The sequence below is a fragment of the Calothrix sp. CBUCES-K 9914 genome (assembly GCF_059640475.1).
This window is the reverse complement of sequence record NZ_JBXXZH010000018.1, coordinates 1-57,671: the sequence shown is the minus strand read 5'-3', so window position 1 is coordinate 57,671 and position 57,671 is coordinate 1. Positions and strand designations below refer to the sequence as shown.

At 39.0% G+C, this 57,671-nt stretch carries 55 protein-coding genes and 1 pseudogene; 35 read left to right on the top strand and 21 right to left on the bottom strand.

From position 1 onward, the window contains the following. Positions 1-58: 58 nt before the first annotated feature. The gene (locus AC2JBO_RS06175) at positions 59-1,171 is read right to left on the bottom strand and encodes an HlyD family secretion protein (RefSeq protein ID WP_496952751.1); all 1,113 of its coding nucleotides are present in this window, start codon (positions 1,169-1,171) and stop codon (positions 59-61) included. Between the two features lie 395 nt (positions 1,172-1,566). Here AC2JBO_RS06175 and bchM point away from each other — a divergent pair, with 395 nt between their 5' ends. The 4 genes from bchM (at position 1,567) to AC2JBO_RS06155 (ending at position 3,759) form a co-directional block, all read left to right on the top strand. Continuing rightward, complete coding sequence (gene bchM / locus AC2JBO_RS06170; protein ID WP_496952750.1) at positions 1,567-2,250, top strand: magnesium protoporphyrin IX methyltransferase; 684 nt, start codon at positions 1,567-1,569, stop codon at positions 2,248-2,250. A gap of 46 nt (positions 2,251-2,296) precedes the next feature. Beyond that, positions 2,297-2,719: a hypothetical protein gene (locus AC2JBO_RS06165; protein ID WP_496952749.1), complete on the top strand. Its 423-nt coding sequence runs from the start codon at positions 2,297-2,299 to the stop codon at positions 2,717-2,719. 124 nt (positions 2,720-2,843) lie between these two features. Further along, the gene (locus AC2JBO_RS06160; RefSeq protein ID WP_496952748.1) at positions 2,844-3,338 is read left to right on the top strand and encodes a hypothetical protein; all 495 of its coding nucleotides are present in this window, start codon (positions 2,844-2,846) and stop codon (positions 3,336-3,338) included. A 37-nt stretch (positions 3,339-3,375) separates the two neighbouring features. Continuing rightward, entirely contained in the window at positions 3,376-3,759 is a 384-nt protein-coding gene (locus AC2JBO_RS06155; RefSeq protein WP_496952747.1) for a DUF423 domain-containing protein, read from the top strand. Here the strand turns inward: AC2JBO_RS06155 and AC2JBO_RS06150 are convergent. Beyond that, positions 3,756-4,019 (bottom strand): hypothetical protein, encoded by a 264-nt coding sequence (locus AC2JBO_RS06150; protein WP_496952746.1) that lies wholly within the window; start codon positions 4,017-4,019, stop codon positions 3,756-3,758. The two genes, AC2JBO_RS06155 and AC2JBO_RS06150, sit on opposite strands and share 4 nt — an antisense overlap. A gap of 150 nt (positions 4,020-4,169) precedes the next feature. Next, on the bottom strand, positions 4,170-5,264 hold the full coding sequence (gene recA, locus AC2JBO_RS06145; RefSeq protein WP_496952745.1) for a recombinase RecA: 1,095 nt from the start codon (positions 5,262-5,264) through the stop codon (positions 4,170-4,172). A 498-nt stretch (positions 5,265-5,762) separates the two neighbouring features. Here recA and xseA point away from each other — a divergent pair, with 498 nt between their 5' ends. The 3 genes and pseudogenes from xseA to AC2JBO_RS06130 form a co-directional block, all read left to right on the top strand. Continuing rightward, complete coding sequence (gene xseA / locus AC2JBO_RS06140) at positions 5,763-6,995, top strand: exodeoxyribonuclease VII large subunit (protein WP_496952744.1); 1,233 nt, start codon at positions 5,763-5,765, stop codon at positions 6,993-6,995. A gap of 137 nt (positions 6,996-7,132) precedes the next feature. After that, positions 7,133-7,363: an exodeoxyribonuclease VII small subunit gene (xseB, locus tag AC2JBO_RS06135; RefSeq protein ID WP_496952763.1), complete on the top strand. Its 231-nt coding sequence runs from the start codon at positions 7,133-7,135 to the stop codon at positions 7,361-7,363. Positions 7,364-7,400: 37 nt separating this feature from the next. After that, positions 7,401-7,750 (top strand): annotated as a pseudogene (locus AC2JBO_RS06130) (Uma2 family endonuclease); the annotation flags it as partial. Here AC2JBO_RS06130 and AC2JBO_RS06125 read toward each other — a convergent pair. Then, positions 7,714-7,947, bottom strand: coding sequence for a hypothetical protein (locus AC2JBO_RS06125; RefSeq protein ID WP_496952764.1), 234 nt, complete (start codon positions 7,945-7,947; stop codon positions 7,714-7,716). The pseudogene AC2JBO_RS06130 and the gene AC2JBO_RS06125 sit on opposite strands and share 37 nt — an antisense overlap. A 459-nt stretch (positions 7,948-8,406) precedes the next feature. Here AC2JBO_RS06125 and AC2JBO_RS06120 point away from each other — a divergent pair, with 459 nt between their 5' ends. From AC2JBO_RS06120 to AC2JBO_RS06105, 4 genes are all read left to right on the top strand, one after another. Continuing rightward, positions 8,407-9,171 carry a sucrose-phosphate phosphatase gene (locus AC2JBO_RS06120; RefSeq protein WP_496952743.1) on the top strand — a complete coding sequence of 255 codons (765 nt, stop codon included), beginning with the start codon at positions 8,407-8,409 and terminating at the stop codon, positions 9,169-9,171. Continuing rightward, positions 9,168-9,797: a Holliday junction branch migration protein RuvA gene (gene ruvA, locus AC2JBO_RS06115; protein ID WP_496952742.1), complete on the top strand. Its 630-nt coding sequence runs from the start codon at positions 9,168-9,170 to the stop codon at positions 9,795-9,797. Before AC2JBO_RS06120 ends, ruvA begins: the two co-directional genes overlap by 4 nt. 69 nt (positions 9,798-9,866) lie before the next feature. Continuing rightward, positions 9,867-11,024: an 8-amino-7-oxononanoate synthase gene (gene bioF / locus AC2JBO_RS06110; protein WP_496952741.1), complete on the top strand. Its 1,158-nt coding sequence runs from the start codon at positions 9,867-9,869 to the stop codon at positions 11,022-11,024. A 116-nt stretch (positions 11,025-11,140) separates the two neighbouring features. Then, a complete protein-coding gene (locus AC2JBO_RS06105) occupies positions 11,141-12,997 on the top strand; it encodes an alkaline phosphatase family protein (protein ID WP_496952740.1) in 1,857 nt (618 codons plus the stop codon). A gap of 168 nt (positions 12,998-13,165) precedes the next feature. Here the strand turns inward: AC2JBO_RS06105 and gloA2 are convergent, their stop codons facing one another. After that, entirely contained in the window at positions 13,166-13,549 is a 384-nt protein-coding gene (gloA2, locus tag AC2JBO_RS06100) for an SMU1112c/YaeR family gloxylase I-like metalloprotein (RefSeq protein WP_496952739.1), read from the bottom strand. Between the two features lie 88 nt (positions 13,550-13,637). Beyond that, on the bottom strand, positions 13,638-14,885 hold the full coding sequence (locus AC2JBO_RS06095; protein ID WP_496952738.1) for a vWA domain-containing protein: 1,248 nt from the start codon (positions 14,883-14,885) through the stop codon (positions 13,638-13,640). A gap of 335 nt (positions 14,886-15,220) precedes the next feature. Between AC2JBO_RS06095 and AC2JBO_RS06090 the strand changes: the two genes are divergently transcribed. The 3 genes from AC2JBO_RS06090 (at position 15,221) to AC2JBO_RS06080 (ending at position 17,871) form a co-directional block, all read left to right on the top strand. Continuing rightward, positions 15,221-15,886, top strand: coding sequence for an ATP-dependent Clp protease proteolytic subunit (locus AC2JBO_RS06090; protein ID WP_496952737.1), 666 nt, complete (start codon positions 15,221-15,223; stop codon positions 15,884-15,886). Positions 15,887-16,110: 224 nt separating this feature from the next. Continuing rightward, positions 16,111-16,704, top strand: a complete 594-nt coding sequence (locus AC2JBO_RS06085; RefSeq protein ID WP_019491391.1) for an ATP-dependent Clp protease proteolytic subunit — start codon at positions 16,111-16,113, stop codon at positions 16,702-16,704. A 549-nt stretch (positions 16,705-17,253) separates the two neighbouring features. Then, positions 17,254-17,871, top strand: a complete 618-nt coding sequence (locus AC2JBO_RS06080; RefSeq protein WP_496952736.1) for a J domain-containing protein — start codon at positions 17,254-17,256, stop codon at positions 17,869-17,871. Between the two features lie 272 nt (positions 17,872-18,143). On the opposite strand, the gene AC2JBO_RS06075 is transcribed toward AC2JBO_RS06080, so the two are convergent. From AC2JBO_RS06075 to AC2JBO_RS06060, 4 genes are all read right to left on the bottom strand, one after another. Then, the gene (locus tag AC2JBO_RS06075; protein ID WP_496952735.1) at positions 18,144-20,768 is read right to left on the bottom strand and encodes a carboxypeptidase-like regulatory domain-containing protein; all 2,625 of its coding nucleotides are present in this window, start codon (positions 20,766-20,768) and stop codon (positions 18,144-18,146) included. Positions 20,769-20,902: 134 nt separating this feature from the next. Then, complete coding sequence (locus tag AC2JBO_RS06070; RefSeq protein WP_496952734.1) at positions 20,903-21,724, bottom strand: fimbrial biogenesis chaperone; 822 nt, start codon at positions 21,722-21,724, stop codon at positions 20,903-20,905. Positions 21,725-22,125: 401 nt separating this feature from the next. Next, entirely contained in the window at positions 22,126-22,533 is a 408-nt protein-coding gene (locus tag AC2JBO_RS06065) for a hypothetical protein (protein WP_496952733.1), read from the bottom strand. Positions 22,534-23,046: 513 nt separating this feature from the next. After that, positions 23,047-23,304, bottom strand: a complete 258-nt coding sequence (locus AC2JBO_RS06060) for a hypothetical protein (protein ID WP_496952732.1) — start codon at positions 23,302-23,304, stop codon at positions 23,047-23,049. 592 nt (positions 23,305-23,896) lie between these two features. Between AC2JBO_RS06060 and AC2JBO_RS06055 the strand changes: the two genes are divergently transcribed. Genes AC2JBO_RS06055 through AC2JBO_RS06040 form a run of 4 tightly spaced genes read left to right on the top strand, consistent with a single transcriptional unit; the run spans position 23,897 to position 27,479 of the window. Beyond that, entirely contained in the window at positions 23,897-24,850 is a 954-nt protein-coding gene (locus tag AC2JBO_RS06055) for a fatty acid desaturase family protein (RefSeq protein ID WP_496952731.1), read from the top strand. A 9-nt stretch (positions 24,851-24,859) separates the two neighbouring features. Beyond that, positions 24,860-25,597, top strand: coding sequence for an iron-containing redox enzyme family protein (locus tag AC2JBO_RS06050; protein WP_496952730.1), 738 nt, complete (start codon positions 24,860-24,862; stop codon positions 25,595-25,597). Continuing rightward, entirely contained in the window at positions 25,575-26,648 is a 1,074-nt protein-coding gene (locus tag AC2JBO_RS06045) for a DUF3419 family protein (protein WP_496952729.1), read from the top strand. Before AC2JBO_RS06050 ends, AC2JBO_RS06045 begins: the two co-directional genes overlap by 23 nt. 27 nt (positions 26,649-26,675) lie before the next feature. Then, a complete protein-coding gene (locus tag AC2JBO_RS06040) occupies positions 26,676-27,479 on the top strand; it encodes a GNAT family protein (RefSeq protein ID WP_496952728.1) in 804 nt (267 codons plus the stop codon). 67 nt (positions 27,480-27,546) lie between these two features. Here AC2JBO_RS06040 and AC2JBO_RS06035 read toward each other — a convergent pair whose 3' ends face one another. The 5 genes from AC2JBO_RS06035 to glpX form a co-directional block, all read right to left on the bottom strand. After that, positions 27,547-28,233, bottom strand: coding sequence for a hypothetical protein (locus tag AC2JBO_RS06035; protein ID WP_496952727.1), 687 nt, complete (start codon positions 28,231-28,233; stop codon positions 27,547-27,549). A gap of 496 nt (positions 28,234-28,729) precedes the next feature. Beyond that, positions 28,730-29,311 carry a DUF2087 domain-containing protein gene (locus tag AC2JBO_RS06030; RefSeq protein ID WP_496952726.1) on the bottom strand — a complete coding sequence of 194 codons (582 nt, stop codon included), beginning with the start codon at positions 29,309-29,311 and terminating at the stop codon, positions 28,730-28,732. 443 nt (positions 29,312-29,754) lie between these two features. Then, positions 29,755-32,757 (bottom strand): UPF0182 family protein, encoded by a 3,003-nt coding sequence (locus AC2JBO_RS06025; RefSeq protein ID WP_496952725.1) that lies wholly within the window; start codon positions 32,755-32,757, stop codon positions 29,755-29,757. Between the two features lie 134 nt (positions 32,758-32,891). Beyond that, a complete protein-coding gene (locus tag AC2JBO_RS06020; RefSeq protein WP_496952724.1) occupies positions 32,892-34,178 on the bottom strand; it encodes a glutamyl-tRNA reductase in 1,287 nt (428 codons plus the stop codon). 189 nt (positions 34,179-34,367) lie between these two features. Then, positions 34,368-35,405 carry a class II fructose-bisphosphatase gene (gene glpX / locus AC2JBO_RS06015; RefSeq protein WP_496952723.1) on the bottom strand — a complete coding sequence of 346 codons (1,038 nt, stop codon included), beginning with the start codon at positions 35,403-35,405 and terminating at the stop codon, positions 34,368-34,370. A gap of 317 nt (positions 35,406-35,722) precedes the next feature. Between glpX and grxC the strand changes: the two genes are divergently transcribed. Next, positions 35,723-36,040: a glutaredoxin 3 gene (grxC, locus tag AC2JBO_RS06010; RefSeq protein WP_496952722.1), complete on the top strand. Its 318-nt coding sequence runs from the start codon at positions 35,723-35,725 to the stop codon at positions 36,038-36,040. Positions 36,041-36,169: 129 nt separating this feature from the next. Here grxC and AC2JBO_RS06005 read toward each other — a convergent pair whose 3' ends face one another. Next, positions 36,170-36,313, bottom strand: a complete 144-nt coding sequence (locus AC2JBO_RS06005) for a hypothetical protein (RefSeq protein WP_496952721.1) — start codon at positions 36,311-36,313, stop codon at positions 36,170-36,172. 15 nt (positions 36,314-36,328) lie between these two features. Beyond that, on the bottom strand, positions 36,329-36,817 hold the full coding sequence (locus AC2JBO_RS06000; protein WP_496952720.1) for a nuclease/transposase family protein: 489 nt from the start codon (positions 36,815-36,817) through the stop codon (positions 36,329-36,331). Positions 36,818-37,367: 550 nt separating this feature from the next. Between AC2JBO_RS06000 and AC2JBO_RS05995 the strand changes: the two genes are divergently transcribed. From AC2JBO_RS05995 to AC2JBO_RS05975, 5 genes are all read left to right on the top strand, one after another. After that, positions 37,368-38,792, top strand: a complete 1,425-nt coding sequence (locus AC2JBO_RS05995; protein ID WP_496952719.1) for a folate/biopterin family MFS transporter — start codon at positions 37,368-37,370, stop codon at positions 38,790-38,792. A gap of 39 nt (positions 38,793-38,831) precedes the next feature. After that, the gene (locus AC2JBO_RS05990; protein WP_496952718.1) at positions 38,832-40,325 is read left to right on the top strand and encodes a carotenoid oxygenase family protein; all 1,494 of its coding nucleotides are present in this window, start codon (positions 38,832-38,834) and stop codon (positions 40,323-40,325) included. A gap of 600 nt (positions 40,326-40,925) precedes the next feature. After that, the gene (locus AC2JBO_RS05985; protein ID WP_496952717.1) at positions 40,926-41,828 is read left to right on the top strand and encodes a flagellar assembly protein H; all 903 of its coding nucleotides are present in this window, start codon (positions 40,926-40,928) and stop codon (positions 41,826-41,828) included. A gap of 394 nt (positions 41,829-42,222) precedes the next feature. Further along, positions 42,223-43,218, top strand: a complete 996-nt coding sequence (locus AC2JBO_RS05980) for an alpha/beta hydrolase family protein (RefSeq protein ID WP_496952716.1) — start codon at positions 42,223-42,225, stop codon at positions 43,216-43,218. A 248-nt stretch (positions 43,219-43,466) separates the two neighbouring features. Beyond that, positions 43,467-44,756 (top strand): Glu/Leu/Phe/Val family dehydrogenase, encoded by a 1,290-nt coding sequence (locus AC2JBO_RS05975; RefSeq protein WP_496952715.1) that lies wholly within the window; start codon positions 43,467-43,469, stop codon positions 44,754-44,756. 92 nt (positions 44,757-44,848) lie between these two features. Here the strand turns inward: AC2JBO_RS05975 and AC2JBO_RS05970 are convergent, their stop codons facing one another. Continuing rightward, on the bottom strand, positions 44,849-46,180 hold the full coding sequence (locus AC2JBO_RS05970; RefSeq protein WP_496952714.1) for a serine/threonine protein kinase: 1,332 nt from the start codon (positions 46,178-46,180) through the stop codon (positions 44,849-44,851). A gap of 26 nt (positions 46,181-46,206) precedes the next feature. Further along, positions 46,207-47,556, bottom strand: a complete 1,350-nt coding sequence (locus AC2JBO_RS05965) for a serine/threonine protein kinase (protein WP_496952713.1) — start codon at positions 47,554-47,556, stop codon at positions 46,207-46,209. A gap of 94 nt (positions 47,557-47,650) precedes the next feature. On the opposite strand from AC2JBO_RS05965, the gene AC2JBO_RS05960 reads away from it, so the two are divergent. From AC2JBO_RS05960 to AC2JBO_RS05950, 3 genes are all read left to right on the top strand, one after another. Beyond that, complete coding sequence (locus tag AC2JBO_RS05960) at positions 47,651-48,565, top strand: M48 family metallopeptidase (RefSeq protein ID WP_496952762.1); 915 nt, start codon at positions 47,651-47,653, stop codon at positions 48,563-48,565. A 167-nt stretch (positions 48,566-48,732) separates the two neighbouring features. Continuing rightward, positions 48,733-48,972: a glycosyl hydrolase family 31 gene (locus tag AC2JBO_RS05955; protein WP_496952712.1), complete on the top strand. Its 240-nt coding sequence runs from the start codon at positions 48,733-48,735 to the stop codon at positions 48,970-48,972. Further along, positions 48,959-49,267 (top strand): type II toxin-antitoxin system PemK/MazF family toxin, encoded by a 309-nt coding sequence (locus AC2JBO_RS05950; protein ID WP_496952711.1) that lies wholly within the window; start codon positions 48,959-48,961, stop codon positions 49,265-49,267. The genes AC2JBO_RS05955 and AC2JBO_RS05950 overlap by 14 nt, the downstream gene beginning before the upstream one ends. A gap of 35 nt (positions 49,268-49,302) precedes the next feature. Here AC2JBO_RS05950 and AC2JBO_RS05945 read toward each other — a convergent pair whose 3' ends face one another. Further along, the gene (locus AC2JBO_RS05945) at positions 49,303-49,497 is read right to left on the bottom strand and encodes a hypothetical protein (RefSeq protein WP_496952710.1); all 195 of its coding nucleotides are present in this window, start codon (positions 49,495-49,497) and stop codon (positions 49,303-49,305) included. 474 nt (positions 49,498-49,971) lie between these two features. Here AC2JBO_RS05945 and AC2JBO_RS05940 point away from each other — a divergent pair, with 474 nt between their 5' ends. Together AC2JBO_RS05940 and AC2JBO_RS05935 are read left to right on the top strand one after the other, a co-directional pair. Next, on the top strand, positions 49,972-50,358 hold the full coding sequence (locus tag AC2JBO_RS05940) for a type II toxin-antitoxin system RelE/ParE family toxin (RefSeq protein WP_496952709.1): 387 nt from the start codon (positions 49,972-49,974) through the stop codon (positions 50,356-50,358). Continuing rightward, positions 50,348-51,031: a helix-turn-helix domain-containing protein gene (locus AC2JBO_RS05935; protein WP_496952708.1), complete on the top strand. Its 684-nt coding sequence runs from the start codon at positions 50,348-50,350 to the stop codon at positions 51,029-51,031. Before AC2JBO_RS05940 ends, AC2JBO_RS05935 begins: the two co-directional genes overlap by 11 nt. Positions 51,032-51,169: 138 nt before the next feature. On the opposite strand, the gene AC2JBO_RS05930 is transcribed toward AC2JBO_RS05935, so the two are convergent. Next, a complete protein-coding gene (locus tag AC2JBO_RS05930) occupies positions 51,170-51,298 on the bottom strand; it encodes a tetratricopeptide repeat protein (RefSeq protein WP_496952761.1) in 129 nt (42 codons plus the stop codon). On the opposite strand from AC2JBO_RS05930, the gene AC2JBO_RS05925 reads away from it, so the two are divergent. The 6 genes from AC2JBO_RS05925 to crtW all read left to right on the top strand — a co-directional run bounded on the left by AC2JBO_RS05925 (position 51,293) and on the right by crtW (position 57,199). Continuing rightward, on the top strand, positions 51,293-51,439 hold the full coding sequence (locus AC2JBO_RS05925) for a type II toxin-antitoxin system PemK/MazF family toxin (protein WP_496952760.1): 147 nt from the start codon (positions 51,293-51,295) through the stop codon (positions 51,437-51,439). The two genes, AC2JBO_RS05930 and AC2JBO_RS05925, sit on opposite strands and share 6 nt — an antisense overlap. Beyond that, the gene (locus tag AC2JBO_RS05920) at positions 51,436-51,774 is read left to right on the top strand and encodes a DUF433 domain-containing protein (RefSeq protein WP_496952707.1); all 339 of its coding nucleotides are present in this window, start codon (positions 51,436-51,438) and stop codon (positions 51,772-51,774) included. Before AC2JBO_RS05925 ends, AC2JBO_RS05920 begins: the two co-directional genes overlap by 4 nt. Positions 51,775-51,785: 11 nt before the next feature. Then, entirely contained in the window at positions 51,786-52,127 is a 342-nt protein-coding gene (locus tag AC2JBO_RS05915; protein ID WP_496952706.1) for a DUF5615 family PIN-like protein, read from the top strand. A 465-nt stretch (positions 52,128-52,592) separates the two neighbouring features. Next, positions 52,593-54,689 carry a RecQ family ATP-dependent DNA helicase gene (locus AC2JBO_RS05910; RefSeq protein ID WP_496952705.1) on the top strand — a complete coding sequence of 699 codons (2,097 nt, stop codon included), beginning with the start codon at positions 52,593-52,595 and terminating at the stop codon, positions 54,687-54,689. Between the two features lie 176 nt (positions 54,690-54,865). Further along, positions 54,866-56,032 carry a DNA-processing protein DprA gene (locus AC2JBO_RS05905; protein ID WP_496952704.1) on the top strand — a complete coding sequence of 389 codons (1,167 nt, stop codon included), beginning with the start codon at positions 54,866-54,868 and terminating at the stop codon, positions 56,030-56,032. Between the two features lie 393 nt (positions 56,033-56,425). Continuing rightward, positions 56,426-57,199, top strand: a complete 774-nt coding sequence (crtW, locus tag AC2JBO_RS05900; protein WP_496952703.1) for a beta-carotene ketolase CrtW — start codon at positions 56,426-56,428, stop codon at positions 57,197-57,199. Positions 57,200-57,671: the final 472 nt, after the last annotated feature.

The following is a 57,671-nucleotide window of genomic DNA, read 5'->3' as shown; positions in this document are numbered from 1 at the left end:
TCACGCACCCTACTTTTGTTTGTAAGCAATAACTTATCCGTTACATCCGTTGCGGGGATTATTTACGAGTACTCAATGTCACATCCGCTGACATGCCAGGAGCAATTTTTGATTCAAAACCTTTAATGCTATTGGCATCGAACACAACTTTAACAGGTATGCGCCGGATATTATTCGCTTGATTATTGCCAAAATTGTTACCAGTATTATCGGGAGAAGGAGACGCGACAACATTTGTCGGACTCGAAGACACACTTTCTACCTTCCCTGTAAACTTACGGCTTGGAAATGCGGCAATTTTGATTACAGCTTTTTGTCCAGGCTGTATTTTTTCTAACTGGTTTTCTTTGAAATTAGCAACAACCCAAGGATTCGGTTGTACTATCTCAACAAGCGTTTGTCCCGGTTGTATTTGTTGACCGACACGAATATTAACTTTACCAGTTTGACCTGCCGCAAGCGCATTAACGCTGGCATAAGTCAGCTTTAGTTCGGCTTGTTTAACTTCAGCTTCTCTTTGTGTAACCGTTGCTAATGCTGCTTTGTACTGCTGACGGTTGACTTCAACTTGTCTACTAACAGTGTTTACTGGTTTGGGAACAGCAAGCTTGGGTTGATTGGGATTGGTTGGAACTGAGTTAAATGGTTCAGGTATTATTGTCGGTGGAACGTTGTTGATGTTTTCCCGCGCGACTTCAGCTTGTTGCTTTGCCACATCGAGTGCAGCTTTTGCTTGTGCTAAACCTATTTGATACTCACGAGGGTCAACTTTGATCAAAACTGCTCCTGGGTTAACAGGTTGATTTTCTTTTACTAAGACTTCAGTTACGATACCACCAACGCGCGAAGTCACTGGATAAACATCTGCACTTGTATAAGCAACATCGGTTGTGAGATGGTATCTGTTGAACTGTGACCACTGATAGGAATAATAACCTACTGCGGCAACAGAAGCCCCCAGCAAAGTACCCACAAGTATTTTCGGCAACAGCTTCTTACGCGCGCGTTTGCGCTGTTCTACCTCATGTTCTAATGCTTCTTCTGATGCTTCGATTGGAGTAATAGCAGTAGTATTACCCATTTCATCTACATCATTCTCGCTCCGGTGATTCACCGAATCTTCGATGCGTTCTACATGAACCGTTTGCTGTGAAGAATTTACACTTTCCATTATCGACCTACGCCTTGGTATTAATTTATATAAACTATTAAATGAGAATAGTAAACTCTTTAAGATAAAAGAAAGTCAATACTTTACCTAATCGAGTTTTGCCAAAAAGGTTAAAGAACAGTTAACTACTAGTTTCAGTGATTTAATTTATCCCTCCGAAACAAATTGCAATTAATTTTTCAACAAAATACATTTCTATTTGAGCGAATTTTATCCCTGATTTGTTTAACCACTATTTATTCAACCACAAATGCCCTTGGATTGTTCCCCTCTATATTGATTTTTTTACCCGTGCCTACGGGGAACATTTCTGCATACATCTGTTCTAGCTCTTTCCCTGTGAGCCTATCACCTGCTACTTTAAAGGATTGAGAAAGGTTGATTTATTTAACTATATGAACGTAGCTGACGATAAAACGATTGTTAAAGATTATTTCAATTCCACAGGTTTTGACCGTTGGAAGCGTATCTACGGCGACGGTGAGGTCAATAAAGTCCAGCTTGATATTCGCAATGGGCACCAGCAAACAGTCGATAAAGTGATAAATTGGCTCAAAGCTGATGATAACCTAGCTGGACTGTCCATTTGTGACGCTGGGTGTGGTGTGGGTAGTTTGAGCATTCCACTTGCTGAGGCTGGAGCTAAAGTCTACGCTAGCGATATTTCTGAAATGATGGTGGGAGAGGCAAGAGAACGCGCGGAAAGTCTTTTTGGCAATAATGATAATCCCGTATTCGATGTACAAGATTTAGCTGCTTTGGGAGGAAAATACCACACGGTAATTTGTCTTGATGTTCTTATTCATTACCCTGTAGACGATGCATCAGCAATGATATCCCACTTGTGTTCGCTTGCCGAGTCACGAATTATACTGAGCTTTGCGCCAAAAACCTTTGCGTTAAGTTTGTTGAAGAAAATAGGAAGTTTTTTCCCAGGCGCCAGTAAAGCAACAAGAGCTTATCTTCATAGAGAAGCGGATGTAGTCAAGTTTTTGCAAGCAAATGGCTTCACAGTTAAACGTTCATCTATGACAAAGACTCGATTTTACTTTTCACGACTAGTGGAAGCTACGCGATAAGTGAGGTTAAAATCGCGGCAAGATATACACATAATCTTCACTGCGTATGAAACTCCTCACAAAGTTTGCTGCTGGTTCGATGCTCTCGCTTGGGTTTGCCTTTCTGATGGTTTCCACATCAGCTTTGTCATCATTGCAAGATAAAGATAATAATTCTTTACAAATCCGTGAAGCTACAGACGAGGCAATTGGGTGCATTTCTTTAGGTTTACCGTTGGTTGTAGGTGGAGGATCGCTACTTTTCGGACTGCGGCGCCAAAACCGCAAACTGCTATCTCAACACCTCCAGTCAACTTTTTACAATTTGGTTGAACAAAACAAAGGGCGCATCTCCGTACTAAACTTTGCTAAAGAAGCAAATATTACAGGAATAGAAGCAAGACAGTACCTTGATCTCAAAGCAAAGGAGTTCAACGCTACGTTCGACTTCGGCAAAGAAGGGGGTATATATTATTACTTCCATGTCTAATTAGATTACTTGGGTAAAGCGTAAAACGTAAAGGTTTTCCTTTACCCTGTTTATGAAATTTAGTGGAACGTAAACGAAAGTGAAGTTAGAATCGCACATGATGCTTCAAATCTGAAACACAATTATGAAGACTGCCGAAAAATTGGCTTCATTTTGGCTACTCACACTCGGATTCATGTTTTTATCAATATCGGCGACAACAATACTAGAAAAAAAGGCTGCTGAAAGAGTAGTGCTTTCACCGATAAATGATAATAATCCTGCTTTAGACTTTCCACCTGAAATTGATAATAGTACAGCAGGTACTACTAATGCCGTTGCTGGAATTGTATTTGGACTACCAACTTCAATATTGGGGGGATGGTTAGCGCTCTCTGTATATAGGCAAAATAAACAAGAGAAAAAAGCCCTTCAGCAGCAGCAAACAGAGCGTTTGCAGTCAATTTTTTACCAGATGGTGCAAGAAAACCACGGAAGGGTTACACTATTAGGGTTTGCAATGCAGTCACAACTACCACCAGCGACTGCGAAAGATTATTTAGACACTAGAGCTAGGGAATTCAACGCCAATTTTAAAATCAGCGAAGAAGGTTCTGTTTCTTATCATTTTGATGTTTAAGAGCAGTGCAAGGCGTGCGAGTCTTAAAATAATATCTATGAAACAAATATTTTTGACTATCGCAGCACTATGTGGCGCCTCTGGAGTTGCAGCAGGCGCCTTCGCTACGCATTCGTTACGAGGGCTGTTAAGTGAGCGCGCGCTGTCCATTTTTGAAGTTGGCACTCGCTACCAAATGTATCATGCCCTGGCACTTCTTGCTGTTGCTATTTTATTAAGCAATAGCCCAGAGCCTAACAGAATACTTATTGCTAGTGGATGGTTATTTATTACTGGTATCTTATTATTTTCAGGTAGTTTGTACGCTCTCAGTTTGACAAACGTAACTAACCTAGGTATATTAACACCCCTTGGTGGCGCCGCTTTTATTGCTGGCTGGATAACTTTAGCTTTTTATAGTTTAGGTAAAAAGGGTAGTTAAAGTTGATTATACTCATGCTCTTGCCTTTGAATTTCTTGCAGTAACAGTTGTTCGCGCTGCGATGCCCATTCAACTTTTTCTAATAATTTTTGTTTGTAAGCGCGCACTTCTTCAAACTGCTTTTGATATTTATAAGGGTCGAGATAGTTACCTACTAATTTATCTCTTTCTGTATCTGATATTGGTTTACCCGATACTGCGTGTTGTTCGGAAGCGTATAATTCTTCTTGCCATTTGAGAAGTTCCTCACTAGTTTTCATTGATTTAATTTCCTGCGTCACCGTATCGTCTCTTTAATTCAAAGGGACGGGCAAGGATGCCCATCCCACAAGAATTAGATTAAATCACAACAGAAGTTAGGAATCTTAGCACTCAGCACTCAGCACTCAGCACTCAGCACTCAGCACTCCCTACTCTTCAATTTCTTCCAATTCTTCTTCCTCTTCTTCGTCTTCAGCAGTCTTACGGACGGAGTTAGCGGAGACAACGGCACCTTTTTCGAGTTTTTCTTTAACTAATTTCTTGAGTTGCTCGGTGACTTCGGGTTTTTCTTCCATATACTTAATCGCATTGTCGCGACCTTGGGAGATGTTCTCACCGTTATAGCTGTACCAGGCGCCTTTACGGGTTAAGATGCCGGTTTCTTCAGCTAAGTCTACTAAACAACCAATAGTTGAAATACCTTTACCAAAGATAATGTCAAACTCGGCAATTCGAAAAGGAGGCGCCACTTTGTTTTTAGCGACTTTGACTTTTACTCTGTTACCGAACTCTTCAGCACCTTTCTTCAAGGTTTGAATCCGACGAATATCTAAACGTACCGATGAATAATACTTCAACGCATTACCACCAGTGGTAGTTTCAGGGTTGCCGTAGCTAACACCAATTTTTTGGCGCAACTGGTTAATAAATATTACAGTACAACCAGATTTACCAATGTTACCAGTGATTTTACGTAGAGCTTGGCTCATCAAGCGCGCTTGTAAACCAACGTGAGCATCACCCATTTCACCTTCGATTTCCGCACGGGGTACAAGTGCTGCTACCGAGTCAATAACAACAATGTCCACTGCTGCCGAACGAACCAACTGGTCAACGATTTCTAACGCTGCTTCACCAGTATCAGGCTGAGAAATCAACAGATTTTCGATATCTACACCTAACGCTGCTGAGTAAGCAGGGTCAAGTGCGTGTTCTGCATCGACATAAGCAGCAATACCACCCTCTCTTTGCACTTCTGCAACCGCGTGTAGCGCTACTGTCGTTTTACCAGAACTCTCTGGTCCGTAGATTTCGATTACCCGACCCTTAGGTAAACCACCACCCAACGCTAAATCCAACGTCAAGGCACCGCTCGAAATCGTTTCAACCTTCATCCGGTTGGCATCACCAAGACGCATTATCGTGCCTTTTCCAAAAGTCTTCTCAATTTGGCTAAGAACCATATTGAGCGCTTTTTGCTTACCTGAGTTGTTATCTTTTTCTTTATCGGTGTTTGCTGCCATTAGAGCCTCTACGCTTACGTGAAAAACTACTTTAAAGATTCGTGCTTAATTTGTATTCTGGCTGATGTCTTTTTTACGAACATTTATACTATCTTACGCCAGAAAAATCTAAAATGGAATATACTTTACAAAATTGTGACAATATCCTAACGCGATTTTAGTCTAGAGGAGGTAGTACTTACTCACCACGCACAAAAATTTGTAAAATAAACATTTAACCTCCGCAAATACACGTAGCTAGTCAAATTGAATAGGTTGGTAGGGTGTGTGATGCCTATACAGTTAGAAAATAATATATAAGAACTAGTAGCATCACGCACCATTAAAAACATTTACAAAAATTAACAAAACTACACATACGAATTACATAGCTTGAGCTTGGTTGCGCGCGTTCCAAAGCAAGCGATATCATGCTAAGTGTAGTGAAATTACGCCCATCGGCAGAATTTTGACAACGACTCGTTGTCAGAAACATCATTAAAGCGTGTAACAGCCTTCATGACTTACAATCCAAGCACGTTTGCTCCTGAAACAGCTGTATCAGTGGCAGGTCTAACCGAATATATCCAGGTACTGCTCGAAGAAAATGAAATTCTTCGTCAAATTTGGGTGGTTGGGGAAGTATCTAGCGTTAATAACCACCGTGTTGGGTTATTTTTTACACTTCAAGACCCAGGTGGTGGCGCCTCAATTAAATGTGTAACGTGGAAAACTCAGGTTGCGAAGCTAACGCGAATTCCTGCTGCTGGAGAACAAATAATAATTTTAGGCAGCATACGGTTATATCCAGCGCGCGGAGAATACCAAATTCAAGTTTGGCAAGTAATACCCGTAGGTGAAGGTTTACAAGCTATTCGTTACAAACAGTTAAAAAATCGTTTAGCAGCAGAAGGATTATTTGACCAAGACCGTAAACGAGATATTCCATCACATCCAAAAACTATTGCCGTTGTCTCCTCCCCCACAGCTGCAGCATGGGGAGACATTCAAAAAACCCTACGCAGTCGTTATCCAGGTTTACACGTTTTATTTTCCCCTGCGATTGTACAAGGGGATGAGGCGCCACCTTCTATAGTTCATGCGATTAAACGTGTAGAAAAAGATGGACGAGCAGAAGTATTGATATTAGCGCGCGGTGGAGGCGCCGTTGAGGAATTAGCTTGTTTTGATGATGAGCGCGTAGTAATGGCAGTCGCAAATTGTACAATACCTGTAATTACGGGTATTGGACACCAGCGTGATGAATCATTAGCTGATTTAGCAGCAGATTTGCGCGTACACACTCCCACCGCAGCAGCAGAACGAGTAGTACCATCTTTAGAAGACTTATATAATCAACATCAAGACCGCATTGAAGAATTAACAGCAGTAGTTAACTATATATATGAAAATGCCGCGAATAAACTGGAAAAAATGCGAAACCGTCTACAAAGACTAAGTTTGGATAAACAAGTAAAACAAAGAATTGAAGCATTAAATTGGCGGAAAGAGCGATTATTACAAACCACATCACAAAAATTAATTTCCGAAAAACAACATATAGAAATGTTACGGCAAAAACTGCAAACTCTCGACCCAAAGAAAGTATTACAGCGTGGTTATGCAGTTGTAAGAAAAGAAAATGGAGAAATCGCGCGCGCGGCAAGTGACTTAAATATAGGAGACGAGTTAGTTGTACTATTAGGTGAAGGTAAAGTAAAAGTAAAAGTAACACAAGTAAAAGAAAATTAATCAACCGTAGCACAGGCATCCTGCCTGTGCAGTGCATATAATCATTTCGTAGGTTAGGCATCTTGCCTGACCTAGGCACAGGTAAAAGTAATACAATAAAAAATAACCGCAAAGGACGCAAAGGACGCAAAGAATTAATGGTTAAGGGTAAGAAGATAACAAGTGATGAATTTAGCTATGAAGCTAAAGTTGCCGAAATTGACAGTATAATTGCCAGAATCGAAGCAGGTACACTTGATTTAGCAGAAGTCTTTGAACAATTTGCTACTGCTGTGGAATATTTAAAGGAGTGCGATAGTTTTCTTCTGGCAAAGCAGGAACAGGTAGATATACTCATTGAAACACTACAAGATGAGTCATCTGGATAACTCAACCAACCAATAAAATTTTAGGGAGTTATATTTTATGACGCTATCTATTGAACAAACCTCTATACTAACTCTGGAAGAATTCTTAGAACTGCCTGAAACAAAACCTGCAAGCGAATATATTGATGGGGTAATTTACCAAAAACCTATGCCACAAGGAAAACATAGCACGTTACAAATCGAATTATCTTCTAATATCAATCAAGTTGGAAAGCGAAAAAGTTAGCTTATGCGCTACCAGAATTACGCTGTACTTTCGCGGGTAAGTCGATAGTTCCAGATATTGCTGTATTTGAATGGCAAAGAATTCCTCTTGACGCTAACGGTCAAATTGCAAACAGGTTTAATATTCATCCTGATTGGATAATCGAAATTCTTTCTCCAAACTTATTACGAGTAAAGATATTGGTGTAAGCTGGTATTCTCAAGCTGAAGTATAGATACTGACGGAGATTTTGAGTTTGAGCTTCCTCGAATTTTTTCAAATTTATCAATTCTACAATAAATATCTGTAATGCAGTCAGAAAAATTATAAGTATATTTAGATTTTGATAACCATTGGTTAACAAATCTGGAGGCACCATCACATTGAAATCGCTACTATTAATAGTACTTGATTAAATTTTTGTAGCATAATTAATCCCCCCTATCCCCCCTTAATAAGGGGGGAAAAAGAAGAGTTTAAAGTCCCCCTTAATAAGGGGAAAAAAGAAGGATTTAAAGCCCCCCTTATTAAGGGGGGTTGGGGGGATCAAATTTCATCATCAATATGTTGGGTTCCGTTCCTCCACCCAATCTACAGCAAGATATTTCGTGAAGCGTATTTACAAGAGTACAACAGTGTGTTGTGCTTTTTTTTAATACGTATCATACATTTATTGTTACAAAATTGCTACAAAAATGGTTTAGCATTGCCTATAGACTTTTTTCCCAAAGCAAGTTACTAATAATACTCAACTCTTGTTGGAACGAGTTTTACCTATTAACTGTTGGGTAATTAAATATCTGCTGCTTACTCTTAAATCTTCTTACCCCTTACTCCGATGAAACCCTTTTTGTTTGTCACTGACCTTGATAACACCCTAGTTAATCACACTGTCACTGGCGCCGATGATCAATTAGTACTATTGAACCAAATTTTGATCAACCATAGACAAAATTATGGCAGTAAGATTGTATATGCAACTGGTCGTTCGCCTGTACTATATAGGGAACTAAAAGAAGAGAAGAACTTGATAGACCCTGATGCATTGGTCGTATCTGTAGGGACGGAAATTTATTTTGATAATAGCGAAACCCCCGATGCGTCTTGGTCGGAGAAGCTTTCAAATGGGTGGAATAAGGAAGCTGTTATCGAAGTGACATCACAATTTCCGGAGTTAGTTCCACAACCTGACACCGAACAACGTCCATTTAAGGTAAGTTTCTTCTTGAAAGAGGAAGTATCAGAAAAAATTTTGCAAAAACTTGAGTCAGAGTTGCAAAAATGTGCTTTAAATATAAAGTTAATCTATAGTAGTGGGATTGACCTTGACATTGTGCCCCGTAACAGCGATAAAGGTCAGGCAGTACAGTTTCTACGTCAAAAATGGAAATTTGTAGCTGAACAAACGGTTGTTTGCGGAGATTCAGGTAACGATATATCATTATTTGCTACTGGAGATGAACGGGGAATTCTTGTCGGGAATGCACGCCCGGAGTTGCTACAGTGGTACAGTCAAAATCGCACTGGTTACCGTTACTTAGCTTCTAATTATTGTGCAGGTGGAATTATTGAAGGTTTGAAACATTTTGGTTTCGTAGAATGATTAGTTATCTCAAAGGTCTCGTTGCTAATATTCAAAGCAGTGGTAATCGCCATATTCTCACCCTAGAGGTGAATTATATGGGATACGACTTGATTGTTCCCGGAAAACTGGCTAAACAATTGCCTGGTTCGGGTGAGAGTGTTCAGATTTTTACTCACTATCAAGTGCGTGAAGAAGTTCCGTTACTGTATGGTTTTGGTTCACCAGCAGAACGTGATTTGTTTCGCCATTTGTTAGGTGTAAGTGGAATAGGCGCCGCATTAGCTATTGCATTACTCGATACTCTCGAAGTACCGGAGTTAGTGCAAGCAATTGTTACAGCAAATGTACAATTAATTATTCAGGCGCCTGGTGTTGGGAAGAAAACGGCTGAACGAATTTGTTTGGAACTAAAAAGCAAGCTCATTGAGTGGCGTAAAACTGCTGGCTTTTTTGTTGCTACCGATGGTCCGGCGCCAAGTATTCTCGAAGAAGTACAAAGTACACTACTAGCACTTGGTTACACAGCAGGTGAGGTCAGTCACGCTTTACACTTCGTTAGCGAAGATATTGGACTACCTAAAGATGCTTTTGTAGAAGACTGGATACGTCAGGCTATAGCACATCTAAGTAGTACAGAAGTGTAATGATTCTTGATTTACTATGTATTTGGGTCATCTACTTTGCCTTACTAATTAATTTTTACTCCAAATCTTATGTCCGCATATGCTTGGATAGAAGAATCGTTAGAAACTATTCAACGCGCAAACTGGTATCGTTCAACACAAACTATTCACGGTATTCCAGGCGCCGTTGTTGTTTTGGAGGGTAAGGAAGTTATAAATTTTGCTAGTAATGATTATTTAGGTTTAGCAGGTGATGAACGTTTAATCACCGCAGCAGTAAACGCAGTTAAAGAATTTGGCACAGGTTCTACTGGTTCACGGTTACTTAGCGGACAGCGTTCCTTACACCAAGAACTAGAACGGTCAATAGCATCTCTTAAACAAACTCAAGATGCTATTGTTTTTAGTTCCGGTTATCTCGCGAATATCGGCGCCATTACTGCACTAGTTGGTAAACGTGATTTAATATTATCTGACCAATATAATCATTCCAGTCTTAAAAATGGCGCAGTTCTCAGTGGTGCAACTATTACCGAGTATCCGCACTGTAATACTGAAGTTTTAAAAAACCAGCTTATCGAACAACGTCAAAACTATCGTCGCTGTTTGATAATCACCGATAGCGTTTTTAGTATGGACGGTGATTTATGTCCTTTACCTATACTATTAGATTTAGCAGAAGAATTTAACTGTATGTTGCTAGTCGATGAAGCACATGGTACTGGAGTATTAGGTAATTCTGGCGCCGGATGTGTTGAACATTTTGGATGTACAGGTAGAGAATTGATACAAATGGGTACTCTTAGCAAAGCTTTGGGTAGTTTGGGAGGATACGTTACAGCTCGTGCCAATTTAATTGACTTTCTTCGTAATCGGGCGCCGAGTTGGATTTATACTACTGCTTTATCACCTGCTGACACAGCATCCGCGCGTGCTGCCATTGATATAATACGGAACGAACCGCAGCGAAGAACGCAACTATGGCACAATGTAGAATACTTAAAAGAATTGATACAAAAATATTTACCTGAATTAAAAATATTACCTTCATCTTCACCTATAATGTGCTTTCAGTTAGCAAATACTGCGGATGCTTTAAAAGCAGGTAAACACTTAAAAGAATCTGGTATTTTTGCACCTGCAATTCGTCCTCCAACAGTACCCACAAGTCGCATTCGCATTACACTAATGGCAACGCATGAAAAAATTCATATTGAAAAATTAGTTGAAGTGCTGTGTAGTATGTAGGGCATAGCCCCACCTTACAGATTAAGAAAATATTATAAATAAATTAACCGTGTAATAATCCCAAAATCAATCTAAGGTAATAGAATTTTGGTATATTTTTGACAATCTACCACAGTATGAAGGTTTCTAAAAACTTCCGTCGTTTCATCTACCTTGCACTTTGTATTGTTGCTATGATTGTGGCTTGTGCAAGACAGCCTCAACAAAGTAGTCAACAAGTAGCTCAAAAAAGCAAGCAGCATAATGCTATTATTTTTGTTGCTGATGGTTTACGTCCTGATTGGGTAAATTCTACCGATACTCCCAATTTAAACCAAATTCGTTCTGAGGGTGTAACTTTTCTTAATAGTCATTCTTTATTTCCGACTTTTACTACCGCGAATGCTTCCGCTATTGCAACAGGACATTTTCTCGGTGATACTGGTGACTTTAGTAATACAATCCAAGTAAATGCCCCTGTTAAAAGTGCAAAAAACAGTCTTGTTCCTTTTTTAGAGAATAATGCCGTTATTAGAGAAGTTAACAAACAATTCGGTGCCAATTTCTTAAATGAGCAAACTTTACTCTTCACCGCGCGTAAAGCAGGTTTTAGTACAGCAGCAGTTGGGAAAATAGGTCCTGTGCTAATTCAAGACGTAACTTTACAAAAAGGTGAACCGACGATTATTGTTGATGATGATACAGGTAAACCCGAAGGTGTTGCACTCAATCCAGATATAATCAGCTTGCTTGAAAAAAATTCTTTACCAAAAGAAACACCATCACGCGGTGAGAACGGTAAAAGCGGTGATAATAAAACCCCAGGAACTACAACTGCAAACGTAACTCAGCAGCAATATTTTGCTGATGTTACAACCAAAATCATTCTGCCGTTATTTCAACAGCGTCAAAAGCCTTTTTTAATGGTATATTGGTCGCGTGACCCTGATGGTACACAGCATAATCATGGTGATAGTCTTAACCAGTTAGTACCGGGAATTAACGGCCCTACAGTTCAAGCTGCTCGGCAAAACGTTGATAAAAATTTAGCGCAAATTCGAGGCGCCCTGAAAGAGTTAGGATTAGAAGAAACAACAGATATATTTATTACTGCTGACCACGGGTTTTCAACAATTAGTAAAGAAAGTAAAACGAGTTATGCAGCAACTTTAAATTATCCTGATGTACCGAAAGGATTTTTACCATCAGGGTTTTTGGCAATTGATTTAGCGAAAGATTTGGGACTACCTTTATTTGACCCAGATAAAAAGAATGCTGGTGTAGACCCAACAAAAGGACAACATACCCGAAATCATATACTTAGTAAAGACCCAAATAAACCTGATCTAATTGTGGCAGCAAACGGTGGTTCAGATTTAATATATCTACCAAATAAAGCAAATCAAAAAGATTTGGCACCAAAAATTGTTGCTTCACTACTCAAACAGGATTATATTAGCGGTATTTTCGTCAATAATGATGTAGGTAAAATACCTGGTACATTATCACTAGAGAATATAGGACTTAGAGGAAACGCGCGTACACCCAAACCTTCAATGCTAATAAACTTTCGTTCCTTTGACACAGGTTGTGGAACTCCAACAGCATGTGGTGCAGAAGTATCTGATACAGCATTACAACAAGGGCAAGGAATGCACGGTAGTTTTAGCCGTGCGGACACTTACAATATGATGGGCGCCATTGGCCCTGATTTTAAAAAGGGATTTAAAGACTTTGCACCTGTAAGTAATGCTGATGTACCACGCACAATTGCTAAAGTATTAAATTTGCAACTCAAACCTTTGGGAAGATTAACAGGAAGAGTGATAAATGAAGCATTGGTAGGTCAACCGGATACAGTGGGTGCCAAATCTTTTACAATGGAATCACTACCTGCTGCGAATGGTTTAAAAACGATTTTGAAATATCAAACCGTTGGTAAAACACGTTACTTTGATGTTGCGGGATTTCCTGGTAGGACGTTAGGGTTGTAGGGTGCGTGACGCTATAACAATCTATAAACTAAACGAATAAACCTGTAGCGTCACGCACCATCAGCAGCGTTATTATCAGCAGGCGCCGATGTAATTTTAAATTGTAATTGGTGCGTCACAGCACTATATTTTCGCTTCGTTGTTCGATTGTTGTTGCTGTGACGCACCCTACTTTTCGTATATTTCTAATGGTAAGCCGTCGGGGTCTTGGAAAAAGGTATATTTTTTATCTGTAATATCGTCAACTCTAACATTTTCGACTTCGACACCTTGAGATTGTAAATACGATACGGTCTCTTCTATATTCTCAACCTCGAATGCTAAATGCCTTAAACCACATGCTTCAGGTCTGTTTGGTCGTTGTGGGGGGTTTGGGAATGAGAACAACTCGATTTGATTTTCTCCAACTTGTAAATCTAATTTGTAGGAGTTTCGCTTATCCCGATAATTTTCTTGGATAATTTTAAAGCCTAGGATTTCGACGTAGAATTTTTTGGATATCTCGTAATTAGAACAGATGATTGCAGCGTGGTGAATTTTAATAGGCTTCATAATTAGGATTTACGCATTTTAATAATAAATTGTAGAGACGTGTAAACCGAAGGTTTTCCCGCAGGGATTAATCACGTCTCTACATATATTAAGAGTCTTGTAATATGGTTTTTGATACAATCCTGGTTTTTTTACGGTCAGCTTCTGATAAGTCTTGCCCTGCTTGAAGTTGGGTAGCAGAAGTTTGTAACACTGTTGCTGCACTCATATCGCCCATTTGTAAAGCGGTTTTTGCAGCGGTTTGTAGCATTGTTGCCGCGCCTGCTCGATCACCCATTTGAAGTTTTGTTTCTGCAAGCTGGGTTTGTCGGTATTTTGCTAGCGCTAAAACATGCTGTTGTACGTTGGGGTCTGCTGCTGCCTGATATTGTCCTGTAACATTTGCCTCGACAAAGAATATTTCTGAAAGTACTCCTGTAATGTTTTGACTGGGGTCATCGTAACGCACTTGTAATTGTGCAATTGGTTGTCTACCTATTGGCAGTTGCGAAATATACAAGTTTGCTAGGATTACCCGTTCAACATCACGCATCAAGTCGCCGATGCGTACAGATATTCGCCCATCGGGGTCTTGCTGTACGGGTAACTCAATTGTTTCCGGCGCCACTTGTGCTACAGGTTTGAGTTCGGCTAACCGTACTTTTGGAACTAACGAAAACAGTAGGTAGGCATTTGTTAAACTCACGGTTTGAATGCGCGTGAATAGCTGATTAAACTTTGCTTCCGCCTCATCGGGTTGCTGAATGTGGGATAATGAGCCACCACCAGCATCAGCAATTTGTTCGAGAACATCTTGGTTCCAATTGTCCCCAAATCCTAACGTGTTCAAAGTCAAATTGTAGCTAGCAGCTAATTTGGCAAATTCTAAACAGCGTTTATTGCTACCATGTTCGTTTTCACCGTCGGTCAGTAAAAAAGCTTGCGATATTGACTCTTTACTACCTTTGGTCAGTTCCTTAATGCCCAACTGCAAACCTTCATCAATGGCAGTACCCCCATCAGCAGCAAGCTTGTTGATTTGCTGTTTGATGCGTTCTGGGTCTTCTACTGTTTGGTTGGATACCAACACCTTCGCGCGGTGGTCAAAAATAACAACACTAAGGCGGTCACCAGGATTTAATCTGTCAACAATACGGCAAGCCGCTTTTTTGACAGTTTCTAACGGGCGCCCACTCATCGAACCACTATGGTCAAGAATTAGGCACAAATTCAACGGTACATTGCGGTTAATACTATCCGCAACGGCTGATATCGATATCGCCAACTGCCGTTGACTATTCGGCTGGCTCCCATCTAAGTTGACATCATTTAGCGCAGGCTGCAAGCTAACCTTCATAAATCCTTCTATCCCGGCGACACGTGTTTATAATTAACTTCAGTAAGCAGTGTAACTGCTACGGAAAAGTTAGAATTGTTAATTATCCTCGGTTGATAGTCAACTACTACTGGTTACGAATTAGTACTTAATAACCATTAATCGAATGGCACTTATTCAGCACTATAGTACTGAATAAATTCGGAAACTGGGAGTAAATGACTAAAAGAACCAAGGACTATTTATAGATTAACGAGAGATTCGCTCTTATTATCGAGAAATCCACACCTCCAGTTGACCTGCTGAAACGTTAGGATGTATTACAGTTAACGGCATTATCTCAGGCAACAGTTGCTATGGACTCTTACCCCATCAAGGCTGTGCAAGCCCCATATTACGGCGATAACTTTTACCGCACACCGCCACCAGATTTACCCTCTCTTTTGTTGAAGGAGCGAATTGTCTATCTCGGAATGCCGCTGGTTCCTGCTGTTACGGAACTAATAGTTGCCGAACTGCTGTTCTTGCAATCAGACGACCCCGAAAAGCCAATTAAGATTTACATCAACTCGACTGGCACATCTGGTTATAGTGGCGAACCAGTTGGCTTTGAAACAGAAGCCTTTGCCATTTATGACACAATGAAGTACATAAAACCGCCTATCCACACCATTTGTATTGGTTCTGCAATGGGTATGTCGGCTATGCTCCTCAGTGCAGGTACAAAAGGCTGTCGTGCCTCGTTGCCCCACGCTACGATTATACTCCACCAGCCCAAGAGCTATGCTCAAGGTCAAGCCACGGATATTCAAATTCGCGCCAAAGAAGTTTTAGCAAACAAAGCTACTATGGTCGATATCCTCTCGACTACTACAGGCCAAACCAAGCAGAGAATCGAGAAGGACATGGATCGTCTTTTCTATATGACACCTCATCAGGCTGTGGAATATGGATTGATTGACCGAGTATTCGAGAAAGAAGAACTTGCCAATCCCCCACTCCCCGCTGCGAGCATCCTTTAAATGGTGCTGAGTGGAAAGTGCAGAGTGCTGAGTAAATAGAATTTGAGTTAAGAGTTAATAGTTACAAGTTTTATATTAAAAACTATCTACCTACTCAGCACTCAGCACTCAGCACTCAGCACTCAGCACTCAGCACTCAGCACTCAGCACTCAGCACTCAGCACTCAGCACTCAGCACTCAGCACTCCTAACTAATAACTATTCACATTTGGAGTTACATTAAAATGCCTATAGGTGTTCCAAAAGTTCCTTACCGGATGCCGGGGGAACAATATACACAGTGGGTTGACATTTACAACCGTCTTTACCGTGAGCGGGTTATATTCTTACCGCGCGATATTGACGATGAAATCGCCAACCAAATCGTAGCAGTAATGCTTTATCTTGATTCGGAAGACCCTGGTAAAGATATTTCTCTATATATAAACTCTCCAGGTGGGATGGTAACATCCGGGTTGATGATTTATGACACAATGCAGCATATTAAATCTGATGTTGTAACGATTTGTGTCGGTTTGGCTGCTTCAATGGGTTCATTCTTGTTGGCAGGTGGCGCCAAAGGTAAGCGTTTGGCATTACCACACTCGCGTATCATGATACACCAACCAAGTGGTGGCACGCGCGGGCAAGCTACAGATATTGAAATTGAAGCGCGCGAAATTCTGAGAATTCGCCATCAACTCAACGGTATCTATGCTACCAACACAGGGCAACCATTAGAAAAAATTGAAAGAGACATGGATCGTGACTTTTTCATGTCCGCACAAGAGGCTAAAGATTACGGCTTGATTGACAAAGTGATCGAAGAACGTCCTTAATTAACTTAGCCATCTTCTTAGATTTCCTCTTAGATTCCCGACTTCTTGAAGAAGTCGGGAATCTTATGTATTTAATCTTGTGTATCTAGTTATAAATATTACATTTGTATACCTGATTTTTGCCATTCCTCTTTTCAAAAAAGCTGTTAAGGCGGTATTATGTGTAGCGTAATTTTGCTTTAATACGGATGGTAAAGTTGTTTATAGTAAGTAAGTGCGGGTGCAAAGTTTCCGGAAAAGCATTTTACGTTTCCGAAGAAATTGTCAAGACTAAACTAGATAAAGTCAGTCAATAGTCTTTTTTATTGAAGTACCAGGTTCTAAGCTTAATTATGTAAGTACCCGCTCCTGGTATTTGCAAACTGCTCCTGAAATAGACGAATAGTGCTACAACGGCGCCTCCAAGAGGCATTTACAAAGAGTTAAGAGTCAGGTATAAACACTCAGCACTCAGCACTCGTACAGACGCGATTAATCGCGTCTGTACCTAGCACTCAGAACTATCTTCAGGTTATGTAAACAATTATTCTTGCTTGTGATGGCTTAAAGATGGATGTAGTAGATTGCTACCGTGTATTAGGGTTAAGGTCGGGCGCCTCGTTTTCCGACATCAAAGCTTCGTATCGTAAACTAGCACAGCAATACCACCCCGATATCAATCCAAATGACAATAAAGCAAAAGAAAAGTTTATCGCGCTGACAGAAGCCTACAAATTCCTTTTACAGGTAGTAGCACCAGTAGCTTCAGTTTCCAATGCACCAACTCAACCAGCAACACCAAAAACAACTACTCAGGCGCCACCCAAACAACCTCCCAAGCAACCACCACAACAAGCACAACCACAACCTAAACCGCCAAACATACTTGAAATAGAACGGCGCCTAAAGTGGAAAACATACGAACAACTACAGCGCTTCATCCGCGAACGACGTTTTCCACAAGCCATCGCTTTAGCAGAAGCATTAGCCGAACGCTTACCCGAAGACCCCGAAGTTAAACAGTGGCAAGCAATATCGTACCAAGTATGGGGACGCGCGCTAATAGCCGATAAACAGTGGTTAAAAGCTCGTATATACCTGAAAAAAGCCCTAAAAACTGACCCCAATAATAAATCCCTATTCGACGAAGTACAACGCGACTTCCAAAAACTAGAGCAAATCTTCTAACACAACTCTTGTGAAGCAGGCATCCCTGCCTGCCCTGATATATAAGTATTAGCTGCCCTGATATAAAGGACGGGCAAGGATGCCATTGGTGTCAAGTTAAGGTTGGCGCCCATACGTCCAACGATAGGTTTTATGATGAACGAGGTATAAACATGAACTTTTTGCTTACTTTTATACTTAAGCTGCAATCGAAGCAGATAAACAAAGTACTAATAGCCGCTGAAAAAGTTCATTTTTTGTTCCTTTCAGACGCAAATTTTAAGCATAAATACTTATTGTTCTAGTAGATTTAGTTCTAGCAAGGGTTGAGAATTTTCATCAAGTTTCAATTTACCACCTAATTTGCCATTAATTTCCAATGTATACTTACCTTTTGATAAACCTTGTAAATAATAAACTCCAGCATTATTAGTCACAGAAAAAATTCGGTTCTTATTATCTGTTTCTATAGCTTCTACTCTTGCGCCTGCAACTGCTTTACCTTGGGCATCAGTGACAATTCCTGATACTGTATATGAACGAATTAATGGAATTGATACACGGGCAAAGCTACCAGCAACTACATCAACGGCATAAGCAGTAGTTTTAGTTTGCCAGTCAGGAGGAAAATCAGCAGGATCAATATCTAAGCGATAAGTTCCAGGCGCCAGACGTACAGTAGCACGATCTCCTTGAATATCTGGTTGTAAAGACTTTAATGGTTTATTATTAATTGAAACTATAGTACCTAAGTTTTCTGTATACAATTTTTCTCTATTATCTAGTTGACCATTACTATTAGCATCAAAAAATGGCTGAATTAATAAACCACCTTGGGTACGAAAGTAGTTAGAACGTCTATCCCCTAATGAAATACCTTCTTGCAAATTCAAGCTAGAAACTAGCTCGAACTTGAAAGCAGGTTCATTAGCAGTTAGAGATACACCTTCATAGCGTCCTCGTAACAATAAACCTGGTATCACTGTTGTTTCTAATGAGGCAATTACTCCATTACCTTGGGAACCTATACCATAACCCATTTGTACTGCCCACAAATAAGCATTATCAATGGTCTTTTTTTGAGAACGATATTGCCAACCTAACGTAAGCAAGTTGTTACTATTATTGAGATTACGTGTTTCGTAATTTAAAAGTAATGAATGTCCTGAAACACTACTGTCAGACAAATTGTATGTTAACTGTGAAGCAGTACCTATTTCACTACCTTGAAGACTTAATTCTAGTTTGTCAAGACGTTGTAATGAATTCCAACGAAGGCGATTTTCCGTATCCAGGCTCACACGATTAAAGCTAAAATAGTTTTTAGTCTGAAAGTTAAGTTGTATTCCGCCAGATGTTGCATCTCGACTGTTTGTAGTAGCAAATAAGCTAATACCAGGAAATATATTCCAATTGAGATTCAACCGACTAGATAGAAAATCCCTGGCAAATGAAACGTTGAACTGACGAGATGGTTCATAACGAATGTCAGCAATTGTATTCAACTCATTTCCTCCCAGTGCTGAAATTGCGACTTGTAATGGAAAGTTGGTTGGACGATAGAATACTTCTGCTAGTCCTTGAATAGATTTGTGATAGACTGCACCTACACCTACTGTCAATTCTTCTGATAAACCCCAACGTCCAGCAATTCCACCTTGAAAATCAGAAAAATTACCTAACAAACTTTGATTTTGATCAAATTTCCGCTGCCACCCACCGGAAACAACCCATGCTGAAGTACCATCTGGAATTTGTCCTGGTATTGCGGAAAAATTTGCTTGTTGAGTTTCTGGTTGTGCTGTCAGTCTTCCTTGGGGATAAAGTAAGACACGATAGTTACTAGCTAAAGATTGGTTATCACCCTTAATATTTTCAAAACGATAAATACCAGAAGAATCAACTAAGGTTTCAGCAATAATTTTATCTGCAAAACCTTTCACCAATCTTATTAAAGTTCCAGGTTTAGCTTGACCAGTAATAGTGCGTCCAATTTCCCCTGTTTGTAGTCTTTGTTGTGGATGTGACAAGCCACCTCCAAAGGATTTAAGAGGTGTAAAGCCTTGACGGTTGATCGACGTAAAACCCCAATAATCACCTAAATTTTGGCTTGGCCAGAAAGTGGGATGAGAGCCAACAAAATAATCTGCTTGGTTGGTTTGGCGTAAAAACTGGGCTTCATTTATTCTCCATGCTTGTGGGTTTTGTAAATCTGCTTGATTAATACTCAAAAACCATGAACCACCAGCAAGCGTGCCAACTGCCAGGAAATCTCCCTGATAATTTCTTGATGTACTTGTAGTCGCAGTTGCATTAATTTTTTGCTCAATCGCTGCTATGTTAAAGTTTTCAGATTTGATAATTGGTAAACCATCTAAAATGATTGGTGTTTCAGACGAATCAGTACTGTTATTGGTTTGATTGAGCCAAGGTATGTCTAAAATAATAGCATATTCATTAATATCAAATTTTGCCTTGATGCCGAACAGTGTTTGTAAATCAGCGATAGAAAATACTAATCCTAGTTCTCGATCTGTCTGAAGTTTTTTTGTATCTATTCGTGTGACAATTCCTGGTGAACGTAATTCTAATTGACCATCTGGCAAAGAGGTTTGATTCAGTTTCAGAGTTTTAATTACTATGTCATAAGGTAAGAGCCAATTAGAAAAATCAATTGCTTGAGAACCATCTTCTTTACCACGCACTAGGATGCTAGAATTATCATTAGCTTTACCTGCATTTAAACCTACAGGGAAAACTTGAAATTCTAATTTTTGATCAACTTGTTTATTTATTATTTCTTCAGCGTTAGAAATTGGTAAATTATTAGCATATACTGGAGAAGTAATAATTTCACAAATAATAAATATTTTAGGAATCCAATATATAAATTGATTGAGTTTTAATTGAGCTAGCACAACTTATTAGCCCGATGCCTAATTTTAATAAAAGAAGAGACATTAAGTTGCTATGTCTCTCAAAATAATCAAAATAATTAACTACCATATAAGTAATAAAGTTAATGGCATTGATAACTGATACAAAATCTCTTTTATTTAACTTTTGTTTCAGTACTTTGATTAGGTATGATAATATTCAAATTAAAGGGCAATTGCTTTTTATTGGAACCCTCTTCCCATGTTAATTCACCACTTAGCTGATATTGACCAGGAGCAAGCTTTTCTTTATCAGGGTAATTTAATGATAACTTATTTTCTCCTTCTGCCATGACAACACCTAAGTCGATCTGCCCTGCTTTGATCGCTGTTGCCCCATTACGTAATGTCCAGTTTATTTTTGTTAAAGCGGTGGCTTTACCATTGTTGCGAAGTAAAATTTGAATCTGTTGTTTTTGCTGATTAAAACTGGCACTATCTAGTAATGGTTTAGCGGATAGATTACCCTTGCGTACATATAATGTTACTCCCAAGCGTGTTAATAGATTTACTTTATTACCCTGATTATCCTTGGACTCGTTAAGAGTTTCGTTAAATACGACGGCACGATACTCGCCTTCAGGAAGATTAGGGGCTAGCCTGCTGATAAGACGTACTCGCCTAGTTTCCCCTGGTTTGATCATCAACTCACGGGGTGAAAATTGTAAGTATGGAGTGAGGTCAGTCGGACTTGATTTGATAGTTTGGAATCCTGTATCACGATTATATGTGAAAGGTTCGGCATAAATACGAACACGAGTAGAAGCATTACTAGTGTTGGTAATTGAGATTGTGTTTTGGGCTTGTCCGTTATCTGTTTTAGCTTCGATGACAATTGGAGCAATACGGACTTGAGCACCAGCTTTACCTGTAAATAAAAGTAAGGTAGATAAACAAGCTCCAAAAGTGATTTGAGTAAGCCATTTATTTTTAAACATAGTTGGTCGTTATTTTGAGGTAGCAATAGTTTGATATGAACCAGAATATTAAGATTACTAGTAGTAGTTAATATAACAGCGCTACTCGGAATTATCATAATTAAAGCAGTCCTAACTTAGTCTTTCATGACTACTATAGGTCTCTAATGTTTTTATTAATTTTTGAGGATTGTATTAATAAAAATACAGAAATAAAACCATAGAATTGGGAGCTTAGTCTCTGAGATAGCTCCCAAAACTTTATGCCTTTACACGCTTTTACTTATCTTTGATTACCTACTTATAGCGTTTCCTAAGCAAATGAGGTACACTTAATTCTTTACTAACAGAATAAGTAGTTTTAAAAACGTACTTAACTAGACAGGGAAACGCTATATTAGATTTACTTCCCCTTTAAAGGACTAATTAGGAGTACCTGGTACAGCTGTTACAACCACTGTATAAGAATAATTACCTTGTGGTATAGGCGCTCCGCTAGTAACAGTTAAAATTACGGGAATTCGATTTACCCCAGAAGAAAGAACATTAGGTCCTTGAGCCTGTGCTGTACCTCCAGAAACAGGTTGTCCAGGTTGCACATTATAACTGACTGTACCTGAAGTATTGCAAGCGAATGTGGCTGCTCCTTGACCATAGAGTACGTTAGTACCACTTAGATTTAATTGACCTGGTTCAACACCTTCTACACTACAGAAATTTTGGACTTGTCCTTGAAATGGAACGGGGGCTGATTGAGCCATTGTTTTAGGAGCAAAAGCAACACTACCAGCCAGTACGCACGCGGATGCCAATAAAAAACGACGAATCATAAATTAACCTTTCTAAAAATAAATTATCACCAATCAGAAAAACTAAACACACATAAGACACTATGCCTATACACAGATAACCTATTATTCAAAATATTGAAATATCAATTAATAACTGTATATAGACAATATTCTGATTAACAAAAGGACTTTGCCTCTAGGCTTTTGTCTTTGGTTTAGTTCATGACACTAATATACAAAATAATTTATACAAAAAAATTGTAATAATTACTGAATTTAGGCGATTTTGCTTTAAACCAGTGATCATACGTGTTTTTTGTGATTTTTAAGATTTTTTTTAAATTTTATATTTAGCCTAAGTATTAATACTGAAATAAATATGAACTTTGGGAAACAGTCTGCTCCTAGATTTGCGCTTCCTGTGCGGTTGGCAGAGGCGCCAATATTTGCTACTTTTAAATGATATAGTGTAACTTAGTAATAAATTTTTCTCTTCCATCACCAGTGGTGACGTTACAACAATATAGAAGTAATTGATTTGGTTCCTGCTTTTCAAAGCACTGTTGTAACTGGTTTGCTTAAGTATCTAGGGTGCTTAAGCAGAGAGGAAATTTTCCTAGATACAAACATCCCAGCGAATACATTGTCAAATTTACGGTTGTAACGCAATAGTTGTTCGTATGGCACCAACAATGCTTCTAGAAAATCTTTGCTAAAGGTTTCTTGAGGATTATGGTTTATTAAAGATTCGTATTCTACTATTTCATCTAATAAATTCCTGATTTGAGCAAAGTAAGAATCTATTATCAATTTCCAACCTTCGGGGTCTTTTTGCTTTTTCTCGCTCGTTTTGATGCAAGCTGATAATTGCTTGCTAGAATTTATCTATCCAAGATTTAGTTATTTGATACCTCACATCTTGCACCAAGAAAAATTGATGGATTTTAAGCACTCAGTAGTAAGCGCAAAAGCCTTGATTTATCGAGAAAAACCAATATAAGTAGTGTAGCTTTATCGCATAGCTTTTTGCTTTAACCGAGTATGTACTGAGAGGTGCAAGATATAAGATACTGTTGTTGGAAGTTCCTATATAGCGCGCGACTGTAAAGCCACCTCTTGACCTTGCTTGACCAACAAGAACAATATTGCCATCTCCTTGAGTCGCAACGTAACATCCTGTAATATTTAGTAATATTTAGTAATATTTAGTTGGATTCTTTTAGCCTCCACCCAACCTACATAGCTTCATAATGTGCAGTTAAGAAAGTTGCACATTCAGGGGTAACATTTCTGATTTGATACAATTATGCTGGAGTCAAGTGTTACAGTCTAAACTTACTAATACATTTAAACTGGGCACCAGTATTATTTGAGATTCAAGTAATAAAAATACTAATATTCTATGGAATCTACTGTTACTCAGTTGGATAAACCGCATGTAAATTCAGAATTACTTAAGGATTTACATTTTACTGCTAACCATGCTCACAACTGGCGCCTATTAATATTTCTAGTTTTATATGTTGTAGCTGCGTATACAGCTTTTGTTGTATCCCAAACAATTATAAGTCCTTGGTGCTACTTGATTTGTTTACCGTTTTATTTAGTTGCAGCAGCTTCGTTACATGGAATTAGTCTATTTACCCATGAGGGAGTACATGGAGTTTTGCATAGTAATACAGTATGGAATCGTTTTTTAAGTATTATTTGTGCTTTGCCTGTTGGACAAAATTACTCAGCGTATAAAGTGCTGCATCTTAAACACCATAAACATTTGGGTAAGACAGGCGACCCTGACCATTATAGTAATTACACGAAGTGGACTTGGTTACAATTTTTGATGCACTGGGGGCGCCTAATTATTGGTTATCCAGTGTATTTAGTCGCAATTCCAGTTTTAGGGTTTCGTCAAGGTGATGCTCAAGACAAAGTTTGGATTGTTATTGAGGTTGCTTTATTGGGAATCATAACTACAGCCCTAATTATGGCGCCAATCAATATCAACTTATTTATACATGGTTGGTTGATCCCAATGGTATTTATTAACACGATGGTGAATATTCGCGGGATGAGTCAGCACACACTGCTAGAACACGAGTTCGATACGATACGCGGTACACGCACTATTCTTACAAACCCAGTCACGCGCTTTTTCATGTGTAACGAAAATTATCACCTCGAGCATCATTTGTATCCTGGTGTACCTTGGTATAATTTACCACGTTTACATGATGAACTTAAAGATGAACTAATATCCAAAGGCGCCCCATTTATTCCTTCGTATTTCGCTTTTGTACGTGATTTTGCTCTTGCTAGTTTACAGAAATCACCTGTTGGAAGTGTTGCTATTAAATAATCTAAATTTATGCAGGCATTTAAATCAAAGCAAGTATATGCAAGTAAAACACCAGAATTATGCTGGGAAGAACTAATTACATTACCTACATTGGAGACAGCCGTAGCGCATGTCGCAAAAGTTTACAATTTTAATAAGCATCCTTACATTATATGGATGAATAATAAATCAACAAGCCGTGATGCTTTTCGTCAAAGTCAATTACCTTTTCGCTTTGCCGTTGAGTCATTTTCCCAAGCTTTAGCTGCGGTTCTCGCGCGCGTACAATTTCTTGAAGCACGACTGCCACTTTATGCCAATATTGCTGAGGAACACGGTTATGGTAATCCTCTACGTTCCCACAAATTTAGTTTCCGCGAGTATTTACTTGCTTTGGGAGCTTCGGAAGTAGAATTAAATACATTTTGTACTACTCCTGTTCTCGGATTTAATCAATCTATTTTGACTTACTGTCTAACTCAAAGTCCAGAAGCAGGCGCCGCAATGCTGTGTATAATCGAATATCTATATGTAGGGATTAGCGCTTCGATTGCTAGCACCTTACAACAAAAGGTTTGGACACTTCCAGGTAGTCAGTCACATTACACAACCCACGAAAAACTCGATACCGAACATGCTAGAGATTTAATGAATGTAGCAACTCCAGCTTGGAAAGAAATAATATCGCGTTCCCAAGTTTCCCAAGCGCTTGTTCTTGGCGCCTACTATTTTTGGAGTCTGTACGATGATTTGTGCCCCACCAACTGAATTAGCATTTTCCCAAGTTCGCGAAGACCCTACAATTGAACTGCGGATTATCAAGCAATTATCCCAATCCCAAAATCATCCGTTACGACTGCTGTTAATTGCATCAGGAGGTTGTACTGTCCTCAGTTTACTGGCATGTCCAGAGGTAGCACACATTGATGCAGTTGATTTAAATCCTGCACAACTTCATTTAGTTGAGTTACGACGACAGGCATTATTATATTTATCCCTAGAAGAACAACTAGATTTAATCGGCGCCAAATCAGTAACTCAAGCTCAAAGAGTTAATATATACAATCAAATTGCAGCTAATTTGCCAATATCCACCAAAAATTACTGGGACACACGAATTGAACAAATTGCTTTTGGTGTTAACCAAGTTGGCAAATTCGAGCAATTATTTCGTGAATTATCTGCTTCTTTTACTGCATCTGGTCTCATCCCACTCCGCGACCCAGACACAGCGACTCGTAACCCTCAATGGCACCAAATTTTTGAAAGCGTTTTCGAGCGAAACAAACTCGCGCGTATTTTTGGTGATGCTGCTGTTAATTACTCGATGGATAGAAGCTTTGGTACACATTTTGCCGATGTTTTTGCTCAAGCGTTACAAAAATACACAAAGGCAAATTACTTTCTAACTCAAGTTTGGAGCGATTGTTATTCATATGGTATCGATGGAGTACCGCTTTACCTCCAACCGGGAATGCAAATCTCAATTCGAGAGCTTGGAACTTCAAGGTTAAAGTTACATCACGGTGCTTTTGCTCAAAAAATGCTCGAACTTGCTCGGAACCAACCTTTTGACTTGATCCAATTTTCTAATATTTCCGATTGGATGCCCCCTACAGACTTAGATGACATGCTTCAAAATGCGGTGCGTTGCCTCAAACCTGGTGGCGCCTTGGTTGGACGGCGCCTAAATGGGGATCACTGCCTAGAAAAGGTCATGGCTAAACATATCTATATTAATGAAAACCTAAATCGTACACTCTTGGAATCTGACCGTTCGTTCTTCTACCGTGAAGTCGTTGTAGGTTGGAAAATTTAAGTTAATCTAACATCTAATATCTAAAGAATGAAATTTCATCGTGTTGCCCGCGCAGAACGTCATCTGTTCCAACCGGGAATTGTTGCTATCGAACAAATTGCCAAATATCCTCTAGGAAATGACTTTTTTCAAATTGACCACGGACTTGACTACTTTGCTTTTTTTGACCGTCTTGGCAAAGTTAATTATTACGTAATGCACGATAACGACGAAGTTGCTGCTGTTGGCGCCGGGATACTGCGTCAAATTCCATACCAACAATTCGCTCTACCTGAAAGTACTTGGTATCTGTGTGATTTGAAAGTGTACCCTAACTACCAGCGTCGCAATTTATCTTTAAGAATTCTTGGTCACGCCATAATTGATGGTATAGATGAGTGTAATCGCGGTTATTTTATCTCAATGAACCCTGGTGACGGCAGTCCCAACCGTTGGGTAAGAGTGATTAAAAAGTATTCACCAGTTAAATTTACCGCATCTACCCAATTGGGTATTTATAGTCTTGATGCTGCAACAATGAAGGAAATAGCTCCGTTAATTAGCGAATATAGAGGAAATATTTCTTATTTATCCCTCAAAGGTATCAAAGATATACGTTTACAAAGTACGGGTGATATCTTACCCTTGGCTCACGTTCAATGGGGAGCAGGCGCCAACAAGTCTACATTAGAAGTTATACCTGGGTATACTCATATGTTTTGTGTACCTAGTGATGACGAACTAGCGCTTTGCCTAGCACAGAAAGCAATTTACCCAGGCGCCAGTGCAAGCGTTGTTAGTCATGGTATGGAGGATAGCGACTGGCGTTTTATCCTAACAAGCGACATTTGAGATTCCCAACCACTTTTATATGTATTGGGAATCTGAATGATTATCATAACGTAACTAACAGAAAACTCTATCTTATTGATGCTTGAGTCTTAGCTGTTTCTGCCTGACGGTACGGTTTAGTCAAACCAAGTACAGACTGTGCGGAGGGAAAAGCATTAGTGGCATTTTGAACTTCAGCAGTTTGTAGTTCGGGTTGAGTAGTTGTGATGACCCGATAACTGACAGAAGACATGGGAACCATTGGCTTTGTTGCTGGTCGCATTGATAAAACTGGTTGCAACACTGGTTCTGGAATTACTTCTGGATCTACTTCTGGAAGTGAGATTTCTTTTACGGTTTCTTTTATAGTCTCCTTTGTAGTTTTTTGTGGAACTGAGGATGTTACACGCTCTTTATCTAGAAACCAATCGAGCGAAGATAGCATCGGACTTGTTGGCGCCACCTTGAGTTCGTTGATTTGAGCATCTTTATACGAGATTTCGGTTTGAAGTTGAGATAATCGTTTCTCCAACTTCGACGATTCTCTAGCAGAGTGGTGCCAAGCTAACACTGATGCAGTCGCCGCTGTTACCCCTATGGTTAACAAAGCTCCAACAGCCGGGGAGACGATATCTTTGAGTCTGCCATCAAAGACTTGTCGATTTTCAAGTTGAATTTGTACTGGCTTCGAGCCTTGCGTATATAGCAAGGCGCCAAAACCACCTAGCAATGTTGCTGAGATTACAACGGTCGGCAGTAACACTTTTTTGAGCATATCGGAAATCTACTGGTATCCAGTTTGTACGATAAATTGCTGTTTCTATAACTGCACCCTAGCGGAAAGCCATTCATTACCTCAGCAGTCCTAGAATACTGAACTACGGAGGAGAGGGAAGTAATTTTTGTTTACCTACTCATTTAAAATTAATTACTTATTAAAGCATTGTTTGTATCATTTTGATGAAGTTATCGAAGAATTTGTAAATTTTTTACATAGATTTTGCTATCTCTACAAATAAATACTTATTTATCATTATCAAAAGTTACTAAATTATTATTATTGGTACGCAAATTTTGGATAGAAGCCATTGTATATGAAGAATTAAAGATAATAATTAAGCAGCAAGTAACCTTATGTAAGAAAACCACGCGCACTGGCAAGCATCATATATTACTAAGCTAAATAAATAGTACATAAAGACTAAAAAACCCGACTTTCTCAGAAAGCCGGGTTCGTGTGAGGCGCGTTCAATAAGAATCAGTTAGTTTTATCAAAGACGACAATAAACTCCCTGTTCACGCTGCATCAGTTGATAACCAACTAACTCGCGTCGTAAAGTGGCGCAATCAGGATGGTAGCGCTTGATAATCTCATTAACAGTACGTTCAGGATATTTCACTCCCATATCAAATTTTTCTACTAACCATTTGAGAATAACTAACCGCTTTTTTCGACTCGCAGGAATTTCCTTGAGACGCTCTTCGGCTTCGGGGTTTTGGAAATCTCCTTCAATATAAGTTTTTAGTACTTTGTTTTCCCAGGCTTGTGTACTAACATCCTCAACCAAAGAAGCCATTTTCTCTGGTGTAAAAACCTCTTTACTCAAGGAGAGTAATGCTTCACTATCTAACTGATATAAATGAGCATTTCCTTCTGGGCGCATACGAACTAAATTTAACTCTTTTAATCTTGCTAAATGATGCGATACCGTTGGCTCTTTCAATTGCAGTAGTGCCGCTAATTCCTCCACACTACATTCTTGCGAAGCCAAAATACCTAAAATTTTTAACCTACTTTCATCTGCTAATGCTTTAAAAAAGCGTAGCAAAATTTTAAATTGCTCATTTTCCATACTTTCATATAATTGATTCGATACTCATCTAATTAGAGCTGAATCTAATTATCGTGCTGCCCTCCTTTTATGCAGCATTTACTTTTTGCTGTTTTATATTTTTTGCAGTCAATTTTTCATTTTGTAGTCTTTTTACAAATAAAATTTAGTTTCTTAAGTAGTTCTTTACATTTATACATATAAAACTCCTAAAAAGCTACAAAACTTTGAACTGGCGAATCAGGATACAGGTAAGAAGGTCAAAGTTAATATAAGTAATTTCTAATTGCATCATTAGAAAATCAAAACTATGCAAGTTCATTTCTGAGATTTGCGTTCTAAACCATCTACCTTTAGTTAGGTATTAAGGTATTTTAGACAAAACTATATAGAGCTATGTTTATGCTCATCAAAATAGAAGCCGATTAAATGTAACCGTAAGTAGGCGCCGCCTGTAACTAACGTTACTGTACAGGACGAACAATTGCAGGGGTTGTAGGTGTTGTAGGTTGGAAAGCAGCTGTTAGGGCGTTATCTAAAGTCGGCGCCATGACGATACGGTTTTGGTAGGCAACAACGACTCGAACTAAAGTTGGGACACTGTTTTGTTCGGCTTCAAGATAAATAGGTTCAACGTACAGTAGAGATTGTTCGATAGGAATAATCAGCAAATTGCCTTGAATGACTCTTGACCCTTCACGGTTCCATAAAGTAATTTGCTGCGAAATCACTGGGTCTTGATTGATTAATGCATCGATTTGTTCTTGTCCGTAAACAAGCTGCTGTTTAGGAAATTTATATAAAAGTAGCTTGCCGTATTCCGAGCCATCCGAACGTGCAGCGAGCCAAGCGATCAAATTTGGGCGTTGGGTGGGTGTAAAGGGCAGCAGTAGGATAAATTCTTCGCTTTTTGCAGTTGGCAACTTCGTAATTAGGTAGTAAGGTTCGACGGTACGGGGTTTAGCGCCATAAATTTCATTGGGTATTTGCCATAGGTCTTCGCGGTTATAGAAAACCTGCGGGTCAGTCATGTGGTATGTAAGCAAACGTTCGGTTTGAACGTTAAATAAGTCTACTGGGTAGCGTAAATGGCTTGCGAGCGCACTACTCATTGCATCGAGTGGTTTGAACAGGCTTGGGAAGACTTTCGTCAGCGTTGTAATAAGTGGGTCACTCTGATCAGCTACATAAAAATTTACGCTGCCATTATAAGTATCAACCACAACTTTAACTGAGTTCCGAATATAGTTAAATTCATGCTTACCTGGGTCAGAGTAGGGATAGGTATTACTAGTTGTATAGGCATCAATAATCCAGTAGAGGTGAATTTTTTCACCCGTCTCAGTCGTGGCGCCAGCATCAGCCGCAACTAAGTAAGAGTCGCTATCGTAGTGTAAAAATGGGGCGATTTCCTTAACTCGCTCCATTATATTGCGGCGAAATAATAATTTGGTTTGTGGTGTAAAATTGCGAGTCACCAGCATTTGCCAATCTTTGAGATATTGGGCAAACATCAATCGGCGCCAAAGTGGAGTAATTGGAATACCCCCACGTCCATCGTAAACGTTATAAACATTATCATTACCACTTGCATAATCTAACTCTTGGGTTTTTGTGCCCGTCATTACATAATTATTAGTTATTTCCCCGTAGTAAATGCGTGGTTTTCCGATGGGAATACTTGCTCGAATGCTTTCATCCGACACCCGCAAAAAACCCTGTTGACTTCCCGACTCAACACCAATATCTTGAACGTAGTAATCTGGTAAACCACCTGGACCGACAGTGTTGACTGGACTCAGTGTAAAACCATAACCATGTGTGTAAATTAAGTGTTGATTTATCCAAGTTTTTGCTTGTTCGGGTAGTGCAGTCGAATCTAATTCGCGCGTGGAGATAATCGTTTGCTGCCTTTCACTTTCAGAATTTTCCTTATTCGTTCTCAACGTGTAACGGTCAATATCAGCACTAGGAAAATTGTAATAAGGTCGGATTTGTTGTAACTGACGATTTGCCTCTAATAGCGGATTTGTATCCCAAAGTCGAATATTACGAATTGTTAAATAATTTTCTTTTAAGTCAGCAGTAGTTAATGTACCTTGGGGAGCAAAAGTTTCTTCTTCAATATCGTCTAATTTGAATGCTTGTCGAGTTAAGTCAATAGTTCGTCGTATATAAGGACGCTCTTGAGTTAATTCATTAGGTTGAACCAACAAACGTTGTGCCAGCATTGGGATGAATTCCCCTGTTAGGATAGCAATTGTGCCAAAAACAGCAAATGCGTAAACCAAATGACGTGGATAAGGCAATTTAATTAGCTTCTTAGCACCAAAACGGTACTTTGTTTCGTTTTTGTCTGTTTGTCGCGCGACTCGATATAACATTAAAACTATCAGCAGCAGGTAAACTCCAATTAAACAAGCTGCCCAACTCAATGCAGTGTAAATGGGCAACTCCACATTCGCAGCTGTATAACTGGCGCCGAAATTAACTCCACGTTTATCTAGAAGTAGCCAATAGCGCAGTAACCAATACCGTAACGCCACACCAAACATACTAAGGGAAGCCAAACTATTGAGATGCAGGCGTTGTGATATGGAAAAACCGGGAAAACGACCTTCACTCACACTGTTGGCTGAACGTAAATAAATTAGCGATACAGCAACAAGATTGTATAAAAATATTCCTAAAAAAAATAATTCTACGAGTTGCCAAATTGGCAGCGAAAAAACATAAAAGCCGATATCGCGTTCAAAAACAGGTTCGGTCAGATTAAAACGAGTGAAGTGGAATAATTCTAAAAACTTATCCCAGTGAGCCAAAAACAAAAATCCTAGTAATAAGCTTTGAAGTAATCCGAAAACAAGTAAAAAAGAAGAGTGAAAAATTAAAATTAGTAGTGTGCTTCCAAGTATCATACCGATTTTTAAAGTTGATATTGATACTTGTGGTAGTTTAAATATTGAAAAAACCAGTTGAAATTGTTTTGTGACTTGTGCTGGGATAAGATGCCAGATTTTTAGAGTTTCTTGAGCATAAAAAGCAAATATTACCCCAGCGCAAACGCTTAAACAAATTACGATGGGCAGAAGAATGCTTAATTTTAGTGTGGAGTGCTGAGTGCTGAGTTGTGAGTGCTGAGTAGAGACGCGATTAATCGCGTCTCTATGAGTATCGTTTTTAACATAATTATTCGTGTTTTTACGGTTATCTTTTTGTTCGGGTACTTGATATTTTAACCGCTTGGCAATAGTTAAATTAGCAAGCAAAAAGCTAGCTGCGGTAAAAAATCCAGCACACCATAGCAATAGCTGTGTATTCAACCGTAACCAGAAAACTTCTGAATAACCAACTTCTTGAAACCACAAAATTTCTGCTGTTAGGTGTGAAACTAAGTCAAAAACCAGCCATACACCTAGCAGTAGTATGATAAGCAAATTCGGACGGTTCCAAAGTCGGCGAAACATCTTTAAAAGTAATGAGTGCTGAGTAATGAGTGTTGAGTGATTAGTGTGAAATTATAGCCTTATTTTACATCCAAACTCCTAACTTCTAACTCATTACTCAGCACTCAGCACTCAGCACTCATTACTCAGCACTTTCAACTAAATTGTTCTTCAACATCAAGGTTAAAGAGCATTTGGAGCGTTTGCATACATTTACGCCGAGCTTCTACATCTTGTTGCGCGCGTAGTTGTACCATTGGGTCATGTAAAATTTTGTTAACAATACCGCGCGTTAGAGCTTCGATAACTTCTTGATGCTTTTCGCCGAACTCAGAACCTAGACGTGACAAAGCTTTTTCCAATTCTTGCTCACGGATAGATTCAATTTTTGAGCGCAAACAACTGATTGTGCTAACAGTTTCTAAACTGCGCCACCAAACATCAAAAGCTTCAGATTCTTGTTCTAGTAATCCTTCGGCTTCTTGTGCCATTTTGCGGCGACTTTCTTGATTTTGCGCGACAACTGCTTTTAAGTCATCAACGTTAAATGCTTGAACGTGTGGAAGTTCGTTGACATCAACGTGGACGTTACGTGGTACTGAAATATCAAATAACATTAAACGGCGACTCGGTTCTAAAACCATTTCTAACTTGGCACGGTCAAGTATTGGTTCAGTAGCCGACGTAGAAGTAAATACCATATCACTTTCGGCAATTACTGCCATCATATCGGTGAGTAGGTAAGTTTTAATTGGTTGTCCAGGGAACTGCTGCGCCAACTCAGTCGCGCGTGTCATTGAACGATTAACAATAGAAATGGAAGCTACACCTTTAGCTAATAAGTGCTGTACAAGTAACTTGGACATTTTCCCGGCGCCAAGAATTGCGACGTGGCACATGCTAAGATTTGCAGCTTTAATATGAGCTAATTCGACTGCTGCCGAACTAATGGATACGGCGCCAGTACCAATCGATGTTTCTGAACGAACTCGTTTTCCGGCTGTAATTGAATGTTTAAATAATCGATTCAAAATTGTTTTTATACCGTCATATTGCTGCCCAAGTTTATGGGTATTTTTAACTTGCGCGAGAATTTGACCTTCACCAAGAACTAAGCTGTCTAAACCACCAGCAACACGCATCAAGTGCATAACAGCATCTTCATGCAGCAACATAAACAAATGCTGTCGCAATGCAAAGACAGATAGCTTACTATGTTCGCTAAGAAACTGAACGACTTCACGAATACCAAGTTCGGTTTCACGAGCGACAACATAAATTTCCAGACGGTTACATGTACTAAGAACAGCAACTTCTTCGATGTGAGGATAATTAAGAAGTTGTGCGATGGCAGTTTCAACCAACTGTTCTGGAATACTTAATTTTTCCCGGACTTCTACGGTCGCGGTTTTATGGCTTAAGCCTACTACTGCTATATTCATCTGCTAAATCGTAATTTGTAACAATGTTTTGTAAGAGAGGTCAGGAGTCAGTAGTCAGTAATCAGAAGTTAGAGGTTATGAGTTGTTAATTTCTAGTTTGGGATAAAAGAAAGTAGTCAATTCTTTCTACTCCTTACTCTTAACCCTAACTCCGTGCCTCCTGACCACTGCCTCCTGACTTCTGGCGCTTTAGTGCAGTTGAATTGTCTGTGGGTTATCGAACATGTGTATAGTATCGACAAAGCGAGCAGTTTTCGACTGGCTGGAAATTACTAAGCTTTGAGTTCTAGCACCACCGTGGAAGAAGCGAACACCTTCCATTAAAACTCCGGGAGTGATACCGCAAGCGGCAAACAATACGTTTTGACCCGAAGCCAACTCGTTAGTGTCGTAGACTCTGTCGCCGTCGGTGATACCCATCTCTTTGAGTCGGGCAAGATTACCTTCTCTGCTTTCGCCAATTAAACCAGTTTGGACAACTTCTGGGTCATAGATTAACTGTCCTTGGAAGTGTCCACCCAAGCAACGCATTGCAGCAGCAGAAATTACACCTTCAGGTGCCGCACCAATACCCATAAGCGCGTGGATGTTGGTTCCAGCAAAACCGCATGAAATAGCAGCAGAAACGTCACCATCGCTGATGAGTCGAACTCTGGCGCCAACGGAGCGAATTTCCTGAATTAATTCTGTGTGACGCGGACGGTCCATAACTACCACTACCAATTCCTCGACCGAACGGTTCAAACATTCAGATAGGATTTTAAGGTTTTCGGTGGCAGACTTGTTGATATCTACACGACCTTTTGCTTGAGGAGGAGCCGCAAGTTTCTTCATATAAAAGTCGGGAGCAGCAAATAAACCGCCTTTTTCAGAAATTGCCAATACTGCCATTGAGCCATTTTGACCGTAAGCAACAAGGTTAGTACCTTCACATGGGTCAACGGCGATGTCAATTTCGACTAGTTCATCAGGATTACAATAATCTTTTGCATCCGCACGAGTACAAATACCGACTTCCTCACCTATATAAAGCATCGGCGCCTCGTCACGCTCACCTTCCCCAATTACAATACGTCCACGCATGTAGATTTTGTTCATACGTTCGCGCATTGCTTCTACTGCTACCTGGTCAGCAGTATTCTTTTCACCCTTACCCATCCAACGTGAGGAAGCGATAGCCGCTTGCTCAACTACTTCGATAATCTCTAACCCAAGAGTATTTTCCACAGAGTCTGCCCTCTCAATTGCTTGAATCGGCGTCGTTTCCAACAGCCGTTTCAGTCTTCAAGTCTACCAAAGGGCGGTATCCACAAACTAGTCTTTGTTGGGATTCATTAATATTTACAGATACTACCAATTCAATTTAGAACATATGAACTTTAGGATAATTGCACTATTATCTATAATTGTAGTTATTTTGACGTTACACGCACAAGTTTTTTTCAAGTTTCCTTGTTTTTCGCACCGCTTTTAGCTTTACAAATATTTTAACTTATAATATAGGGTAGGCGTTTTAGCATCACTTGAGTGTTTATATTAAAGCAATGCAAAATTTTATCAATTCACTTCTTGGGCGCCATCCTGAAAAAATTAGAGCAAATATTGAAATATACACTTGGCAAACCTGCCCATATTGCATTCGTGCCAAAATGCTACTGTGGTGGAAAGGTGCGGAATTTATTGAGTATAAAATAGACGGTTCAGAAGAAAAACGCGCATTAATGGCAGAACGAGCAAATGGGCGCCGGAGTGTTCCACAAATTTTTGTAAACAACCAACATATCGGCGGATGTGATGATATGTATAAACTGGATACTCAAGGTCAACTCGACCAGCTATTAAGCGAGAAAATTGTAGCATAGGCGTCCCGCCTATGCTAGCTAAGAAGCAAGTTAAGGAAAAATAGAAGATAAATCTAGAGGAGAAGATGGTAATGGCAAGTCAACAGATTGATTTGTTGAATCTCTCAGCACTTCAGTGACTGAGATTCATTAACGACTACGAGCAGCTTTGTTCGTTGCATCTCTCATCTGACGGTTACGCTTTTCAGTGATTAGCGCTAACCGCTCATTCCAAAAGCCTTGAGGTTTTCCCTCTTTCAGCTTACTAACTTGCTTGTTGTACCATTGATTCATGGATTTAATATGCTTTCAATCAACAATGAAACTAGTTCCAACGTTAGAGACGCAAGTCAACCAATTTGATACGCCGTGGTCGATACCTAAAACATTTGATTTGTTTAACTCAATTACCACTGACGGTTGTTCATACACATACTCAGCATAGAAACACATATTTCTTGGCAGAATACGCACTTCTTTAATGCTTTTAAATTCCAAATTAGTAGGCATTGGAAGATAAAACGAGTCTATTTTGAACCATGCTTTTACTTTGTATCCCAGAGGAAATCTAAGCATCCCATCAATTAATTTGATTGCAGCTTTGGGATAAGTCGCAACAACTAAACCAGACTTGCGGTAGTTAGGCAATCTAGGCTTTTGATTAACATTACCCTTACGTGCTTCCCGCAACAAACCTTTGAATGACTTAAATGATTCAGCAACAGTAGTCAAACACTGCTGTGCCACTTGAGAATAAAGCGCTTGATAATGCGGGTTTGACTTTAATTCACGATGCATGTCTTCCTGCTGATTTTGGCATCGGTATTTTAGGAATAGGGTGGATATCCGAGAGCAAACACCCCGATATTAGAACGGGCAAGGACGCCATTGGCGTCAAGTTAAGCTAAAACTTACTACGTCAATAAGTATTTATGCTTAAAATTTGTGTTTGAAACGAATAAAAAATGAACTCTTTCAGATGCTATCAGTACTTTGTTTATCTGCATCGTTTGCTGCTTAAGTATAAAAGTAAGCAAAAAGTTCATGTTTATACCTCGTTCATTACAAAACCTATCGTTGACGTATGGGCGCCAACCTTAACTTGACACCAATGGCGAGGACGCCCATTCCACAATTGCACTATTCCACAAAGTTAAAGCTTAGAAGGGATAAAGTTCCAGTCCTTGGTGTGATGCTAATTTTACTGTATCAAAATACTAAATTTTTCTACACCAGTAAGCTTCCTAGAGATAAATTCAACATTCGCTCTTCTTGTTCATACTTCTACACAGATAGATGGAAAAAGTAGATATGATAGAAAAGTCACATTTCTTAATGAATATTAGCAATGCTGATTTCCTCCTCTGGTTTGTCCAAGGTCAAAGACTCAGTTAAGCAAAAGATTTTCTTCGGCAACGAACCGAGTGCTGAGTTAATCGCGATTTTAACTGTCTACTTTGTCCAAGGTATCTTGGGGTTGGCGCGTCTTGCCGTCAGCTTCTTCCTCAAAGATGAACTGCGGCTTAGTCCGGCGCAGGTTTCGGTACTTCTGGGGATTGTCGCCCTACCTTGGATAATTAAACCTTTATTTGGCTTTGTTTCTGATAGCTTGCCAATTTTTGGCTATAGGCGCCGTCCCTACCTAATACTTTCTGGAATACTTGGGGCAATATCTTGGGTGTGGTTAGCAACAATTGTTCACACTCAGTTAGGCGCTACTCTCGCGATAACACTTGGTTCGCTTTCAGTTGCGGTTAGCGATGTAATTGCTGACTCACTGGTAGTTGAGCGGGCACGCAAAGAATCTCAGGAGTTTGCGGGGTCTTTACAATCGTTATGTTGGGGCACTTCTGCATTTGGAGGGCTAGTAACCGCTTACTTAAGCGGGATACTTTTGCACTATTACAGCACACGCACTATTTTTTGCATTGCCGCTTCTTTTCCTCTCTTAGTCTCAGCTGTAGCGTGGTTAATTGCAGAATCTCCCGTTAATCAGGACAAAAATCAGCCTACGGAGGAAGTGATTGATGCCAAGCATCAATTTGTACTACTTTGGAAAGCAGTTTCGCAAAAAGCAATCTGGCTTCCCACAGCTTTTATATTTTTGTGGCGATGCACACCTAGCGCTAATTCAGCATATTTCTTCTTTACAACCAACGAGCTTCATTTTGAGCCTGAATTTTTAGGAAGAGTGCGTTTAGTTACAAGTATAGCCTCGTTAATAGGGGTATGGATTTTCCAACGCTACTTAAAAACCGTTCCGTTCCGCATAATTTTCGGTTGGACTATTGTTCTTTCTACAGTATTGGGAATGTCGATGCTGCTGTTAGTTACCCATGCTAACCGCGCGTTAGGTGTTGAAGACCACTGGTTTAGTTTGGGAGATAGCTTAGTTCTTTCCGTCATGGGAGAAATTGCTTACATGCCATTATTGGTACTTGCAGCAAGATTATGTCCTCCTGGTGTAGAAGCTAGTTTATTCGCATTGCTAATGTCAGTTTCTAATTTAGCAGGAATACTTTCTAATGAATTAGGCGGCGGTTTGATGTACTTAATGGGAATCACAGAAAGTAATTTTAATAACTTACCTTTGTTAGTAATTATAACTAATTTAAGTACTTTATTACCGCTACCTTTTTTAAGTTGGCTACCTGCTGCAGACCCGCAAAGCCAAATAGCTTCTTTAGAAATTTCAGAAGCTGTTAAGGAGGAAGAATCTTTGATACCTGAATATGTACCAGAATTAGTACTACAAGCAGGAAGTGAAGAATAAATTCGTAGGCAAATAAATCTTTAAACAAAAAATCTCAACATGCAAGGTTTTCAACTTTACGAACACGCGACAACAGTACCAGAACCATCTTACCTTCGTGACGACTGGCAAGGGGGATATGAATCACTCACACAAGAGTATGATTACTGGATAGATGATGTAGAGGGAGAAATTCCCGACTCACTACAGGGAACATTATTTAAAAATGGCCCCGGTTTATTTGAAGTCAACAGACAAAGAATTCATCACCCCTTCGATGGTGATGGAATGATAAGTAGAATCACTTTTGAGGATGGACGCGCGCACTATAGTAACCGTTATGTCCGTACTGAAGGATATCTAAAAGAACAACAAGCAAATAAGCTTCTTTATCGCGGAGTTTTTGGTACGCAAAAACCTGGTGGATGGTTAGCAAATATATTTGATTTCAAGTTTAAAAATATTGCCAACACAAACGTAATTTACTGGGGTGGTAAATTACTCGCACTTTGGGAAGCAGCAGAACCACACCTTCTTGACGCAGCAACTTTAGAAACATTAGGAAGAGAATACTTCAACGGTGTTTTATCTGAAGGTGAAGCATTTGCCGCACATCCGCACTTTGACCCAAGTTGTGCAATGGACGGTGGCGCCCCATGTATGGTAAATTTCTCCATCAAACCGGGACTTTCCACCACAATTACAGTATTTGAATTAGACACCACAGGCAAAATTATCAGAAAACACGCGCATAGCGTACCAGGTTTCTGTTTTATTCACGATTTTGCCATTACCGAAAACTACTGTATATTCTTCCAAAACCCCGTTGCATTTAACCCAATACCCTTTGCATTAGGAATACGGGGTGCAGGAGAATGCATTAAATTTCAACCAAATCAACCAACGCGCGCTATCATTATTTCTCGCGACCCCAAACAGCGAGAAATGCAAACTCTAGAAATTGAATCGGGTTTTGTATTCCACCACTCAAACGCATTTGAACAAGGTGATGAAATCATAGTTGACTCAATATGCTATGAATCATTACCTGAAGTAGAACCTGAAAGTGATTTTCGTCAAGTTGACTTTGACGCGCTCAAACCTGGACAATTATGGCGTTTCCACCTCAACTTAAAAACCCAAACTGTAAACCGCGAAGTCATCGAACCTCGTTGCTGCGAATTTCCAAGCTTGCATCCAGATAAAGTAGGGCGCCCATACAGATATGTATACATGGGCGCCGCACATGGACAAACAGGTAACGCACCACTACAAGCATTTGTCAAAGTTGACCTAGAAACAGGAGAAAAACAACTTTGGAGTGCAGCGCCACGTGGTTTTGCTGGTGAACCTGTATTCGTTCCTCGTCCAAATGGAACAAGTGAAGATGATGGTTGGGTATTAGGGTTAATATATGACTCTGAAAAACACCGTTCAGATGTGGTGATTTTAGACGCGAAAGACTTTAGTAAAGGCGCCGTAGCCAAACTACATCTCAAACATCATGTTCCATATGGTTTACATGGCAACTTTGTAAACTCAGTCTTTATTTAATCTTGTGGAGCAGGCATCCCTGCCTGCCTCTATATAAATAAAGATTTGCTGCCGCATTTATTTCAACTCGTCATCAAATCAAATGTTCGTATAGATTTTTACTGCTGGCGCCTTAAGTAAATAGCCTTTTATTATGCCAGGGAAGAGGTAGTAGTCTGTGTCATTAATTTTTGGGAGTTGTAGCATAAATGTCTCGCCTGTGCGGTAATATAGTTTTTTTTACCACAGAGACACAGAGTACACGGAGAGAAGATAATTTAACAACAAAGACACAAAGAACACAAAGAAAGAGGTAGGAAGAGAGAACACACCGAAACTTCTGATATAGACTTGTGGTTCGTGTCATTAATTTTGATGAGTAGAGATAAAGGTTCAATCGCGTCTCTACAAAATTGTAATGTTTACCCAACAACCCAAATTTTATGAGATTGACTAGTAGTAGTTTGAGTCCTACCTAATACAACTTAAAGATTTGATTAGCACTTTTTAAAGTTGCCATGAAATCAGATGTTCATATTTATTTTTATAGCTATATAATCATAGGTGCCTTTATCTAATAGTACAATTACCCTAGGCAGAGCAAACGAGCCAGGGTAGCAAATGACAAAAAATCCCTTCGACCAATTCTCAAAACAGGTATTTCAAGCTTTCTTAAAACCATACGGTGAAGTCAGAACAAATTTTGAAGTACCAGGTGAGCCTCGCTTCATTGATGTATTATTTACACCATCCCAAGATGTTAGTGCTATTCCAAAATCAATGGGTTTAATGCGCCACATTGCATCAAAAACCTGTTTAATAGAGCCATTCCGTAACCAACCCAAACCCAAGGAAATTCGTAGCTGTCAACAAAAACTATTGTATATACAATCTGATTTTGTACTGCAAGCCCAACGTGACGAAGACACTATACCTGATGAAGAGCTACCATTATTATGGATTCTAACACCAACAACTTCAAAGAATTTTCTAAAAAGATACGGAGGCGCCACACGTAAAGGGTGGTTGAATAGTATATATTTCAGCCCCGAAGGTTACTATATAATATTTGTAGCCATCCACAAGTTGCCTGAAACCACAGATACTCTTGTGTTCCGACTATTTGGTAAAGGAAGAGTTCAAGTACAAGCAGTAAGAGAAATCTTTGCTTTATCAGAAACTGATGAGCGCTTTAATGTGATAAAGCAGCTATTGTCAGTTTGGAATATTACTAAAGTCGCAATCGGTGAATACGAAAAAGAAGATGAGGATTTAGCTATGCTGGTATCAGAAGAATATAAAAAATGGGAAGAAGCAACAGAACGTCGTGGGATCGAGATTGGACAACGTACCACGTTAGAAAACCTACTGGAAGCGCGTTTTGGTGAACTTGATGAACAATTAACAGCTATTATTCCGTCAGTGCTAGCATTACCAAAACAAGAATACACTGGTTTGATACTGCAATTATCTAGTTTGTCTCGTGAAGAGTTGCTAGCTCGTTTTAATTATCTACAAGAATAATATATTCAATGTAAATTTCAAACCATGTGGTAAACGGCCTTTTATTATGACAGGGAATAGGTAATAATTCCTGTCATTAATTTTGGTGATATATTTTTTACCACTCCAGATGCAGAGGGCACAGAGAGAATAGTGCTACAGAGTAAGAGTCACGGCGCCTACTCCCTAAAATCTTTCCCTAGTAGTACAGTAACTCTAGGTTAGAATATATACGAAAGCTTGTTGCAGCAAATAAAAATACTTCTATTCAGATATTACAAAAACTTGCAACAGACGAATGCAAATACGTTAGGGAAGAAGCTATGGCATTTCTGAAATATAAAATCAATTGAGACGTTACATATAACGTCTCTACAGGTACATTTCAAATATAAACTAATTTATTACATAATATATGGCAATTTACGGGGCGGATGCAATTACATTTGACGGCGCCTATGGTCATCGTTATTGGTTTGATGAACCTTTTACTTTTACTGGTATAGATGAGTTTGATCAAAAATTAAGCGGGTTTCCTGTAGCGGTGTTTGTACCTGAGCATCAAAGACGTGAGGAAACTCCGTTAGTTATTGCTTTACAAGGAATGTCGGCGCCTTACGGATGGAATGCTTTTATTGTTCCAACACTAACTTCTATGGGTATTGCGGTAGCTTTATTTGATACACCGTTTGCAGGTGAGCGTAGTTTGGCGCGCGTTTTTAATGGTATGGTGCATCATGAAATAATGCCGCTTATTGAGCGTGGAGTTTGCTTCGATACTCAGTTACTTTTACAGGTATTTCGTTCTACTGCTTTGGATATTGCTAGGATACGCGATTTTTGCGGTAATCAATATGGTTTAACAAATAGTAAAGTGGGATTATTTGGGGTGAGTATGGGAGTACTGTTCGGCGCCTATGCTTTTACAACAGAAGGTATTGGAGAACGGTTGTTGGGAGCTATTGGTCATGCTAATCTTCAAGCATTTGCTAGAACTTGGGGTAGGCTGTGGCTACCTGAGTTAGCTGCTTCTGGAATGGGTAGAATATTGGAAACTGTTATTCACCGTACAAAAAAGCATCATTCTTTAGCTGAGTTTTTGCCTTTGGTTAATCTCTTACAAGTGGCTAACAATTTGAAAAAGCCAGATGAATATGGTTTTGCTTGTAACCCAATGAATTATATAGATAGAGTTGCACCTATACGTCGTGTTAGATTTTTAGTCGGCGCCGATGACCCTATTGTAAGTGTAAAAGATGCGCGTAAATGTGCTGAACAGTTTACAGATGGCGCCTGTTATGTTGTTCCTGGTTTAGCACATGGCATAAATAAATGGGGTTCATCGTTTGTTGAGCATGTACGGTATTTTTTAGCAACACAACTTGGTGACTGGCAACCTTTTGTTAAATAACTATATATACAATAAATAAAATATAAAGAAATGAATAAAAAACACAGATATGTTGTATCATCTTTATCTGTGTTTGCTCATATATGTATCTCTGGTTTTTTGATTGTATAGTTTCCTGGCTCGGCTTATCAAATCCAAAATTTGAAAACTGTAACGAATTTTACACAAAATCCATATTTGTTAAAAAAAGCGCGATAATAGAAAGATATATATAGACATTCGCCACAATAAAAGGGTTAGGGGAATATATGATATCAACGTCTCTGTTGCCCGTTGAAACGCCCACTCCGGCGCACATCTGCCCGTTTGACCAAGCTTGTAGTTATCTTGAAGCGGCAGCAAAAGAGTTAAAGCTTGACCTAGGTATTTTAGAAATACTCAGCAATCCGCGTAAAGTTATAACTGTATCGATTCCCATCAAATTAGATAATGGTGATATTAGAGTTTTTGCAGGACATCGTGTACAGCATTCAGATATTTTAGGACCTTATAAAGGTGGTATTCGTTATCATCCAGCGGTAACTTTACGGGAAGTTTCGGCGTTAGCGATGTTAATGACTTGGAAATGCGCTTTACTAGGAATACCTTATGGTGGCGCCAAGGGTGGTATTGCCATAGACCCGAAAAAGTTTAGTGTTAATGAACTCGAACGTATTAGTCGGCGTTTTATCAGTGAGTTAGTTAAAGATATTGGTCCCAGTGTGGATATACCTGCTCCTGATATGGGAACGTCCGCACGGGAAATGGCGTGGATGATGGATACATACTCAGTAAACGTTGGTCATGCTGTACCTGGTATTGTTACAGGTAAACCGCTTTCTATTGGTGGTTCTCTTGGTAGAGAAATGGCAACCGGACGCGGTGTAATGATTGTTGTTCGTGAAGCTTTAAAAGATTTGGGTAAATCTTTAGCTGGTGCCAAAGTTGCAATTCAAGGTTTTGGTAACGTTGGTGGCGCCGCAGCAGAGTTGTTACATTTAGAAGGCGCCAAAGTAGTTGCAGTTTCCACAGGTGCAGGAGGAATATATTCAGAAATAGGTTTAGATATTCCTGCTGTGAAAGCTTATGCCAAGGAGAATAAAAGAAGTGTAGTAGGTTATCCGCAAGCGAAACCTGTTAGCAACGCTGAGTTATTGACTTTGCCATGCGACGTGCTGATACCCGCAGCGTTAGAAAACCAAATTACAGAAGATAACGTTAACCAAGTTCAAGCGAAGATTATCGCTGAAGCAGCAAATGGTCCTGTGACACTGGGAGCAAATAAATCCTTAGAAGCGCGCGGTGTTACAGTACTACCTGATATTTTAGCGAATGCTGGGGGAGTTGTTGTTAGTTACTTGGAATGGGTACAGGGTTTATCTTATTTATTTTGGGATGAAGAACGAGTTAACCGGGAAATGGAAAATTTGATGGTGCAAGCATATCAGCAAGTTACACAACAAGCTAAAAGGCGACAGATTCCCTTACGGTTAGCAGCGTATACTTTGGGTGTTGGTAGAGTTGCACGCGCGCTAAACGATAGAGGTTTATATCCTTAAACAACCCGTAGGATAGGCGTCTCGCCTGTCCTACCTTAAATATAAATATAGGACGGGCAGGATGCTCATTCCACAAGATTATTAATAAATTCTTAGAATTTTAACCAATCTGCAATTTCATCTATTAGCCAGTGGCGTTCTACTGTAGATAAAGGAGTAGTGGTAAATTTTCGACCTTTGATTAATTCAATAGTTATACCCATAGGTGCCAATGCTGCTTTTGTCTCTTGTTTATAAAGCTTTTCGATTAATGCTGTCTTACCACGCTTTCGCAAGTAGCACAATCCAAATAATTTCCATTGTATTTCAAATTTTTCTCTGTCAAAGTATAAATTTGTATTGCCAAATACTGGTAAGATAACTACTGGTACTGTTATTAGTATAAATAATGGAATAATAAGTATATAAAACCATAATGAATTATTTTTACCATTCATCATAAAATTTATAAATTGAAAAATCTGCCATACAAAAGGCATACATAAGCCTATTAAATAGAATGACCTTAATGATTTAGCTCCACGTTTGGGAAGTTCAATTTCAAGCTGACTAGCTGACTTTTTAATTTTAATTTCACTACCTGTTGGTTTGTTAGTGGTAATAGGAGGGCTAAGAGTTTGTTTATTTTTGAATGCAGCAATCGCTTCTTTTGCAGTAGTAATTCTATCATTAATATTTGGTTCGGTAAGTTTTCCCACCCAATTAATTAATCCCAAATTAACGCTGACAAGATTAGCAAATTCTATCCGCGAGTTTCGTGAAGGCAAATTAGCAGGCGCCGTTCCTGTGAGTAAATGAATTAATGTGGCGCCTAGTGCATATAAATCTGATGCAGGTTCCGCGCGTCCGGCAAATTGCTCCATTGGTACATAACCATAAGTCCCCACTACTGTAAAAGTTACACCTTCTGCAACAGCTTTATCTTGTACGGCACCGAAGTCAACTAGGTATACTCGGTCATCTTCTCCTAAAATTAAATTACTAGGTTTTATATCTCTATGTAAAACAGGTGGCTTTAGTTCGTGTAGATAAACTAAGATACTTAATATTTCAATTGCAATTTTTTCTACTTCTGACTCTGAAAAATGCTTGCCTTGATCGATTAGTTCTTGTAAAGAGGCGCCAGGGATATAACTTTGTACTAGCACAAACCAAGTAAACCTAGAACCAGGTAAATTTTCAACAATGAAATAATCTTTATATTTGGGAATACGAGGATGTTCCAAATTTTTTAAAACAGCAGCTTCCCGTTCAAATAATTTATGCTCATCCCACTGCATTTGTGGACTGAGAGCTAAAAGTTTGAGTACAACTTGTTCTGGAGAATCTAATAAGGCTGCTAACCAAGTTTGACGACTAGTATCGTGTCCTAGTTTTTTTTGTAATCTGTAACGATTATCAATTACTTGTCCTGATTCTAGCATTTTACCCCCAATATACACAACCTTTACTAAATGAGTAACCAATCTCTAATTTCTGAAGCTAGGTAACGACTTTCCTCTTGACTTAAACCGTGTCTAAGCCTACCAATATAATACTCATTTACTCCTAAAGATAAAAGAACTTCGTACACCTGTTTATCATTTTCATTTTTACTACTAATTTTAGAACTATATACTTTATTAATATCTGAAACACTACCACGCTTTGTTTTAATAGTAATACCAAATAGCTTCCACTGAATTTCAAAATTTTGGTTATCAAAATGAATGTAACTTTCAATCTGGCTAGGTAATATCCACCAAGTTGCTAACAAAATACCCATTATTACCCAGATAAAAACCCAAGATATAATAGGAAGAGATTTAAGACTGAAAGAAATATTTGATGTAGCATATTTCCAGAACAACAACCAGATAGATAATCCCATTCCTCCAAGTATTAATCCAATAGCCTTATCATCTACGCTAGGAACATGAATTGTTAATTTATCTGATGATTTCCGTACCGATATAGGAGTGTAAGGAACATTTGGGTTCGCAGTAGTTATTGCCGACTGATTTATTTGAAGTGCTTCTAATGCTGCTTCTGCTGTTTGAAAGCGGTTTTCTAAATTAGGTTCAGTAAGAAGCTGCAACCACCTTACAAATCCTGGGTTAAGTTTGGTAAGATGGGCAAATTGCATCTTTGAATCAAACTGTGGTAAATCTGCTGGTGGAATACCTGTTGCTAAATGTATTAGAGTTGCTCCCAGTGCGTACAAGTCGGATGCAGGTGTCGCGCGTCCACCAAACTGTTCTAGTGGAGCATATCCATAAGTACCTACAACAGTAAAAGTGGCGCCATATGAAGCAGCTTTATCTTGAACGGCGCCGAAGTCAACTAAATATACTGGGTTCTTACTTTTTGAAGGGTCGAACAACAAATTGCTAGGTTTGATGTCGCGATGCAATACAGGGGGACTTAGTGTGTGAAGATAAATGAGGATTTTTAGAATAGCAACGGCTATTTCCCTAACTTCAGTCTCGCTAAAAGTCTTAACAGAAGCAAGTAATTCCTTGAAAGACTTAGCAGGTATATATTCCTGAACCAAAGCGAAAGAGACAATATCGCGCTCAAGCACAAAGTAGTCGTAATATTGGGGAATGCGAGGATGGTCTAATTCTCGTAGTACCTTTGCTTCGCGTTCAAACAGTCGTACATTCTCCCACTGCAACAGGTCACTAGTTATGAGCAGTTTAACAACAACTTGCTCGTTATTGCTCAAATCCTGTGCTAGCCAAGTTTGACGACTCGCACCTTCACCCAGCACACGAAGAAGTTGATACCGCTCTAGCAATATTTCTTGTGCTTTCAGCATTGCACTCCTGTTAGGGTCTACATATCCTATAATATTTTTTATTTATTTAACTTCATTTTAGTTTATCCGGAATCCGGAAATGACTTTTAAACTTATGGTAAGAAAACAATTTCCAGGCTTAAAAACACAAGTTTACGAACATCCAGCTGACCGTAGAGCGCTTGTGTCATTAGAACGCACTCCTGTTTTACCTACATTGCTCAAAAAAGTCAACGAATTTGGCATTGATAAATTACTACAGATGCAAGTAATGGGAGGTGACTTCAAAGTTACACCTCGTAATTTCCCTCATCTTTATAATGCTTTTATAGAAACCTGTAATATTTTGGATGTTACACCAATTCCAGAACTTTACGTATTTCGCGGAACTGGACATATTCAAGCTTATGCAATAGGAGTAGAAAAGCCAGTAGTTGGAATTAACTTAGAAGGGATGGAATGGCTTAACTATGATGAGCTAATGTTTCTATTTGGACACGAAGTAGCTTTGATTAAAGGGAAATATTTAGCATATCAGCAAATGGCTAAAGTAATGCCCGTAATCAAAAATATAATAGGCGCCACAACGCTTGGTATGGGAGGACTAGCAGCAAACGGTTTAGAAATTGCATTATATAATTGGATGATAATGTCAGAATTTACCGCCGACCGTGCGGGTTTATTAGCATGTCAAGATAAAGATGCTGCTATTAAAACTTTAATGAAAATGGGTGGTTTACCATCTGACTATTTAAATGAAGATACAATCAATGATTTTGAAACACAAGCGCGCGCTTTTGAATTAGACAAGCTCGATAATTTAAGTAAATTCGCCAAAACTTTTAGCTTTATGGAATATACTTTTCCTTGGGCTGTGATGCGAGCATCTGAACTATTAAAATGGATTGACTCAGGCGCCTATGAAAGTTTGCTTCAAGGAAAAGAGCCTGTTGCTACACCACAAGTAGAAGTATTGGTAAATGAAGATGATGAATGGGACTTTATGACAGATTGGGATGAAAGTAATTAATTTTATCGCAGTCTTAAATTATTCGTAGAATTCGTTCTAGTAGAGACGCGATTAATCGCGTCTCTACACGTGTATAGTTTATGAAAAATTTTATACAATTTTCTATTTATATCTTACAAATACTAATATAAAACTGATAGAATATAGAAAAACAAGGAGATATTATTATGACATCGAAACATTTAGCAATTGTGAAAGACGGGAAAATAGAATTACTTGAACCTGTATCTATTCCTGAAGGAACAAAACTTTTTGTTATACCTATATCTTTGGAAAGCGATATTGAAGAAAGAGAAAGTTGGGGCAATTGGTCACTTCAAAATTTAAATGAATGCTATGGTGAAGATGAACCAGAATATAGTTTAGAGTTGATTAAAGAGCATAATCCTGACTATGAAAGAAGGTAATATTATTTTAGCATCTATTCCACAAGCGAACGGAGAAATCAGAAATCGTCCTGTACTTATTTTAAGACAAATGCCAAAATTTAAGGATTTTTTAGTATGTGGTATTAGCACAAAATTAAAACAATATACCTCTAATTTTGATGAAATAATTTCACATGGTGATGATGATTTCCAAGCCAGTGGGTTAGTTTGCGAATCTGTTATTCGATTAAATTTTCTAACAGTTGTCTACCGGAACTTTGTAGCTGGGTCAATTGGTGCGATTTCAGCGGCTCTTGCGTACTTAGCGTGCTAATTTAGGGAAAAATAAGCTTAAAAACCTTGCTGGGCTTATCTTACAGCTATTATTACCTTCAGAACGGTATTCTTGTCATGCTTTCCTTTATCTTCTAACGTCTCGAACAAATTTTCTAAAAAGCTTGTTGCATGTCCAGATTTATTATAAATCGCTTTAACCATCTCCTCAACTGCGTTGGCTCTGGCACGAGGCAGCAGTCCTGATACGGCAATATGTTCTCCATCCATCCTTTTCTGGGGACTATAAAAAAATTCACTTTGAGCAATCCCCGCGTCTCCAGCAGCGTGATTATTTTTAGCTGGTTCTAGTAATATATCAGGCTTTTTACGAATATGATATGCAGGTGAGCCTGGAGCATAACTAGTTCCAGAAATAATTACTGTATGTGGTCCTTATACACTGCATATGCGTTACCCCTAAAAACTTTAGTGCCAAGATCAAATTTTGAACTCAATTCATGAACAGGCTTTAATTGCTGATATTTACAGAAACGTATGTTCAGGATTATCTGTGGCACCTGAATTTTTACTTACAATCTGTAATTTTGTTAGTACTTAAGCACTAACGCATTGACTTACTGCCTTAAGTTCAGTGCCAGATCAATCTGAATTAATTGTTATCCAATAGCTCCATATTCCAAAGTCTTAATAAATTTGGAGCTGATATTCCATTTATGTAATGTTATACTGGGAGGAAGAGGAGTGGATGAACAATGGAAAATTATCTTCTACCAAGAAGAAGATGGAACTTTGCCTGCTCAGGAGTTCCTAGTAAACTCTTCTTTAACATCAGGGGAGCTAAAGCAGTTTAAGGTACGTGTATACTTGCTAACTATGAAGGGATTGTCTTTGCTGATTGAACGATCAGACATAATAAAGAAAATTGAAACAGAGGATAACCTCTATGAACTACGCTTAGACAACACCCCTAACAACCCCCGTTTTTTTCTGTGTGCCTTGGTTGGAAAACGTCTGGTTATATTGCACGGCTTTAAAAAGAAAAGTCGTAAAATACCACGAGAGGAGATTGCCATCGCAGCAAAAAGGAGAGATGCAGTAGTAGAGAAGGAGAACAGTAGTGACACATAATCCACATTTGGGCAGTGATGCGCTCTTTTTCCTTAATTCCATAATTCCAGATACACCTTCCACACATCTTGTGGAAAGGCAAGAAATATTTCGTATTGCCTTGACTCAAGCAATGCGAGAAGTTCGACAGCTAAAAGGATTAACCCAAAAACAGCTAGCAGAAAAGCTTGGTATAGGGCAAAGTTGGGTTTCTAAGCTTGAAAGTGCAAATAATGACCACACTTTTGAATCAGTACTGAAATATTTAGAAGCGCTGGGAGCTGATTTTGAAGTTACTATTATTATAGATAACCAAAAACTTAAAGTTGTAGCTGCCAAACTGGCTATGACATTAGAAGAAGCATATACAGCGCTTGAGCCAATATGGGAAGATACGGAAGCTAGCTATCCAACAGATGATTCAGAAAAACTTCCACATGGCATCTCAACAGAAAGACAGAACCAGCATTCACAGACACAGATCATAAAAGGATGCAGTTGTTCGTGGGGAGAGGTAACTCTGGACACTATAAAGGAACTTGAAGCAAGCGAAGAGTTTAAGAGTGCATTTATAATTGCAAAAAAATTCTTGCAAAATGAGTTTCATGAAAAGATATGGGAGCGAGCTATTGCTCTTGCCAATCAGCTAAATTGTATAGAAGATTTACAAGGCTTATTAAATGTTTATAAGTAAATGCCTAATTTATTTGTAATAATTAATAGAATACATACCTGGCTGTATTCATTGCAGATCAAGAGGTAAAGTTAGAATGAAAAAAATAGAACTATCAGAAGCATCACAGCCTTTATCCGCTTATACGGAAGATTTTAATCATGAAACAGTATTTTTTTTAATTACCTCGGTATAATCTGCCACAGCAGCTTGATAATTACCAAGTGCAGCATAAGCATTTGCACGATGATAATAGGGTTCTTCAGCTTTAGGCTGATTTAAATTGATAGAGATTCAGTTGTTCTATGTTATCAATTAAGAGTTTTGGATGAGAGCAGAATACATACAAAATTAGGCGAACTCAATCCTCAAACTCTAATAAACTTAGAAAGTGTTGTTTTGTTAACTTTAGGATACCAATTATTATGACTTTTAAAGAACTGGAAAAACAACTATTAGCATTAACAACGGCAGAAAAAGCTCAAGCGATACAGATATTAGTTCAAAGTTTAACCAATGTATGGCAGGGAATTGAAAAAACACCTGGTGTATGTGGTGGTGATGCTTGTATACTTAATACTCGTATTCCTGTTTGGTCGTTAGTAAATGACCGCAATTTAGGTATGAGCGATGCTGAGATATTAAAAGCTTTTCCTGATTTAAGTGCTGCTGACCTAGTAAATGCTTGGGCTTATGCAGATGCTCATCCGAGTGAGATTGAACAAGCCATAAAAGAGAATGATGAAGTAATGCTAGAAAATTAGGAAATTATAATTTGATAAGCTTTTATACAGATGAAAACTTCCCGTTTCCGGTAGTTGAGTTTCTACGTGCTTTTGGTTACAACGTTTTGACTGCTAAGGATGCAGGAAATGCAAATCAGAAAATTCCCGATGAAAATGTTTTAGCTTACGCCATATCAGTAGAGCGTACAGTTTTAACACGTAATCGTCGAGACTTCATTAAATTGCATCGTAATAATCCTGAACATGCTGGTATTGTTATTTGCACAGAATGGTCCTCCTTTGAGGGTCAGGCAAGGCTTATTCATGAAACTGTGCGTGTTGAAGAAAATTTGAAAGGTAGATTAATAAGGATTAATCGCCCCTCACTATAGATACTAAGTAAAAACTAGACAATAGATAATATAAAGTAACAAAAATAACTAAATTTTCTTAGTCCTCTTTAAGAGGACTTTTGCTATTAGCATACGGGTTTTCAACCCTATGCGGGTAAGTACGCAGCGAATAATTTACATTTACTGAGTATTATTAACTACAAAAATCTTGCTGCTAGGTATAAGATAGGATACCAATTAATATTAATTATGCTTTGGCAACTCATCGGGTTATGAATGTTGCTAATTACTTCAATTCTATACTTTGTGGCGCCAATAACCATTATGATTTTGCCACAAACGCGAGTTGGTGCGTGACGCTACTTGGCTTGTTGCTTTGAGTGTGATTTTTTCATAGCGTCACGCACCCTACAGACTATTCATCAACACTTAATATCAACTTTAACGGTGCCATTCACACCCAGTGATAGAACAGAGAAATAACCGGGTGTTAACCATACATATATGGCAACAAATCTTAACAAACAAGCATTATTACTTCTACGTCAAGCCCTTAATGACTCTACCGCAAACTTTCGCGCGGGACAATGGGAAGCTATTGACAAGCTAGTTAACACAAGAGCGCGTTTACTCGTAGTTCAGCGCACAGGTTGGGGAAAAAGCATAGTTTATTTTATCGCTACTGGTTTACTGCGAGATAACGGCGCCGGATGTACTCTTCTAATATCACCACTACTTGCTTTGATGCGAAACCAAATAGCCGCAGCACAACGTATTGGTGTAAAAGGCGCTACAATTAATTCTAGTAATAAAGATGATTGGGAAGCTGTAAAAAAACAACTGCTAGCTGGTCAAGTAGATATTTTATTAATTTCTCCTGAAAGACTGGCTAACGATGAATTTAGAGAGCAAATCCTTTTACCAATATCCCAACGTATCGGTTTATTTGTAGTTGATGAAGCTCATTGTATCTCAGATTGGGGACATGACTTTCGACCTGATTATCGGCGCATTGTCAGAATTTTACAGGCACTTCCTCAAAATATACCTGTTTTAGCTACAACTGCGACAGCCAATAATCGAGTTGTTAATGATATAACTGCTCAAATAGGTTCTAATTTACAAGTATTAACAGGCACTTTAACAAGAGAAAGTTTGCATCTGCAAAATATTCATCTCCCTAGTCCAGCAGAAAGAATGGCTTGGTTAGTAGAGCAAGTACCGAAGTTACCAGGAAGTGGTATTATATACACGTTAACTGTTAGGGATGCCGAACGAGTTGCAGGGTGGTTAATATCTCAAGGTATCAACGCAAAGGCTTATCATAGTGAATTAGAAAGCGCGCTTCGTGAGGAATTAGAAGAACAACTTCTGCAAAACGAGATTAAAGCATTAGTCGCAACGACAGCTTTAGGTATGGGTTTTGATAAACCAGATTTAGGATTTGTAATTCATTATCAGCGTCCTGGTTCGGTTGTACACTATTATCAGCAGGTAGGACGCGCGGGTAGAGCAGTCGAAAAAGCCTATGGTATTCTTTTGAGCGGTAATGAGGACGATGATATTAGTAACTATTTTATTAATACAGCTTTTCCTCCCGAAGCTCACACCCAAAGTGTCTTAGAGTCTCTCGAACAAGCTGCAAATGGTCTTTCTGTACCACAATTAGAACAAGAACTAAATATTTCGCGCGGGCAAATAGATAAAGTTTTAAAGCTATTATCTCTTAATTCCCCGGCGCCAGTCGTTAAGCAAGACTCAAAATGGTATCTTACCTCTGTAAATTATCAACCAGATACCGCGCGTATCGAACAATTAACCCAAATTCGGCGCCAAGAACAGGCTAGAATGCGGGACTATATGCAAAGCAAACAATGCTTAATGGCTTTTCTCGCAACTGAATTAGACGAACCAAATCCAACTAATTGCGGCAAATGCGCTGTATGCTTGAGTAAACCGTTATTACCGCAAACCTGTTCGATAGAACTCGTAAATCAAGCTATTCAATATTTACGACGTAGCGACCAAATCATTGAACCCCGTAAAATGTGGGTTTCGCAAGCGTTTGCAATTTACGGATTTTCTGGAAAAATTAAAGATGATTTAAAAGTTGAAACAGGAAAAGCGCTGTCTTTATGGGGTGATGCTGGCTGGGGTGAGTTAGTCAAGCATGGTAAATATAAAGATCATTATTTTGATGATGCACTGGTAGATGGGGTTGTAGACATGATTAAACGCTCTTCGTTTCAACCATTACCAACTTGGGTAACATGTGTTCCCTCATTAAATCATACTCAACTCGTGCCAAATTTTGCTCAACGTTTAGCAGCACGCTTAAATTTACCATTTATGCCAGTTGTACAAAAAATTCGTCCCACTCAGTTACAAAAAGAAATGAGCAACAGTTTTCAACAAGCTCGTAATTTAGACGGCGCCTTTACTGTAGATAATTGGGATGGTATAAATGGTTCTGTTTTCTTGGTCGATGATATGGTTGACTCTCGCTGGACTTTCACCGTTATAGGGGCACTTTTACGTCGCGCGGGTTGTAAAGCAGTTTTTCCTGTAGCGTTAGCGTTAAATGTATTGAGTCAAGAGTAAGTTGAGAGTTATAAACGATTCATAAAAATTTATTATTTAATAACGAACCGCTAAGAACGCTAAGAAAGAGAGGAAAAGAAAGAATACTTAATTCGCACCTTATCTTTTCTTCCTTTGCGCCCTTTGCGCCTTTGCGGTTCGTTTCATAACCTTCATTTAAAATTATAAATCGCTATATGCTTAACCATGTATTACCAACAGACACACAAGCAATATTACTTCTATGCGCGAGTTTTGGACAAAACCGTCTTTCCCAACCGCAACCCCTTACTCTAAGCGAATATAACTCTTTAACAGAATGGTTACGACAAAACCAAATGCGTCCCGCAGACCTACTGGCACCTTCGAGAGCAGAAAATTACAACGGCAAACTTGATATTAACAGGCTGTTAACATTACTACAGCGAGGCGCCATGTTAAGTTTAGCCGTTGAAAAATGGACAAATCAAGGACTTTGGATACTTGGACGTAGTGACGCAAATTATCCCAAACGTCTCAAAATGCAACTCAAACAATCGGCGCCTGCTATTCTTTATGGAGTTGGCAATGTCGAACTACTATCAATGGGGGGACTAGCAATAGTTGGTTCTCGCGATATCGATGAAGAAGGATTGAACTATACACAAAAAATCGCACAAACCTGCTCTGCTCAAAGTATACAAGTTATTTCAGGTGGCGCCCGTGGAGTAGACCAAGCTGCCATGTTAGGTGCATTAAACGCAGGTGGAACAGCTATTGGTGTACTCGCAGATAGTTTGGTCAAAGCAGCAGTAAATAGTAAGTACCGTCCAGATATCAAAGACGGTAGACTTATATTAGTTTCGAGCTACGACCCTGAAGCTGGTTTTAATACTGGCAACGCAATGGGACGAAACAAATATATTTACGCTTTTTCAGACTATGCGCTTGTAGTAAACTCCACAGTCGGTAAAGGTGGTACTTGGGCAGGTGCAACAGAAGTGTTATCAAAATTCAAAGATATTCCCGTTTTTGTCAGGTTAGATAATACTGCACCAGAAGGTAATCAAGAATTATATAAAAAAGGCGCCAAACCTTTTCCACCAGAACCTTGGAACTCTTTACACGAACTTTTACAAACAAATTTATCTATTACTAAAGAATCATCTAACGTAGAAGATATATACGAAGTAGTACTACCTGTTATCCTTCGACATTTACAACAACCCAAAGACGTAAAAACCCTTGCTGAATCCTTGAATGTAAGATTACCACAAATGGAAGATTGGCTGAATCGAGCCGAGAAAGAAGGTCAAGTCAGTAAAAGTAAGGCGCCTGTCACCTATGTGGTAAATCAATCAGCAACTCAACTTTCATTACTATAGCAGTCCATAAGATTCCCGACTTCGCGTTCATTTGTCGGGAATCTGGTATGCGCGATTATTCAAGGTACGGTTTCCCGTACCTTTTATTCCGGTCATATGCCCAAAGTTACAATTCTTAACAACAATCCAAATATGTGTTAATATTTATTAAGTGATAAGTGCATCGATTGTCTTAGCAAAACAACTGTGCATGTAAACGATGCTTAATAGCAATTTATAAAAAACTCATAAACCATACGAGTTTATAAATAAGTAATTATTATAAGCTTTACAAAATTAAATTATCCAACGTTATTGTAATCACTGCTTTCATTTTCAAATCAGTGATTATTTTACTGTGTCATGGCTATGGCTAAATTTGATTAATTATCATCAGCGAAACTAGGTATTCACGTGCTAAAAACTACAAAGTATTTAAATTTCCAAATCGAACCTCTTCCAGACACAGGAACACTAACATATAAGTCGTTGTTAATTCCTATAACTATAATAATTGTTTGGGCAGTGAGCTTAGTTTATTTACTATCTACAGATATAAACACATTAAACCCTTTTACTGTTGTCGCTGCGATTTTGTGGCAAACCTTTATTTATACAGGTTTATTTATTACGGCACATGATGCCATGCATGGGTCAGTTTTAACTAGCAACGTTAAAATTAATCATTTCATTGGTTCAATCTGTTTAACACTTTACGGATGCTTATCGTATAAAAAACTGCTTAAAAAACATTGGCAACACCATCAACATCCAGCAAGTGAGTTAGACCCAGACTTTCATAATGGTAAGGGTAAAAACTTTTTTGCTTGGTACTCGTATTTCATGAAACGTTACTGGAGTTGGCGCCAGATAATTACATTAATGATTATTTACAACCTGATTACTCGTATACTGGGCATTCCTGAAGATAACATGAGATATTTTTGGGTTATTCCTCCCATCCTGAGTTCACTACAGTTATTTTACTTCGGCACTTATGAACCACACCGCGAACCTGTAAACGGTTACAAACAACCACATCGTTCACATACCATCAGGCGCCCAGTGTGGTTATCCTTCATTACCTGCTATCACTTCGGCTACCATGAAGAACATCACGAATATCCCCACTACCCTTGGTGGCGCCTGCCCAAAGTATATCAATATCGACACGCAAAAGTCGCGTAGGTTGGGTGGAGTCTAAAAGAACCCAACAAAAATTATAACTACAATATCAGGAAAATATACTGACAGTAGTGTAGCTTTTTTAAGATGCAATATACGAATTAACTTTGTTTTCTGAGTTTTCTTTGAGCATCAGCATAGTACGTTGTGAGGTTTTATCCAATCTGGGTTGTGGCAGTATTAATTTACGCACAACCCTTTTCTACTTCTTGTTGCCCCACAAAAACCCAGTTATAACTTCCGGAAGTCAAGAACACACTGACTGTATTTGAATACTTGACTCTTAATATCTATTTATATTATGCAAACAGAAATGAAAGAATTACCGTAGGGCGGGTTATATTATAACCTTCACATTCATTACAATACATCTAAACCCGCCCCCCTTAACAAAGATAGGAACGGGCAAGGATGCCATTAGCGTCAAGTTAAGCTAAAACCTACTACGTCACCTCCAATTCGCAATTCGCAGTTC

Bases quoted from the DNA above. Each gene is read 5' to 3' on its own strand.
- AC2JBO_RS06175 (WP_496952751.1), bottom strand. From the start codon at position 1,171: ATGGAAAGTGTAAATTCTTCACAGCAAACGGTTCATGTAGAACGCATC.
- bchM (WP_496952750.1), top strand. From the start codon at position 1,567: ATGAACGTAGCTGACGATAAAACGATTGTTAAAGATTATTTCAATTCC.
- AC2JBO_RS06165 (WP_496952749.1), top strand. From the start codon at position 2,297: ATGAAACTCCTCACAAAGTTTGCTGCTGGTTCGATGCTCTCGCTTGGG.
- AC2JBO_RS06160 (WP_496952748.1), top strand. From the start codon at position 2,844: ATGAAGACTGCCGAAAAATTGGCTTCATTTTGGCTACTCACACTCGGA.
- AC2JBO_RS06155 (WP_496952747.1), top strand. From the start codon at position 3,376: ATGAAACAAATATTTTTGACTATCGCAGCACTATGTGGCGCCTCTGGA.
- AC2JBO_RS06150 (WP_496952746.1), bottom strand. From the start codon at position 4,019: ATGAAAACTAGTGAGGAACTTCTCAAATGGCAAGAAGAATTATACGCT.
- recA (WP_496952745.1), bottom strand. From the start codon at position 5,264: ATGGCAGCAAACACCGATAAAGAAAAAGATAACAACTCAGGTAAGCAA.
- xseA (WP_496952744.1), top strand. From the start codon at position 5,763: ATGACTTACAATCCAAGCACGTTTGCTCCTGAAACAGCTGTATCAGTG.
- xseB (WP_496952763.1), top strand. From the start codon at position 7,133: ATGGTTAAGGGTAAGAAGATAACAAGTGATGAATTTAGCTATGAAGCT.
- AC2JBO_RS06125 (WP_496952764.1), bottom strand. From the start codon at position 7,947: ATGGTGCCTCCAGATTTGTTAACCAATGGTTATCAAAATCTAAATATA.
- AC2JBO_RS06120 (WP_496952743.1), top strand. From the start codon at position 8,407: ATGAAACCCTTTTTGTTTGTCACTGACCTTGATAACACCCTAGTTAAT.
- ruvA (WP_496952742.1), top strand. From the start codon at position 9,168: ATGATTAGTTATCTCAAAGGTCTCGTTGCTAATATTCAAAGCAGTGGT.
- bioF (WP_496952741.1), top strand. From the start codon at position 9,867: ATGTCCGCATATGCTTGGATAGAAGAATCGTTAGAAACTATTCAACGC.
- AC2JBO_RS06105 (WP_496952740.1), top strand. From the start codon at position 11,141: ATGAAGGTTTCTAAAAACTTCCGTCGTTTCATCTACCTTGCACTTTGT.
- gloA2 (WP_496952739.1), bottom strand. From the start codon at position 13,549: ATGAAGCCTATTAAAATTCACCACGCTGCAATCATCTGTTCTAATTAC.
- AC2JBO_RS06095 (WP_496952738.1), bottom strand. From the start codon at position 14,885: ATGAAGGTTAGCTTGCAGCCTGCGCTAAATGATGTCAACTTAGATGGG.
- AC2JBO_RS06090 (WP_496952737.1), top strand. From the start codon at position 15,221: ATGGACTCTTACCCCATCAAGGCTGTGCAAGCCCCATATTACGGCGAT.
- AC2JBO_RS06085 (WP_019491391.1), top strand. From the start codon at position 16,111: ATGCCTATAGGTGTTCCAAAAGTTCCTTACCGGATGCCGGGGGAACAA.
- AC2JBO_RS06080 (WP_496952736.1), top strand. From the start codon at position 17,254: ATGGATGTAGTAGATTGCTACCGTGTATTAGGGTTAAGGTCGGGCGCC.
- AC2JBO_RS06070 (WP_496952734.1), bottom strand. From the start codon at position 21,724: ATGTTTAAAAATAAATGGCTTACTCAAATCACTTTTGGAGCTTGTTTA.
- AC2JBO_RS06065 (WP_496952733.1), bottom strand. From the start codon at position 22,533: ATGATTCGTCGTTTTTTATTGGCATCCGCGTGCGTACTGGCTGGTAGT.
- AC2JBO_RS06055 (WP_496952731.1), top strand. From the start codon at position 23,897: ATGGAATCTACTGTTACTCAGTTGGATAAACCGCATGTAAATTCAGAA.
- AC2JBO_RS06050 (WP_496952730.1), top strand. From the start codon at position 24,860: ATGCAGGCATTTAAATCAAAGCAAGTATATGCAAGTAAAACACCAGAA.
- AC2JBO_RS06045 (WP_496952729.1), top strand. From the start codon at position 25,575: ATGATTTGTGCCCCACCAACTGAATTAGCATTTTCCCAAGTTCGCGAA.
- AC2JBO_RS06040 (WP_496952728.1), top strand. From the start codon at position 26,676: ATGAAATTTCATCGTGTTGCCCGCGCAGAACGTCATCTGTTCCAACCG.
- AC2JBO_RS06035 (WP_496952727.1), bottom strand. From the start codon at position 28,233: ATGCTCAAAAAAGTGTTACTGCCGACCGTTGTAATCTCAGCAACATTG.
- AC2JBO_RS06030 (WP_496952726.1), bottom strand. From the start codon at position 29,311: ATGGAAAATGAGCAATTTAAAATTTTGCTACGCTTTTTTAAAGCATTA.
- AC2JBO_RS06025 (WP_496952725.1), bottom strand. From the start codon at position 32,757: ATGTTTCGCCGACTTTGGAACCGTCCGAATTTGCTTATCATACTACTG.
- AC2JBO_RS06020 (WP_496952724.1), bottom strand. From the start codon at position 34,178: ATGAATATAGCAGTAGTAGGCTTAAGCCATAAAACCGCGACCGTAGAA.
- grxC (WP_496952722.1), top strand. From the start codon at position 35,723: ATGCAAAATTTTATCAATTCACTTCTTGGGCGCCATCCTGAAAAAATT.
- AC2JBO_RS06005 (WP_496952721.1), bottom strand. From the start codon at position 36,313: ATGAATCAATGGTACAACAAGCAAGTTAGTAAGCTGAAAGAGGGAAAA.
- AC2JBO_RS06000 (WP_496952720.1), bottom strand. From the start codon at position 36,817: ATGCATCGTGAATTAAAGTCAAACCCGCATTATCAAGCGCTTTATTCT.
- AC2JBO_RS05995 (WP_496952719.1), top strand. From the start codon at position 37,368: ATGCTGATTTCCTCCTCTGGTTTGTCCAAGGTCAAAGACTCAGTTAAG.
- AC2JBO_RS05990 (WP_496952718.1), top strand. From the start codon at position 38,832: ATGCAAGGTTTTCAACTTTACGAACACGCGACAACAGTACCAGAACCA.
- AC2JBO_RS05985 (WP_496952717.1), top strand. From the start codon at position 40,926: ATGACAAAAAATCCCTTCGACCAATTCTCAAAACAGGTATTTCAAGCT.
- AC2JBO_RS05980 (WP_496952716.1), top strand. From the start codon at position 42,223: ATGGCAATTTACGGGGCGGATGCAATTACATTTGACGGCGCCTATGGT.
- AC2JBO_RS05975 (WP_496952715.1), top strand. From the start codon at position 43,467: ATGATATCAACGTCTCTGTTGCCCGTTGAAACGCCCACTCCGGCGCAC.
- AC2JBO_RS05970 (WP_496952714.1), bottom strand. From the start codon at position 46,180: ATGCTAGAATCAGGACAAGTAATTGATAATCGTTACAGATTACAAAAA.
- AC2JBO_RS05965 (WP_496952713.1), bottom strand. From the start codon at position 47,556: ATGCTGAAAGCACAAGAAATATTGCTAGAGCGGTATCAACTTCTTCGT.
- AC2JBO_RS05960 (WP_496952762.1), top strand. From the start codon at position 47,651: ATGGTAAGAAAACAATTTCCAGGCTTAAAAACACAAGTTTACGAACAT.
- AC2JBO_RS05955 (WP_496952712.1), top strand. From the start codon at position 48,733: ATGACATCGAAACATTTAGCAATTGTGAAAGACGGGAAAATAGAATTA.
- AC2JBO_RS05950 (WP_496952711.1), top strand. From the start codon at position 48,959: ATGAAAGAAGGTAATATTATTTTAGCATCTATTCCACAAGCGAACGGA.
- AC2JBO_RS05945 (WP_496952710.1), bottom strand. From the start codon at position 49,497: ATGGATGGAGAACATATTGCCGTATCAGGACTGCTGCCTCGTGCCAGA.
- AC2JBO_RS05920 (WP_496952707.1), top strand. From the start codon at position 51,436: ATGACTTTTAAAGAACTGGAAAAACAACTATTAGCATTAACAACGGCA.
- AC2JBO_RS05910 (WP_496952705.1), top strand. From the start codon at position 52,593: ATGGCAACAAATCTTAACAAACAAGCATTATTACTTCTACGTCAAGCC.
- AC2JBO_RS05905 (WP_496952704.1), top strand. From the start codon at position 54,866: ATGCTTAACCATGTATTACCAACAGACACACAAGCAATATTACTTCTA.